Below are 57671 nucleotides of genomic sequence, written 5' to 3'. Positions count from 1 at the left end.
CGCAGCCAGTGGGCGGCAACAGCACTCGCCGACGGCGATGAACTCGAACTCGTTACCGCAGTCCAGGGAGGCTGAACAATGTCCACAACAAGCACTGCCCCCAGCACCGACGCCTTGGTGATCGACGGCGTCGACTTTGGTTCGCGGCTGATCATGGGAACAGGGGGTGCCCCGAGCCTGGACGGTTTGGGCGCTGCGCTCCTGGCCTCGGGTACGGAGCTGACCACCGTGGCCATGCGGCGCTATTCGCCGGCAGAAACCGGGTCTCTCTTCCAGCTCCTGGTGGACCACAACATCCGGGTGTTGCCCAACACGGCCGGCTGTTTCACGGCGAAGGACGCGGTGATGACCGCCGAACTTGCCCGCGAGGCGCTGGAGACCGATTGGGTGAAGCTGGAAGTCATCGCGGACGAGCACACACTCCTGCCCGATGCCGTGGAACTCGTCGATGCCACGGAGCAGCTGGTCAACCGCGGGTTCAAGGTCTTCGCTTACACCAATGATGATCCGGTCCTTGCCCTGCGGCTGGAAAACCTTGGCGCCACCGCGGTGATGCCGCTGGGCTCACCGATCGGGACCGGCCTGGGCATCCTGAACCCGCACAACATTGAGCTGATCGTGTCACGGGCATCGGTGCCCGTGGTGCTCGACGCCGGGATCGGAACCGCTTCCGATGCCGCGCTGGCCATGGAACTGGGTTGCGATGCCGTCCTGCTGGCTACCGCGGTGACGCGTGCACAGAACCCGGTGCAGATGGGGGAGGCCTTCAGGCACGCTGTCATTGCCGGCCGTTTGGCCAGGCAGGCAGGCCGGATTCCCCGGCGCGAACACGCCTTGGCGTCCTCCGCGATGGAGGGACGCGCCGAGTTCCTTTAGGGCGTTAACCAGCGATGGCCATCACCCGCGGGTGATGGCCATCGCTGTAAGTGGCGCTTAGAGCCGGAGGGCCCTGGTGAGAGCCTCGGTATCGTGCTTGGTCCGGGTCCGGCCGAAGTACACCACAACCGCCGCGGCTGCCGCGGTTCCGATGACGATGGGGAGAACCCACGGAATCCAGGTGACCCCCGGTTGGTAACCCAAGCCCGCGCTGATGAAGGCAATCCAGCTCAGCGCCGCAACAGCGGTTGAAACGCCTACCGGAAGGGCGACGCCGTACCTGCCGTGCCGCTTGTCGTTGGCCCAGACAATGAAGCCCGTGGCAATGGCTGCAAGAACAACCACGACGAGTGAAAGCATGAAGACTCCTTAGCGGACGACGGGTGGTGGGGGAATGCTAGAGGGCGCCGAAGCCCACGCGACGGACTTCCTCGGCGCCGATCTCCACATAGCCCAAAACGTTGCCAGGAACGATGACCTGGCGGCCCTTCTCATCCGTGAGGCGCAATTCCGAGCCCTTGGACACGGCCTCCGCCACGATCTTGGCTACGGCGTCTGCATCCAAAGCGGATTCGAGCACAATTTCGCGGCCAACGTTCTGAATGCCGATCTTTACTTCCACAGCAAGGCCTCCAAGCCAATCAAGTTTTGAATCAGTCCTCTATTTGTAGCTTAGGACTCTTTGGGGAATCGACTGATTCCGCGCCAAGCTAAACGATAGATCAGATCGCTGGCCACATCGAGGTCCAGGTTTCCGTCTGTCTCAAGCCAATACCGCGCGCTGACCTGCGCCATTCCGGCCAGGCCGCGGCCAAGGAGCTGCGCTTCCAGGGGCGGCAGCTTGGTGTCCTCGGCGATGACATGGGCCACGGCGTCCGCAAACGTCTTGTTGAACGTTTCCAGCCGGGAACTGACATCGGGGTCGTTGATGAGGTCCGACTCAAACACCAGCCGGTGCGCTTGGTCGTCGTCGGCAATGAACCTGTAGTAGGCCCGCATGACTGCCTTGACGCGCTCTTTGTTGTCCGTTGTGGAGTTCAGGGCGCTCAGCATCAGGTCCGTCAGCGTCGCGAGATGGCTGTCCAGCAGGGCCATATAGAGCTCGCGCTTCGACGGGAAGTGTTGGTACAGGACCGGCTTGCTCACATGTGCGGTCTCTGCGATTTCGTCCATGGCTGCGCCGTGGAACCCGTTGGCAACGAAGACTTCCAACGCTGCGTTGAGCAACTGTGCGCGGCGCTCGTCCCTTGGCAGCCTTGGCGATCGAGGCGAACCGCTCCGTTCCTGCTTCGCGGGTGCTCCATCGTTTGCCCGTGTGCCGTCAGCCACAGTCTGCCGCCTTTCCTTTGCAGTTATGACCACTCTACCGGTGGGTAATATGACCGGGCGGTATCTGCGGGCATACATTGGGGTATGGCCTCAATTGCTGCTGTCCGCACCGCTGCGCCCGCCGTCCTTCCGCCCCTTGTGGAACCGGCCGCTGAACTTACTCCGGCCGAGGTGGAGCGGTACTCCCGGCACCTCATCATTCCGGAAATCGGCGCCGTGGGCCAACGCAGGCTTAAGAATGCCAGAGTCCTCGTCATAGGCGCCGGCGGGCTCGGTTCCCCGGCCCTGCTGTACTTGGCTGCAGCCGGGGTGGGAACTTTGGGCATCGTGGACGACGACACTGTGGACCTCAGCAACCTTCAGCGCCAGGTCATCCACGGGGTGAAGGACGTGGGTACGCCCAAGATCGAGTCCGCACGCGACGCGATCGCCGAGCTCAACCCCTTGGTGAACGTGGTCCTGCACAATCTCCGCCTGGATTCTTCCAACGCCCTGGATTTGTTTGCCGATTATGATCTCATCCTCGACGGTGCTGACAACTTTGCCACGCGGTACCTCGTGAACGACGCCGCGGCCATCCTCGGCAAACCCTACGTGTGGGGATCCATCTTCCGGTTCGACGGGCAAGTCAGCGTTTTCTGGGCCGAACACGGACCCACCTACAGGGACCTCTACCCCGAGGCGCCTCCGGCCGGCTCCGTGCCGTCGTGTGGCGAGGGCGGAGTGTTCGGCATGTTGTGCGCGGCTGTTGGATCGCTCATGGTGACCGAAGCCGTGAAGCTGATCACCGGCGTCGGGCGTTCCTTGCTGGGACGCGTGGCACTCTTTGACGCCTTGGGCGGCAGTTGGCGGGAAATCAAGGTGTCCAAGGATCCGGAAGCCGAACCCATCACCGAATTGACCGACTACGAGGCCTTCTGCGGCGTCACTCCCGTCACGGCCACTGACCAGGACCACACCGTCACGGCCACCGAGCTGGCAGCGATGCTCGCCGAGCGGGCGTCAGGGGAGCGGGACTTCGAACTGGTGGATGTCCGTGAATCAGGCGAGCACAGCATTGTGAGCATTGATGGTTCCGTGCTGATCCCACAAGGCCGGATCCTGGCCGGAGAGGCGTGGTCCCACCTGCCACAGGACAAGGACATTGTGTTCCACTGCAAGGCCGGAACGCGCTCGGCGGCGGTCCTGGAGGCCGCGCAGAAGGCGGGCTATACGCGCGTCAGCCACCTCGACGGCGGTATCCTCGCCTGGGTGCGTGACGTGGAACCCCAAAAGCCCGTTTACTGAGCGTTGCCCGTTCCGGCCGTTATCTGTAAAGCTCAACCATGAGCGAAGAACGGGCAGAGACCCAGCAACACCCTATTGGTTCCGGTTTTGGACACGGTTCCACGGCCCGGGAGGTTATCGACGGGATCGACCTCTCCGGAAAATCGGCGATTGTCACAGGCGGATATTCGGGCCTTGGCCTGGAGACCGTGCGGGCACTGGCCTCCGCAGGCGCGTCCGTGACCGTCCCCGCACGACGCGTGGAACATGCCAAGGAAGTGCTTGCCGCGGCCGGCCTGGGCGACGCCGTCACAGTGGAAGAAATGGACCTGGCTGACCAGGACAGCGTCAAAGCATTCGCCCAGCGGTATTTGGCCGGGCACAGTTCCTTGGACATCCTGATCAACAACGCCGCCATCATGGCCAGCCCGGAACAACGGGTAGGTCCTGGCTGGGAGGCGCAGTTCGCAACCAACCACTTGGGGCACTACACCCTGGTTAATGCTTTGTGGCCGGCCCTTGCCGCCTCGGGGGATGCCCGCGTCATCTCCCTCTCATCCACCGGCCACAAGTTATCGCCGATCAGGTTCGACGACGTCAACTTTGACGGCGGCTACGACAAGTGGCGCGCCTACGGCCAGGCAAAAACGGCAAACGCGCTCTTCGCTGTGGAATTGGACCGCCTGGGCCAGGACTCCGGAGTCCGGGCCTTCGCCGTTCATCCTGGTGGCATCATGACCGAACTTCAACGGCATTTGCCCAAGGATGAGATGGTCGCAGCGGGATGGATGGATGCGGAGGGAAACGTCCGCGAAGGATTCAAGACGCCGGAGCAAGGCGCTGCTACCTCGGTGTGGGCTGCGACTTCCCCTGCCCTGTCAGGTATGGGAGGTGTCTACTGTGAAGACTGCGACGTTGCCAATCCAACGGACAAGGAATCGCTGTTGGCGAGGTACCAGGGGGTGGACGCGCACGCCATCGACAAGGCGGACGCCGCCAGGCTTTGGGAATTGTCAGCGAAGCTGACAGGAGTCAACGCTTTCGCCTAGCAGGCGGTGTCAGGCGCTTTCGGAGCGGAGTTGCCCGTGATCCACAGGGCACTCCGCGGCCGGGGCGGCTGCAGGTTGCTCAACCTGGATGCCGTACAGCGCCTCAAGTGCTGCTACGTACTCCTCCTGCTGGCCGTTGGCGGCCAGTTCACGGGCCCTGACGGTAGGGATGTGGAGGAGCTGCTTGACCATCCGGCGCAGGGCGAATTCGACTTCCTCCGCGGCAGCCGTGCAACCGTGGCGGGCACGGACCTTCTCCATCTCAGCGTCCAACACGTTCATGGTGTGCCGGCGCAGCGCCACAATGGCCGAATCCACGGAGCGTGCCTCGCGCTCGGACTCAAAGGAAGACGCCGCGCCTGTGACGATGGCACTGGCCTGGGACAACGATTCTGCCTGTTCCTGGGGTGCAGCGAGCCGGACGGATTCAAGCGTGAGGAGTTCCACGCCGTCGAGTTCGCCGACTGCCGGATCGAAATCATGGGTCAGGGCGAGGTCGATCGCAATCAAGGGCTTATTGGACTGTGCCCGGACGCGCGCAAGGTCCGCTGCTTCCACGCGGTTGTCCGAACCGCTGCAACCGATCATGACGTCAGCTGCGGCGACAGCAGCGGGGAGCGTTTCGGCGTCGAGCGCTGTACCCCCGCGGGTGGCTACGAAAGCCTCGGCACGGCCGGAGGAAGAATAGACGGAGATTGCGGTGCAGCCGCGTTCGCGCAGGAGTGACATGGTGGCACCCGCATAGGCGCCGGTGCCGAAGACTACGACGTTCTTGGTGGACCAGTCATCGTTCTCGGCGAGGTCGGTGGCGAGGTCCAAAGCAACGGAGACAATCGACAGGCCGCGGGAGCCCAACGCTGTCTGCGCACCGACGTCCTTGGCGGTTTTGGAAGCTGCCTGGAAAAGCCGGACCAAGCCGGAGCTCGCCGTGCCTTCCTGCTGGGCAGTGATCAGGGCGCGGCGGACCTGGCCCGCGATTTCGCGCTCACCCACCACTGCAGAGTCCAGTCCGGCGCTCACGGCGAAGAGGTGCCTGGTGACGTCCGGGCCGGTGTGGGTCGCAAAGGAGCGGGAGACGAGTTGCTCGTTCAGGCCGCTCAATTCACTGATCTGGGAAACCAGGGCAGAGCGGGCCGCTTCGATGTCAGCGCCGTTGCCTGTTTCGCCGTAAATCTCGTAGCGGTTGCAGGTGGCAAGCACCACCGCACCGGAAACCACGGGCGAATCCGTGAGGGCCGCGGAGGCAAGCTCGGAGGAACCGTTGCTCAACTGAGCGACAGTTTCAAGGTCGATGTCGGCGTGTGTAGCCACCAATGAGAAAAGAACCACAGCAACCCCATCATAGCTTTTTCGTAGCCCGGTAGAACAATATGGCGCCGTGGTGATCCACACGCGGACGCGTGATCCCCGCCACAGCTGCTTGTTTTGGGCTAGACGTGACAGCTTGTCGTTATCTTTTGCCCCGGATTTTCGGCACAATCAAAGGCATGACTTCTAGCTCGGCAGCATCCCAGAGTACGGCCTCCAACGCCCCGGCGGGAGCCCTCGGCCCCAACCACCCGCTGAAGGACGGACGTACCTCGGACTCACCGCTGATCACGGCATACCGTGGCGGCAAGCCGTCGCGGCGGCCGGTGTGGTTCATGCGCCAGGCCGGCCGTTCCCTTCCTGAGTACCTCAAGGTCCGCGAAGGCGTTGCCATGCTGGACTCGTGCCTGCGTCCTGAACTCGCCGCCGAGATCACCCTGCAGCCCGTCCGGCGCCACGATGTCGATGCCGCCATCTTCTTCTCGGACATCGTCATTCCCCTGAAGCTGGCGGGCGTTGGCGTGGATATCGTGCCCGGCGTGGGGCCGGTCCTGGACAAGCCCGTCCGCACGGCTGCCGATGTCGCCGCTCTGCCCACCCTGACCTGGGAGGCGCTGGAGCCCATCCGTGAGGCCGTTCGCCTGACAGTGGCTGAGCTTGGAAAGACTCCGTTGATCGGCTTCGCAGGTGCCCCGTTCACGCTGGCCGCCTACATGGTTGAGGGCAAGCCTTCCCGGGACCACCTCGGCCCGCGGACCATGATGCATGCCGACCCTGAGACCTGGAATGCGCTGGCCAACTGGGCCGCCGATACGTCGGGAATGTTCCTCCAGGCGCAGCTGGAAGCCGGAGCCTCGGCCGCGCAGCTCTTTGACTCCTGGGCCGGTTCCCTGGGCCTTGCCGACTACACAAAGTACGTAGCACCGGCCTCCGCCCGCGCACTGGACCATGTCCGGGACCTCGGTGCTCCGTTGATCCACTTCGGCACCGGCACGTCCGAACTCCTGGTTGCCATGCGCGACGTCGGGGTGGACGTGGTGGGCGTGGACTACCGGCTTCCCCTTGATGAAGCGAACCGTCGCCTTGGCGGGGCCGTTCCGTTGCAGGGCAACATCGATCCCGCACTGCTGTCCGCGCCTTGGGACATCCTGGAAGCGCATGTCCGCGAGGTTATCGCAGCCGGCGCCCACGCCCCGGGCCACGTCCTGAACCTCGGCCACGGCGTCCCTCCGGAAACGGATCCGACCGTCCTGACCCGCGTCGTGGAACTCATCCACTCGATTCCGGCAGAGTAGGGCTCATGCGCGGCGGACATCCAAGGCCCACAGCCCGTCCCGCAGGACCACGTGCCGTGGTGGTGGGCGGTGGCATTTCAGGGCTCCTTGCTGCGCGGGAACTTGCCATGGCCGGCATGCCGGTCACGGTCCTCGAGGCCACCGGCGCCTGGGGTGGTTGCGTGGGCAGCCATGTAGTCGCAGGGCTCCAACTGGACAGCGGCGCAGAGTCATATGCCACAAGGTCTTCGGCCGTAGCCGACCTCGCCAGGGAGCTCGGACTCGGCGACAGGATCGTGGCGCCGCACCCCGGTGGTGCCTGGGTGCAGCTGCCGGACGGCCCGCAGGAGTTGCCCAAGACCGGAGTCCTCGGCATTCCAGCCAACCCCTGGGACCCGGAGGTCCGGCGTTCACTGGGCTTCCTCGGTGCCGTGCGCGCCTCCTGGGACCGGTGGTTGCCGGCGTCGGTGGGTACGTCCTCGGACGTGACAAGTGTTGCCTCCCTTGTGCGGACCCGGATGGGCAGGAAAGTCCTGGATCGCCTTGTTTCCCCCGTGGTGGGCGGTGTCCATTCCGCCGACCCCGCCCTCCTGGACGTGGACATGGTTGCGCCCGGGCTCCGGGCTGGAATCCGAACACACGGTTCCTTGTCGGCGGCCGTCGCAGCCCAGCGAAAAGTTGCTGCCGTCCCGGCCGGCGACAATGCGTCAGCCCGGAAAACAGGCTCCGGGCTTGCCAAGGCGGGTTCCGCCGTCGCCGGTTTAGCAGGCGGGATGAACACCCTGGTGACGGCCCTGGTGGCCGACCTCCGCGGGCGGGGCGTGGACCTGCTCGCTGGAACTGCGGCAACGGACGTCGTAAAGACTGCGGCCGGTTGGCGTGTCACCGCCGGCGATTCCACGTACGACGCCGGCCGCCTGGTGGTTGCGCTGGACGGCCCGGCGGCTGTGGGCCTGTTGGAGAAGTCGCTGCCGGCATTGTCTGACCTGCGTCCGGCGCCAGGGCCCTTGGTGAGCCTGGTGACGATGGTGGTTGACGTGCCGGAACTTGATCGCCGACCCCGCGGAACCGGCATCCTCGTGGCGCCCCAGACCCCGGGAATCACGGCGAAGGCGCTGACGCACGCCACGGCTAAATGGGATTGGCTTGCTGGGGAAGCCGGGCCTGGAACCCACGTGCTGCGGCTGTCCTATGGTCGCCGCGAGGATGCGGGTGGATCCCCGGATGTGGTCCTGGATGACGAATCCCTCCTTTCCGCGGCCTTGGCCGATGCCTCGCAGTTGTTGACGGTGCCGGTATCCCGGGCGGATGTCGTGGATTGGGATGTGGTGCGCTGGGCAGGTGCCCTGCCGTTCGCCGCCGTCGGTCATAAACAGCGTGTGGCGCACGTCCGTGAGGTGTGCGCCGCTGCGGAGGGGCTGACGGTTGTCGGAGGGTGGTTGGCAGGCAACGGCTTGGCCGCGGTCGTGTCGGATACCCGGAAGCAACTCAGCGAGGCAATCAGGCGCGGGCCCGCCATTGTGTGATTTGCATCACTTCTACGCCTTGTAGAACTGATCCGTTTCGACTTAGCGCCATGCACGGGGCAAACTTGAACCATGAGCCACACTTCTGCCGAATCTGTCACTAAAACTGCTGGAACCGACGAGCAGTTCTTCACGCTTTGGACCGTCTTCAAGCGCTCGGCCGACGTCTTGCGCAGCGGCGATGCTGCCCAGGAATTCGAAGCCCTGATCGAAACGCTCGCCGAAGGCGGCGTGGTCCTCCGCGGTAGCTATGACGTGTCGGCGATGCGCTCGGACGCCGACATCATGGTGTGGCTCCACGGCGCCAAGCCCGAGGACCTGCAGTCCGCCGTCCGCTCCATCCGCCGCAGCAAACTGTTCGCAGGAACGGAAATTGTCTGGTCCGCCATGGGCGTGCACCGCGAGGCCGAGTTCGCCAAGAGCCACGTGCCTGCCTACGCGCGGGGCGTCGAGCCCAGCACCTGGCTCTGTGTCTACCCGTTCGTCCGCTCCTACGAGTGGTACATCCTGCCGGCCGAAGAGCGCGGCGCCATGCTCCGCGAACACGGATTGCTGGGCCGGGAATTCCCGCAGGTCATCTCCAACACCGTCTCCTCCTTCGCCCTGGGGGACTGGGAGTGGATCCTTGGTCTTGAGGCACCGGAACTGGTGGACCTGGTTGACCTGATGCGCCACCTGCGGGACAGCGAAGCCCGCAACCACGTCCGTGAAGAAATCCCGTTCTACACCGGCCGCCGCATCAGCGCCGCCGAGATTGCTGAGGTCCTGGCATGAGCGAGCTCCCCCTTTCCACCGAACTGAACAGCGTCACCGAGCGCGGCCGCCAGGAACCCAAGAACTACGACGCCGTCCTGCTGGCTTCCTTTGGTGGACCCGAAGGCCAGGAGGACGTCATACCCTTCCTGCGCAACGTCACCCGTGGCCGTGGCATCCCCGACGAGCGGTTGGAAGAGGTGTCGCACCACTACCGCGCATTCGGTGGCATCAGCCCCATCAACCAGCAGAACCGCGAACTGAAGGCAGCGATCGAAGCGGAGCTGGCACAGCGCGGGATCGAGTTGCCCGTCCTTTGGGGCAACCGGAACTGGGACCCGTACATCGCCCCCGTCCTGCAGGACGCTTACGACGCCGGCCACCGCCGGATCCTGATGCTCACCACCAGCATCTACTCCTGTTACTCCAGCTGCCGCCAGTACCGCGAAGACATCGGCGTTGCCCTGACCGAAACCGGCCTGGACGGCAAGCTCGAGGTCGACAAGATCCGCCAGTACTTCGATCACCCCGGGGTAGTCCAGCCCTTCCTTGAAGGGACAGCCGCCGGTCTGGAAGAGATCCGGGGCAAGCTGGCTGCTGCCGGCGAAACCGACCCGGACTCGAAGATCCGTGTCCTGTTCGCCACCCACTCCATTCCCACCCGCGATGCCGAGGCCGCCGGCCGTTCAGACGACGAGCCGCGCGAGTTCGCTGAAGGATCCGCTTACGCAGCCCAGCACCTTGCCAACGCCAAGGCCATCATGGATACCGTGGCACCCGGCGTCGCATGGGATCTGGTGTACCAGTCGCGCTCGGGTGCACCGCACATTCCCTGGCTGGAGCCGGACATCAACGACCACCTCGAGGAAATCGCTCCTGAAGGTGTCAAGGGCGTTGTCATTGTTCCCCTCGGTTTCGTCAGCGATCACATGGAAGTTGCCTGGGACCTCGACACTGAGGCGCTGGAAACGTGCCAGAACCTCAACATTGAGGCCACTCGCGTCCCCACGCCGGGCACTCATGCAGCCTTTGTTTCCGGCCTGGTGGACCTGATCTGCGAACGTACCGTTGATAACAACATCGCCGATCGTCCGCATGTCACCGACCTCGGACCGTGGTATGACGTGTGCCGTCCCAACTGCTGTGAAAACTTCCGCGGTGCCAAGCCTGTCATCGCCGAAGTCGGTACCCGCGTAGGCATCGGCCACGACGCGTACGCCGCGTCGGAGGCTGCCAAGTGACCGTCCGCATCGGCACCAGGGCCAGCAAGCTGGCCCTGACCCAGACGCAGCAGACTGCCGACAAGCTGGCTGCTGTCGGCGGTTTCCCGGTAGACCTCGTGCACATCCGGACCGAGGGCGACGTCAAGACCGGTTCCCTCTCCCAGATGGGCGGCACAGGCGTGTTCGTCGCGGCGCTCCGTGATGCGCTGCTGGCCGACACCTGCGATGTCGCCGTGCATTCCTTGAAGGACCTGCCCACAGGGGCGGCCCTTGGCCTGAGTATCGCTGCGACGCCAAAGCGCGTCGACGTCCGGGATGTCCTCTGCGCGCGCGACGGCATGACGCTCGCGGAACTGCCGGGTGGTGCGAAGGTGGGCACCGGCTCGCCCCGACGTGCAGCCCAGCTTCGGGCCGCGCGGCCGGACATCGAGGTCCTCGATATCCGGGGCAACGTAGACACCCGCCTTGGCAGGGTCCCGGGGCTTCCGGGAAACACCACGTCCGAGGTTGTTCCCGGTAAGACATGCGACCTGGACGCCGTGGTGCTCGCCGCTGCCGGCCTGGAGCGGATGGGCCGGCTGGACACCGTCAGCGAGTTCTTCGAAACCAGCGTCATGTTGCCGGCACCTGGGCAAGGGGCGTTGGCCATCGAATGCCGCACGGAGGATGCTCCCAACCAGGCAGGCACGACGGAGGGCTCCAACGGTGTGTTGGCGCAGGCCCTTGCCGCGCTGGACGACGACGACACCCGCCTTGCGGTGACAGCTGAGCGTGCGGTCCTTGCCAGGCTCGAGGCCGGCTGCGCGGCTCCCGTAGGCGCCTTCGCCTTCCGCAAGGGGAGCATGCTTCACCTGGAAGCTGCCGTTTGCTCGGTGGACGGGACCAAGACCGTGCGCGAGAAAAAGGCCACCGACGGCCTGACTGAGGTGGGAGCCACCCTGCTGGGCATCGAGGTTGCTGAGCTGTTGCTCGCCGCCGGCGCGGCGGAGATTGCGGATCTTGCCGCATCCTAAGCCCTTGGAAGCACAAACCTTGGCCGGCCGGCGTGTCCTGGTTACCAGGACCGCCGACCGCGCCCAGGCTTTGGCTTCACTCCTCACCGGAGCCGGTGCGGAGCCACTGGTGCTTCCATTGATCGACTTCGAACGGGCCCAAGACCAGTCCCCGTTGGATGAGGGCATCGACCGGCTGTCAGCGGGAGGATTCGACTGGCTGGTCGTCAGCAGCATCACCACGGTACGGGTCCTGCTGGAAAAGGCTGCCGAACGCGGTGTCACCCTTGCTCATCTGGTCCCCGCCGGGACCAAGGTGGCCACCGTTGGCGAGTCGACCAGGCGCGCCCTGGAGTCCGTTGGACTTACAGTTGCGCTGGCGCCCGTCGAGGCACAGTCGGCGGATGGCCTTCTTGAGCTCTGGACAGCGGCACCCGGCCAGGTCTTCCTGCCCCAAGCAGATATTGCCGCGCCGGGCCTCCGTGAAGGCCTGGCAGCGAAGGGCGCCGACGTCACTGCCGTGACCGCCTACCACACCGTTGATTTCCCGGGCCGCGCCGGTTTCCGCCTGACGACGCAGCTGCCATCCGCCGTCGTGGTTGAAGACCGGGCACCGCGGATCATGAGTCCTGCGGAAGTGCGGGACGCCCTGGACGCCGGGACCATGGACGCCGTGGTGCTCGCCTCGCCCAGTGGCGCACGGCGCATCGCCAGGGACTTTCCGGGACTGGGCCGCTGCCAGGTCATCGCGATTGGACGTCCGACGGCGGCTGCCGCCTCCCAGCTCGGACTCGCCGTGGCTGCCACGGCCAAAGAACCAACACCGGACGGCATCGTGGCCGCTCTGGTATCTGTTTTCGCCAACGAAGGGAACCCGCAATGAGCTTTCCAAACCATCGTCCCCGCCGCTTGCGCACAACTCCCGCCATGCGCAGGCTGACCGCAGAGAACCGGCTGGCCCCCGCAGACCTGATCCTCCCGGCATTCATCCGGGAGGGCCTCACCGAACCGAGCCCCATCAGCTCCATGCCGGGCGTCGTCCAGCACACCACCGACTCCCTGAAGCGTGCTGCCGCCGAGGCCGTGCAGCTGGGAGTGGGCGGCATCATGCTGTTCGGCGTACCCGCGGTCCGGGACGCGCAGGGCACTGCATCCCTTGACCCTGACGGTGTCCTGAACAAGGCAATCCGCGACGTCAAAGCCGAAGTCGGTGACGACCTGGTGATCATGGGCGACGTGTGTTTGGACGAATTCACAGACCACGGCCACTGCGGTGTACTGGACGCCGAGGGCTACGTGGACAATGACGCCACGTTGGAAATCTACGGCAAGATGGCAGTGGCCCAAGCAGATGCCGGCGCGCACGTCCTGGGCCCTTCGGGAATGATGGACGGCCAGATCGCCGTCATCAGGCAGGCCCTGGAGGAATCCGGCCACAAGAACACCGCGGTCCTGGCGTACGCCGCAAAATATGCTTCCGCTTTCTACGGCCCGTTCCGTGAGGCCGTTGATTCCCAGCTGAAGGGTGACCGCCGGACCTACCAAATGGACGCGGCCAACCGACGCGAAGCCATCCTCGAAGTTGAGTTGGACTTGGAGGAAGGGGCGGACATGGTCATGGTCAAGCCGGCCATGAGCTACCTGGACATCCTCGCCGACGTCGCCGCCATGAGCCCGGTGCCCGTTTCGGCCTACCAAATCTCAGGTGAGTACGCCATGATCGAAGCGGCTGCGGCCAACGGCTGGATCGACCGGCGTGGTGCCATCACCGAGTCCGTGTTGGGGATCAAGCGGGCCGGCGCCGATACCGTACTGACCTACTGGGCCTCCGAACTGGCAGGCTGGCTTAAGGAGTCCTGATGACCTCTGTTTCTTCCGACCCCACAGCTCCGGTAGCTTCTGACGAGATCCTGCTCGGGCTAAACACCTTCGGCGACGCGGGACTCGACGCCGACGGAAATCCCAAGGAGCATGCCCAAGTCCTGCGGGAGCTGTTGGAAGAAGCGAAACTCGCAGACTCCGTCGGCCTCCATGCCTTCGGCGTCGGTGAGCACCATCGTCGGGACTTTGCCGTGTCCGCGCCGGAGGTTTTCCTCGCCGCGGCAGCGGCTGTGACGACCCGGATCCGCCTCGGCTCGGCTGTCACGGTGCTGAGCTCGGACGATCCCATCAGGGTGTTCCAACGCTTCTCCACCGTTGACGCGATATCGAACGGTAGGGCCGAGGTGATGCTCGGACGGGGTTCGTTCGTGGAGTCCTTCCCGCTGTTCGGCCTTGACCTGGCCGATTATGAGGTCCTCTTCGAGGAAAAGCTTGAGCTCTTCGACAAAGTGCGCGCGCAGAAGCCGGTCCATTGGGAAGGCCGTACCCGACCCAACGTCAGCGGGCTCCAGGTCTACCCGAAGCTGCAGCACCATCTGTTGCCCGCCTGGATCGGAGTAGGCGGAACACCTGAGTCTGTACTGCGCTGTGCCGAATACGGATACCCGATCATCTTCGCCATCATCGGCGGAGAACCCCGCCGCTTTGCGCCCTTGGTGAATCTGTACCGCGAGGCCATGGGCAAATACGGCCACCCGATGCGCCAGATAGCGACACACTCACCGGGTTTCATCGCCGATACCGACGAGGCCGCCCGCGAAGAACTCTTCCCGCACTGGCTTGAACAGCGCAACAGGATCGGCGCCGAGCGTGGCTGGGGACCCGGCAACCGGGGCGAATTCGATGCGATGTGCGGTCCCGAAGGCGCACTCTATGTGGGCTCTCCGGAAACCGTGGCGCAGAAGATCGCGCTCCTGAAGCGGAACCTCGGGGTTGACCGCTTCGACCTCAAATACAGCAATGGGACCCTGCCGCACCAATCCATGATGCGCTGCATCGAGCTTTACGGCACACAGGTGGCCCCACGGGTCGCCGAGCTGCTTGCCGCGGCCTCGTAGGCGACGGCCCTGCCGCTGATGAATCACTGAAAGAATAGGAACCATGACTTCAAACACCCCCGTGTCCGACCAGCTCTTCGACCGCGCCCGGTCCCTTATGCCCGGAGGCGTGAACTCCCCGGTCCGCGCCTTCGGATCCGTGGGTGGCAACCCGAAGTTCATGGTTTCGGCCAAGGGTGCCTACCTCACGGATGCAGACGGCAAGGAATACGTTGACCTCGTGTGCTCCTGGGGGCCCGCCTTGCTGGGCCATGCCCACCCGGCCGTCCTTGACGCCGTCCACGCGGCCGTGGACCGTGGCCTTTCCTTCGGTGCTTCCACCCCGGATGAAGCCAACCTGGCCGCCATCGTCAAGGAACGTGTCTCCGCCGTCGAGCGCCTGCGGATGGTGTCCACCGGTACTGAAGCAACCATGACTGCTGTACGCCTGGCCCGCGGCTACACCGGCCGCAACCTGATCATCAAGTTCGCCGGCTGCTACCACGGCCACCTCGATGGACTGCTCGCCGCGGCCGGTTCGGGCGTCGCCACTTTGGCCTTGCCCGGGTCGGCAGGTGTCACCGAAGCCACGGCAGCTGAGACCCTGGTGCTGCCTTACAACGACCTCGCCGCCGTCGAAGCTGCCTTCGCCGCCCACGGCAACAACATCGCTGCCATCATCACTGAAGCTGCGCCGGCCAATATGGGTGTCGTGACCCCGGGAGAGGGCTTCAACGCCGGTCTTTCCCGAATCACCAAGGAATACGGTGCGCTGCTCATCCTCGACGAAGTGCTCACCGGATTCCGCACTGGACATGCCGGCTACTGGGGCCTGACTGGCCGTCAGGAGGGCTGGGCGCCGGACCTTCTCACTTTCGGCAAGGTCATCGGCGGCGGAATGCCGACGGCGGCACTCGGCGGACGCGCCGACGTCATGGACTACCTCGCTCCCGTTGGTCCGGTTTACCAGGCCGGCACCTTGTCCGGCAATCCTGTGGCCATGGCTGCTGGCGTGGCAACGCTGACGAACGCGACGCCTGAGGTCTACGCCCACGTCGATGCCCGTTCGCTGGAGCTGTCTGCGGCCCTGTCGTCCGCCCTGGAAGCGGCCGGCGTAGACCACTCCATCCAGAGGGCAGGCAACCTGTTCTCTGTCGCGTTCGGCACCTCCGCCCACGGCGTGCACAACTACGACGACGCCCAGGGCCAGGAATCTTTCCGCTACGCGCCCTTCTTCCACTCCATGCTGGACTCCGGTGTTTATCTTCCGCCGTCTGTCTTCGAAGCCTGGTTCCTGTCTGCAGCCCACGACGACGCAGCAATGAGCCGGATCTTCGACGCACTCCCGGCAGCTGCGAAAGCTGCGGCCGCCGCCTCAGCCTGACGTGGCCAGCCTGCCCCGGGGAGCTGCACCGCGCAGCTGCCCGGGGCATTGTTGTACCCGCACGGGGTAGGCTCGTAAGTGGAAACCCAACCCCAACGAATCAACGGTTTACCATGCGCAAGACCCAGACAATTGCAACCCTCGGAATGAGCATCGCGGCGGCTGGAGCTCTGCTCGCCATGGCGTCCGGCTGCTCGGCAGGCAACGGAAGTTCCGCCCAGAACCCAACTCAAGGGACGCCGTCGGCCTCCGCTTCCCCGTCATCAGCCGCCCCGGTTCCCAGCACCGCGGCGGCAACGCCCTCCGCACGGCCTTCTGCTCCAGCGGCCCCTGCTCCGGCCCCACAGCCGAGCACCGGCACCCCATCTGCGGCTGAACAGCAGCTCGCCACCCTGGACGTGGAACAACGCGTTGGACAGCTGTTCATGGTCGCTGCCAAGGCTACCGGCGCCGAACCTGCAACCATGGCCGCGCTGAACAAATATCACGTGGGCAACGTCTACTTGAGCGGGCGCAGCAAAGCCGGAACGGCGACCACAGCGTCGGTGGTGTCAGCATTGACCGGCACGGTTTCCGCTGCCACAACCGGTGGGTTGCCGTTGTCGGTCGCCACAGACCAGGAAGGCGGATTCGTACAGGTCCTGTCCGGTCCGGGCTTCTCGCAAATACCCGCAGCGCTGGTACAGGCTGGGGCAGGGCCCACCAAGCTCCGTGCCGACGCGGCCGTCTGGGGCAAGGAGCTACGCAGCGTTGGCGTCAACGTGAACCTTGCCCCAGTCCTGGATACCGTCACGAGTCCCGAATTTGCCCCGTCCAACGCCCCGATAGGCCACTTCCAGCGGGAGTACGGCTTCACACCCCACGATGTCTCGGTGCTGGGCAATGCCTTCGCGGATGGCATGAAGGATGCCGGCGTCGCTCCAGTCGTGAAACACTTCCCGGGCCTGGGCCGAGTGGTTCCCAATACGGACGTCAGCAGCGAGGTCCGGGACACTTCCACCACCAGTAATGATCCCGCCCTGGAACCATTCCAGGCAGCCATTAAAGGTGGCGCCCGGTGGGTCATGGTCTCAAATGCCTATTACGACAAGATCGACCCCGCCAACATTGCACCCTTTTCGCCGACCATCATGGACACCATGCTGCGGAAGGATGCCGGGTTCACGGGAATCGTCCTGTCAGACGACCTCTGCAGCGCGGCTCAATTGGAAGCATGGTCTGATGCCGACAGGGCGCTGAACTTCTTTGCCGCCGGGGGAACCATGCTGGTGTGCGCCGATCCTGCCCGCGTCCCCACCATGCACCAGGCCGTGGTGCAGAAGGCCCAATCCGATCCGGCGTTCCGTGCCAAGGTGGACGCCGCAGTGCTGACCATCCTGCGGGTCAAGGCCGGCCAGTAGCATCTGGTTCCGAACGCGGAAAACCCCGTTTCGCGCAGCCCCGAGGGGGCACGCAAAGCGGGGTTTCCTGTGGCTTGGCTACTAAAGGACGTCCGAAAGGAAGCCCTGGAGACGCTCGGTGCGCGGATCCGTGAACAGCTGTTCCGGCGGGCCCGACTCCACGACCACACCGGCATCCATGAAGGTCACAACGTCGGAAACGTTGCGGGAGAAGCCCATCTCGTGGGTCACCACCACCATGGTCATGCCACCCTTGGCCAGGTCCGTCATGAGGGCCAGGACGCCCTTGACCAGCTCCGGGTCCAACGCAGATGTTGCCTCGTCGAAGAACATCACTTCCGGCTTCATGGCCAGCGCGCGGGCAATAGCCACACGCTGCTGCTGGCCACCTGAGAGGTTGGCCGGCCGGGAGTCCGCTTTGTGCTTCAAACCCACCAGGTCCAGCTGGTTCAGGGCCTCGTCCCGGGCCTGCTCCTTGGACATGCCACGGAGTTTGCGCAGGGCCAGCGAGATGTTCTCTGCCACCGTTTTGTGCGGGAACAGGTTGAACTGCTGGAAGACCATGCCGATCCGGCGGCGCAGCTCATCAGGGTTGTCCTTGAGAACCGAACGCCCGTCAAGCAGGATGTCGCCCTGGTCCGGCTCGATCAGCCGGTTCATGACGCGAAGCAGCGTCGACTTGCCCGAACCCGAAGGACCGATCACCGAGGCGGTGGTGCCCTTCTCAACGTGCAGGTCGATGCCACGCAGGACGTGGTTGCTGCCGAAGGACAAGTGGATGTTCTTGGCCGTCAATGTGCCTGAAACGAATTCACTCATGCTTGGGCTCCTTTTCCAACGACGGCTGCTGCTTCGTCCGGTTCTTTCTTCTCCGGACGGCCGGTCCGCATCCGGGCATCAATCCAGTTCACGAAGTGGGTGAGCGGAATGGTCAGTGCCAGGTAGAAGATGGCGGCAGCTACATAGGGGGACAGGTTGCCTGTGTTGGCCGCCGCGTCCTTGCCGATCTGGAAGATCTCACGCTCAGTTGCCAGGAGGCCCAACATGAAGACCAGCGACGACTCCTTGATCAACGCGATGAACTGGTTGACCAGGGCCGGAAGCACGCGGCGGATACCCTGGGGGACCACTACCAGGCGCATGGAGGAACCGTAGCTGAATCCGAGGGCGCGGGTAGCCTCCAGCTGGCCCTTGTCCACGCTCTGGATGCCGGACCGGAAGATCTCACCGATGTAGGCACCAGACATCAGGGACAGCGCGGCAATGGCCATGGGGTACGGGCTGGTTGAGCCTGTGAGTTCACGAACAATCGGGCCGAACCCGAATCCGATCACCAGGATGGTCAGCACCGGTGGAAGCCCGCGGAGAATGTCCGTGTAGATGCGGGCTATCCACCGTGCCGCTGCGTTCCGGGAAATCCCCATCAGGGCGAGCAGCATCCCGATCGCTGTCCCGATGACGCCGGAGACGACAGCCAGCACGATGGTGTTGGGCAAGCCGACGGCGAACATCTTGGGAAGGACTTCGCCTATCGCCTTCCAGTCAAAGAAGCTTTGGGCCAGTTGGTTGAGGATATCCATGGAACGTCCGGGTTACTTGGCGGGGATCTGGACGGCCTTGCTGCCCGGCTTCCAGCCCTGGGGGGTCTGCTCAGCAGCAGTCGGACGATCCTTGTACCACTCGGCCGTGAGCTTGGTCCACGTGCCATCGGCGATCACAGCGTCCAAGCCGGAGTTCAGGGCATCGATCAGGGGCTTGTTGTCCTTGTTCACTGCGTACGCGGTGAAGTTCTGGGTGTTGACAACCTTTTCGGCGATCTTGGTGTTGTCGCCTTCCTTGACCTGGCCTTCTGCCTGCTGTGACGGGGCCACCCAAGCGTCGATCTGGCCGTTCTTTACGTTGCCGTAGACCGTGTTGTAGTCAGGGAAACGGACAGGCTCGATCTTGAGCGTGTTGGTCATGTAGTCATCCTGGACGGTGCCCTGGACAACGCCGACGCGCAGGCCTTCCTTGATATCGCCGAAGCCGGTGACCTTGGAATCCTTCTTGGTGACGACGGCCATGTAGCCAAAGTCGTAACCGTTGGTGAAACCGACCGTCTTGCGGCGGGCGTCCGTGGTGGAGATCGAGGAGGATCCGACGTCGAACTGCTTGTTGCCCACCTGGGAGAGCAGTGCTGAGAAGTCAGTCGATGCGAATTCGACCTTGAGGCCCAGCTTGTCGCCGATGGCGCGCAGCAGTTCATTGTCGTAGCCGGTGAACTTGCCGGAAGGATCAATGAAGATGTTGGGCGGGGCGTCGGAGAGGGTGCCCACGCGAAGGGTGCCGTCAGTGATGAGGCCGAGCTTGGACTTGTCGATCTTGTCCAAGGGGGTGACGTCAGCGGTGGTGAAGGAGTCCAGGCTCTTCTGGTCGCTGCCGGCGAGGGCGTCGGTGGGGGTGCCGCTCGGGGTGGAGGATCCACCGCCGCATGCTGCCAGGGAAATCACCAGGGCTGCGGCCACAGGGGCGACAGACAGCCACTTAGGGGCTTTGAATTTCATGAAGAAATCACTTTCATCGAGTCACGGAGACGTATCGCGGTGGGCGGGGAAAACGGCAGCGAAACGAAAGTTGGCTGCCCTAGCAGACTTCAACCCGCCAAAACTTAATTATGTCACCAGGGCCCCAGGCGTCAGTGAATCGAATAAGTGGGTGCCTACGCTCGGTTTAGCCGAATATAGTTCCTACCAGGAGTGCGTTGCTCCTTGGACTATTCAACGGTTGGGCGAAGTCGTTGAATCCGCGCACTAATACAGGCCTGATGGGGGTTCCTGAATTCAGGTGTGACTTGCGTCGCAGAACGTAATCCGCAGGGGACAGTTCCGCGTGCGCGGTGCACCGCTAGAAGCCGCCTCTGCTGGCGTCCTCGGGCGGAAGGACGGGCCATTCGCCCTCGATGACGGCCGTCGGCTTGCTGCGGCGGAGATACTGCTGGAAATCAGCCGCCTGCGAGGCCGCCCAGTCCACCTGCAACTGGTGGAGCGTGGATGCCGGCATCTGCAGCTTGGGAAACTTGCCGGCCATGGCGTCCAGCACCCTCAACGTGGCCAGCGCATCCGCAGCCGACGTGTGGGCGTTGTTTAGGTCAACCCCGTATTCCTCGCACAGGGCGGTCAGGGTCCGCTTGCCCTTCCGGTAACGGTCAACCTGCTTGTTCATGATGTAGGGATCCAGTACGGGGAAGCGCGTCAGTTGAGGGACGCCGTAGCGGGCGGATTCCGCCGCGAGGACCGTGAAATCGTAACTGGCGTTGAAAGCGATGACCGGAGTGCCGTCGTCGAAAAGTCCCTGAAGAACTGCGGCTACCTCGCGGGTGACCTCTGCGGCGGGGCGCCCCTCGGCCCGAGCCCTTTCGGTGGTCACGCCGTGGACCTCGCTGGCCTCGGCAGGAATCTCCACACCCGGATCCGCCAGCCATTCATGCTCGGCGATGAGCTCTCCGCGTTCATCCACCACCGTGATGGATGCGGTGACGATCCGCGCTGACCGGGAGTTTTTCCCGGTGGTCTCGAGGTCGAAGGCGGCGCGGGAGAGGGTGTTCCAGGAGCTCATGTCTTCAAGCTACCGGCTGGCTCCGACACTATTTGGGCACGACACTCCTGCCGTTACGCTGAACACATGCGGATGGAGTATGTGACGGCGGTGCTGGCCGTTGTGGACCTCGTTCCGTCCGGCTCGGCAGTGTCCTATGGTGATGTCGCCGAGCTTCTGGGCGCCGGTGGTCCACGGCAGGTCGGCTCCGTCATGAGCCATTACGGCAGTCCCGTGGCGTGGTGGAGGGTGCTGCGGGCCAGTGGCGAGGCGCCTGCCGGGCACGAAGCCGATGCCCTGCGGCACTACCTGGCCGAATCCACCCCTCTTCATGGTGCTTACCAGGCTTTCCTGCTCACGGGTGAGGGCCGGTGGCGCGTGGACTTGGCCGCCGCGCGTTGGGCACCAACGGATGCGGAATTTGATCAACTTGATGTGATCTCGGACCAGTTGGAGCGTCAACTCCATATTTTGTCGGTGCCCGATGATGAAATGACTGTGTGACCGCGACACCCACCAAAACCCGCCAAGCTTCGGCAACGCTCCGCCTGCTGCCGCCGCGCGAGACCCACTACGCGGCACCTGTTCTATCCCCGGACCAGCAGGCCGTGGTTTCGCTTCCACAGGGAAGTGGCCCCGTACTCGTCCCAGGCGGTCCGGGAACGGGCAAGTCCACAGTCCTCATTGAATCGGCTGTCCGCCGGGTCCGCGAGGATGGCCTGGATCCGGGCAGCATCCTCATCCTTGCCCCGGCACGGCACGCGGCCGCTGGCCTGCGGGACACCTTCACGGGTCGATTGGACCGTAGCCTCAGCACGACGCCGGCACGGACGTGGGCTTCGTACGCCTTCGATGTCATCCGGCGCGCCAAAGCAGAAGGCATCCTTCCGCTGGCCCGGCCGCCCAAGCTCCTGTCCGGCCCCGAACAGGACCTCATCATCAAAGAGCTGCTGGAAGGCCATGCGCGTCCCGGTTTCCATCTGCCCTGGCCCGAGGATCTTACGGCTGCGCTGCCCACCCGCGGCTTCCGCCACGAGATCCGGCAGTTGTTCGACCGCATCATCGAATCGGGCCGAACTGCCGAAGACCTGGTTGGCCTGGCCTATGAATGTGGCCGGCCGGACTGGATGGCGGCGGCAGAGCTGTACAGCGAGTACAGGGATGTCCTGGACCTGCGAATGCCCGAGGCCTTCGACCCCGCTGGAATCATCACCACGGCACGGCAGATTTTCCAGGACTCACCGTCGTTCCTGGCCGCCGAAAGGGAGCGGCTCCAGCTCATCCTCGTGGACGACGCCCAGGAATCCAACCCTGCCGTGTTCGAGCTCCTCGCCGATGTGGCGGAGGGCAAGGATGTTGTGGTGACGTATTCCCCGGATACCGTCGTGCAGGGTTTCCGGGGTGCGCGGCCGGACCTCGTAGCTGAGCTGCCATCCCTGCTGGGCGGTGCCAATCAGGACATCGTGGAACTTCCCCTGGGCGTCACCCACCGGCATACGCCGGCGGTAGCCGAAGCCTGGACGCGGGTCGCCGCCCGCATTTCACAGCGGTCCGGCGGTCAGCTCGCACGGCGTATGAAACAACCGGCCAACTCTGTTTCCGGGCAGGATAACGGGGCAGGGGAGGGCCGCGTGGAAGGGCATGTCCTTCCCTCCGCCGTCCACGAAATGCGATACGTAGCCCAACGCATCCTTGAAGCGCAGCTCCGTGAGGGGCGGGAGTTCAGCGATATCGCGGTGATTGTTCGCAACGGCGGGCAGATCTCGCAATTGCAGCGCTACCTGGGCGGCCAGGGGATCCCGGTGCGGGTTCCTGTGGCGGACTCGGCCGTCCGCGACGAAGTGGCAGTCCGTCCTCTCTTGGAGGCCTTCGCGATTGTCCTGGACCCTGCCAAGCTCACCCCCGAGACAGCAGTTTCCCTTCTCACCTCCCGGATCGGCGGCGCCACCGCTATCGAACTGCGCAGACTGCGGCAGTCGCTGCGCCGCGAGGAACTGCTCGGCGGCGGAGGGCGGTCAAGTGACGCTTTGCTCGTCGAGGCGTTGCTTCAGCCAGGGGCCCTGGCTTCACTGGGAATTGAAGGCAGTTCGGCACGTCGGCTGGCACGGATGTTTTCGGCGGGGGCCGCGGCCGCAGAACAGCCTGGCGCGAACGCCGAATCCGTGCTGTGGGCCCTATGGCAGGCCACGGGGTTGTCATCCCGGTGGGCGGAAGCAGCGCTTGAGGGCGGCACCGCCGGGGCGCGCGCTGACCGGGACCTGGATGCCATGATGGCGCTGTTCCACACGGCGGAACGGTTCGTGGACCAGTTGCCGGGCTCCGGTCCCGAACAGTTCCTTGACTATTTAATGAACCAGGAACTTCCCATGGACACCCTCGCGGCCCGTGCACAGCTGGAGGCCTGCGTTGAGATCATGACCCCGGCCAGCGCTGCAGGCAAGGAATGGCCGGTGGTGATCGTTGCAGGCCTTCAGGAAGGTGTATGGCCCAACACCCGTTTGCGTGGTGAACTGCTCGGCAGCACCGTGTACGCCGACGCCGTGGAGCATGGGGTGGACTATGCCCTGGCACGTGGACCCTTGAGCCGGCTCCGCGACATCCGCTACGACGAGCTGAGGAGCTTTTCGACGGCAGTCTCGCGTGCCCGCGAAGTCCTTATTTGCACTGCCGTGTCTTCCGAGGACGAACAGCCCTCGGCGTTCCTGGACTACGTGGCACCGCTGGCCGGCGGCGAATATCGGCGCGAGTACACGCCCGTGGACCGTCCCATGACCCTGCGTGCACTCGTCGCGGAGTTGCGGCAGCATGCACAGGCAGGCGAGTCCGGTCCCGGGGGGCGGGAAACCGCACGGGAGGCTGCACGGGTACTTGCCCGCCTCGCCAGCACGGAACCGTCTGTCGCGGGCGCCCACCCGGACACCTGGTGGGGGCTGGCACCACTGAGCTCTGAAGCTGCCGTGGTGCCGCCCGGGGGCACAGTGTCCGTCTCGCCCTCGAAAGTCGAAGCTGTCCACAAGTCACCCCTGGATTGGTTTGTCCAGGCCGCTGGAGGAGAAGCAGCTACGGATTTCGCGCGAAGCCTCGGAACGCTGGTGCACAGCATCGCCCAGGAGCTGCCCGATGCCTCCGGCTCCGACTACGTCGCAGAGCTGGTCAGGCGCTGGCCCACCCTTGGCATGAAAGACAACTGGGAGGGCAAACTGGACTTCCAGAGGGCCGAACTCATGGTCCGTAAGCTGGCCCAGTATGTGCTCCTCATGCGCAGCGAGGGAAGGAGCCTGCTGGCCGTCGAGCATGATTTTGAAGTCCAGCTTCCCGATGTCCACGTGGATGACCTTGGCGTGGACGAGCCCGGGGCCGGGAACACGCGGCACGCAGTCCTCCGAGGTCAGGTGGACCGTCTGGAGATCGATTCCGGGGGCCGGCTTGTCGTCGTGGACCTCAAGACCGGAAAACGCCAGCCCGGTAAAGCCGAAGTTGCCAGGCACCCCCAGCTCGGTGCTTACCAGGCTGCCGTCCTTCAAGGTGCCTTCCGGGGCGCCGTAACCGGTACGGAAACGCCCGACGCCGGACCGGCGGACGCCGCAGTCCCGGGCGGAGCGGTGCTGGCCCAGCTCGGCACCAAGGCCAAGAGCCCCGTCGTGCAGCAGCAGGAGCCGCTTGACCCTGCCGATAACTGGGCCGAGGGCCTGGTCAATGAGGCGGCTGGGCTCATGGCTGCGGCGACTTTCGAAGCCCGGCACGACCCCAGCAAAAGCGGCCACGGCGGCCATGGGTGCCGTCTCCCCGATATCTGCCCGTTGTGTGCCAGAGGAAAGCAGGTCACCGAATGACAATCGAGCTCCTGGCTGGTTCTGCCGCCAGCAGTCCGGGCGCGGAGGACGTTCCTGAGCCCCGGTTCACACCCTCGCAACTGGCCGGGATTTTGGGTGAAAAGAACCACCCCACGGACGAACAAGCCGCCATCATTGCATCGTCCCTCACTCCACGCCTGGTCATCGCTGGAGCCGGTTCCGGAAAGACTGCCACCATGGCGGACCGCGTTGTGTGGCTCGTGGCCAACGGCTGGGTGCGCCCTGAGGAAGTCCTTGGCGTGACTTTCACCCGGAAGGCCGCAGGGGAGCTGGCCAGCCGCATCCGGAGCAAACTGGCCACGCTGCAGCGCATTGCAACCGAAGACGACGGCAGCCTTGGTTTCCCGGAAGGGTTGATGGGCACAGATGACCTCGAACCCAAGGTCTCCACTTACCACTCCTACGCAAGCGGCATCGTCTCCGACTACGGCCTGAGGTTGGGTATTGAACGCGACGTTGTCCTGTTGGGCGGCGCCCAGTCCTGGCAGCTCGCCAGTGAAGTCGTCGAGGCCTACGACGGCGACTACGAACACTTCACCGCGGCCAAGTCAACCCTGGTCAACGCCGTCATCCAGCTGGCGGGGGAGTGTGCCGAGCACCTTCAGGACCCGGCCGCGGTCCGGGAATGGGTTCTTGAACGTGTCCACACCTTCGAAGAGCTTCCTTACGTAGCCGGTGCAAAGAAGAACCCCACCCAGGCCGCCGGCGAGCTGGCGTCGATGCTCAGGACCCGTGCCAGTGTCGCTGACATGGTGGTCCGATACCAGGAGGCAAAGCGGCAGCGGGGTGTCCTCGATTTCGGCGACCTTGTGGCTCTCGCCGCGAGGATCGCCAGCGACATCCCCCTTGCCGCCACCACCGAACGTGCCCGTTACAAGGTGGTGCTCCTGGACGAATTCCAAGACACCTCGCATGCGCAGCTCGTCCTGTTCTCGCGACTGTTTGGACAGGGCCACGCTGTCACCGCAGTGGGCGACCCGAACCAGTCGATCTATGGTTTCCGCGGTGCTTCGGCAGGACAGCTCTTCCATTTTGTGCAGGAGTTTCCCGTCAGGCATATCGACACGGCTGGCGGGACTGAAACGTACTCCGTGGCTCCCACGTCGTACCTGACTACGGCCTGGCGCAACGGTCGGAACATTTTGGAAGCGGCTAATACCATCGCAGCGCCCTTGAACAAGGCAGCGGTCATGGATGGGCCGGCAGGGGAGAGGGACTCAGCCTCCGGTGTCTCGGTCCCGCCTTTGGTTCCCAGCCCGGCGGCCGTTGACGGGAGCGTGGTGATTGGGCGTTTCAGCACCGATGAGGATGAAGCCGCTGTCATTGCCCGCGATGTCCGGCGCTACCAGCGGACGGTCTTCGAAGAGGAGGGGGACGGTACGCCGGTCAGGCCGACGATGGCGGTGCTGTGCCGGCGACGCGCCCAGATGGAGTGCCTTCGCCGCGAGTTCGAGCTGCAAGGGATCCCGTATGAAATCGTGGGCCTCGGAGGCCTGCTGGACACGCCGGAGATAGTGGATTTGGTCGCCACCCTGCGGGTGCTGGCAGACCCTGGGCGTTCTGATGCCCTGATGAGGTTGCTGGCCGGAGCACGTTGGCGCATTGGTCCGGCGGACTTGATGGCTTTCAGCGATTGGTCGCGTTCGCTGGCCCGTCGCCGGTCTGCCCCGGACTCCCACCCGGATCCCATCGATGCCAATGAGGAGCCGGCAGCGGTGGTGGTTGAGAGCGATATCACCGATGCCGCAAGCCTGGTGGAGGCCCTGGACTTCCTGCCCAAGCCCGGCTGGACTTCGGGGCACGGAAGGAGCTTGAGCGAGGCCGGTTTGGAACGCCTCGCCAGGCTTGCCTCTGAACTTCGCTTCCTTAGGAGCTACATTGGCGACGACCTCACCACGCTCCTGGGCGAAGTGGAACGGGCGATGCTCCTGGACATCGAAGTGGCAGCCAAACCGGGAATCAGCATTCACCAGGCCCGCCGCAACCTGGATGCGTTCCAGGACGCCGCCGCCGGGTTCCTGCAGACGTCGCAGCGCATCGACCTTCTGGCGTTCCTGTCCTGGCTGGAAGCGGCCGCATCAGAAGAGGGCGGTTTGGACGTCGCTCCGGTGGAGACCAACAGGGAAGCCGTGCAGTTGCTGACAGTCCATGCCTCCAAAGGACTGGAATGGGACGTTGTCTTTGTTCCCGGGCTCAATGCCGGTTCGTTCCCCAGCAACCGGGATTCCCGATGGAGCAGCGGAGCTGCTGCATTGCCGTGGCCATTGCGGGGGGACCGCGCAGACCTCCCGCAGTGGGACCTTGACCAGCCGGACCAGAAAGGGTGGCTGGACGCAGAGAAGGATTTCAAGTCCGAGGTCCAGCATCACGGTGAGGCAGAGGAACGCAGGCTGGCGTACGTGGCCTACACCCGGGCCAAATTTGTCTTGTGGGCCTCAAGCGCAGCTTGGAACGGCTCCCGTTCGGGGATGGCCTCCATGTCGGATTTCCTGTCAGAACTGGCCCCGCTCACCGGATTGGAAGGAGTGGACGGGGAAGGCCGGGAACCGGCTATCGCCCGCAGGACGGCACAAGCAGTCATCCATGCGGAATCCGTGGCCGAGGAAGCGTTACCGGAGGAAAGCCCGTTGACCGCAACTTTGGAAGTGGCACAGTTCCCCTACGATCCTCTGGAGGGACCGTCCGATCCCCGGACCGGCGCGCGTCTCAGGCTGGTTCCCGGGCGTCGGGCTGCCATGGACCAAGCAGCGGCGTTGGTTCGCGGCTTTATGGAAGGACACAGCTCCAGCGAGGCCTCCGATGATCTGAGTGGCATGGCCGCACGATGGTCCCAGGAGGCCGAACTCCTGCTGGACCGCCAGCGGATGCGTTCATCAGTCCAGGACGTCCACCTGCCCAGCCACATCTCTGCATCGCTGTTCGTGGACCTCGGATCCGATCCGACAGCTGTCCTGTCCCAACTCCGCAGGCCCGTGCCCCGGGAACCTGGAATCTCAGCCCGCAAGGGTACGGCCTTCCATGCTTGGGTGGAGGAGTACTTCGGCTCAACCGGCATGTTGGACCTTGACGAGGCACCGGGTTCGGACGCCCACATCGACGAGGCCTACGGCCTGGACGAGATGGTGTCGGCGTTCAAACAGTCAGAGTGGGCCCATCGTGCCCCCGCATTCGTGGAAGTTCCGGTGGAAACCCGCATCGGCGACGTCGTGGTCCGTGGTCGCATCGACGCTGTCTTCCGTGACTCTGATGGGCGTTGGCAGCTCATTGACTGGAAGACCGGCCGCCGTCCATCAGGCCAACAGTTGGCGTCGCGCGCAGTTCAGCTCGCCGTGTACCGGCTCGCCTGGGCACGATTGCAGGGAGTTCCCCTGGACGACGTCAGTGCCGCTTTCTACTACGTGGTGGACGACTCCGTGGTGAGGCCACATGATCTGGGCACGGCCGAAGAACTGGAGGAGATTATTGAACGTGCTTTGAAGAACAGTGCCTGAGGCCTAAGAGCGGTCCACCGAATGCAGTGGTGTCACGTTGACCACGTTGATGGCGGCCGTTGAGGTTTCATCGTGGTCGGCCGGGGTGCCTGAGCCGGATTCGTTCCCGTCGTCGGTGCCGCCCGGTTCGCCTTCTTCATTCGAAGACCCCACCTGTGTTGTGCCGGCCGGTTCGGCGGCTGGGGGGATGGCGGCCACCGAAACGGCTGGTCCGACGTCGGGAATCGCTACGACGCTGACAGCCGGCTGCGAGGCGGCCGCGACTGCGAGGTCGTGCGCTGCAGCCTCGTTTTCGGCGGCTTGGGCCGCTTCGTCGCGCCGGGCTTGCTCTTCGATGTCGTTGGCAAGGGTTTGGAGCATGGACTCCGCCTCGGCTGTCATGCTTTGGTGTCCGGCGGCCATGGCCTTCACCAAGTATTGGGCCAGGGCAAACTCGGCCAGCAGGGCAGCACGGCGAAGGAGGTGGTTGTCGGGAGTCTCGCGGCGCGCCTGTGTGTAGTGGCTCAGGACCGCTTGGACGAATGAGGATTCGTTGGAGGCCACCAGCCAGGCAAAATCGTCGGCCGGATCGCCAATGCGAAGGTCCGTCCAGCCTGTCACCGCGGTCACGGCGTCATCCTGGACCATGAGGTTGTCTTCGTGAAGATCGCCGTGCACTACTGAGGTGTTGAACCGCCAGAGGGCAACATCTTCGAGTGCGTGTTCCCAGCGGCGAAGCAGCGTTGCCGGGATCTTGCCGGTGGTGGCGGCCTGGTCGAGTTCGTTGAGCTTGCGCTGCCGGAATTCGTTGGCCGAGTAGCTCGGGAGGTCTGCGTTGGTGACCAGCGTCAGAGGCAGGTCGTGGATGGCTGCCAAGGCGGCACCGACTTCACGGGCCAACGCCGGAGTTCCGGCTGAGATTTCCTCTATGGACAGCATCGCGCCCTGAAGGTGGGCGTAAACGAAGGTGGTGAGCGCCCCCTGGCGTACTGTGCCCGCGATGGTGGGGACATGGAACGGAAGCTCCGCCCGGATAGCGGGCGCGAAAGCGCGGAGCACCATGAACTCCGTCTCCAACCGGGTGCTGGCTTCCGGATGGCGCGGCGAACGGACACGCCAGCGCTTGCCTTCCGCATCGAGCAACATCGCCGAGTCAAAATCGGCGTCGTCGTCGGGGGAATAGGCTGTAGCCGTCGGTGCCAATCCAGGCACTGCCGCGGTTGCTATAGCGGCCAGTTCTAGCGGTGTTCTTCTCACGTGTTCCACGGTAGATTGAGTGCGGCCTCAGGCCATGATGCAGCGCGGCGAGTCTTCAGATCCGCAGTAAAACAAGGAAGAATACGTCGTTCTAACGGCATAGTGTCCTGGTGTCCACAAGGCGGGGCCTCTTCAAATGTTTTTTGTCGGTACGAGTCAGTACGGTAGATACATGAGTTATACGGAGTCCCCGGCACTGGCCAACCACCTGATGGACACAGTCTTGCCGGTGCGCCCGGCGATGGTGGACCGGGGCTCGGCGGCGCGTATGAAGCCTGGCATGGTCGAGGAACTCATCTCCTCCGGTAGTGCCCGGGCCATGGTGATTTCGGAGCGCAAGGCGCTGGTCACCGCGGACGGCCTGTGGTTTGCTGACGCCACGACGCTGTGGAATGCCCTCAAAGACTCCGACGCCGGTGCCGTCACGGCCATCTACCTCGGCACAACCCTCACACCGTCGTCTGTGGCAGAAGGCACTCCCGTTCTGCTGTTCACAGTCAATCAACCGCCAGCGCCCGGCAGCTTGACGGTGCCTTCGGATGTCCAGTGGGCGGGTTTCCGCGAGGTCGCAGCACGGCTGGATGCCGTCGATACCGCCTTGTTCATCGAGGCCAGCGCCATCTCCAACTGGCACGCAAACCACACCCACTGCCCCAAGTGCGGCAATCCCACTGACATCGAAGCCGGCGGGTGGGTCCGGCGGTGCCCGAAGGACAACTCGGAGCACTATCCCCGCACTGATCCCGCCATCATCGTCACTGTCGTAGGACCCGACGGTCGCCTGCTCCTGGGCGGAGGTGGACCTGCGGATGCCAGGAACTACTCCACCCTTGCCGGATTCGTGGAGCCGGGCGAGTCCTTGGAACAGGCCGTTGTGCGTGAGATCGGGGAAGAAGTGGGCGTCCGTGTAACCGCCTGCCAGTACCTCGGATCGCAGTCCTGGCCTTTTCCCGCCTCGCTCATGTTGGGCTTCACGGCAACAACGGACGACGCCGTGGCCCGGCCCGACGGCGTCGAGGTTACCCGCGCACGGTGGTTCAGCCGTGAGGAGCTGCAGGAAGCGGTGCTCAGTGGTGAAATCACCATCTCAACGCGCCTTTCCATCGCACGTTCCCTGATCGAGCACTGGTACGGCGGCGTCATCGAAGACCTCCAGCCGTGACAGCGGAACTTTTCGACGCCAGCACATCGCTTGAGGAACGCATCCTCGGCGGCTTGGATGAAGAGCAGCGCGAAGTAGCCAGTACCTTGACGGGTCCACTCTGTGTCCTTGCCGGGGCGGGCACCGGCAAGACGCGGGCCATCACGCACCGCATAGCCTACGGAGTGCACTCGGGGGTATACAGCCCCCAGCGGCTGTTGGCTGTGACGTTCACTGCCAGGGCCGCCGCGGAAATGCGAAGCCGCCTTCGGGATCTCGGTGTGGCCAACGTCCAGGCTCGCACCTTCCATGCCGCAGCCCTTAGGCAGTTGCAGTTCTTTTGGCCCCAGGCCATCGGTGGTACGTTGCCAAGCCTGTTGGACCACAAAGCCAACATGATCGCCGAGGCTTCCCGCAGGCTCCGCCTCAGCACAGACCGTGCCTCCATCAGGGATCTGGCTGCGGAAATCGAATGGGCCAAAGTGTCCATGTTGACGCCCGCCAATTACCTGGAGAACGCCCAAGGCAGGGGAACCCCGGGGGGCTTCGACCTGACGGCAGTCTCGAGGGTGTTCCAGGCGTACGAGGATATCAAGACGGACCGCAACGTCATTGACTTCGAAGACGTTCTTCTCATTACCGTCGGGATCCTTCAGGAAGACCCGAAGGTGGCCGCCACTGTCCGCGAGCAATACCGCCATTTCGTCGTGGATGAGTACCAGGACGTTTCTCCCCTCCAGCAAAGGCTCCTGGACCTGTGGCTCGGGGGACGGGATGAACTCTGCGTGGTGGGCGACGCCAGCCAGACCATCTACTCCTTCACCGGCGCTTCTCCGAAGCACTTGCTCGGATTCAAGGCGAAGTTCCCGGGCGCTACCGTCGTTAAGCTCGTCCGGGATTACAGGTCCACTCCGCAGGTAGTGAAGTTGGCTAATGAGCTTCTTGGCTCCCGGCGCAGCGGGGGACCCGCGGCTGACGCAGCCTGGGCTCCGCCGCTGCAGCTCATCGCGCAGCGACCCTCAGGACCGGAACCGCGGTTCATGGAGTGTCCGGACGACGAAGCGGAAGCAGCCGTCGTGGCTGGCCGAATCCAGGAATTGCTCAATACCGGGGTCAAGGCCAGTGAAATAGCCATTCTCTTCAGGACCAACGGTCAGTCCGAGGCCTACGAACAAGCCCTGGCCTCAGCCGGCATTGGCTACCAGCTTCGTGGTGGCGAGCGGTTCTTTGCGCGGAAAGAAGTCCGGGATGCGATCCTGCAGTTGCGTGCCGCTACCCGTGCCGTAGCCGAGGGTCCCCAGGAAGCCCTGGGCCAGGTGGTGCGGGATATCGTGGCTTCGCTCGGTTACACGGATGCGCCCCCACACAACGGGGGAGCGCTCCGTGAGCGGTGGGAGTCCTTGGCCGCATTGGTCGCGTTGGCCGACGAACTTGCTGTGAGCCGGGGAGAGTCCTTCACCCTGGCCGAATTTGTCAACGAGCTCCAGGAACGGTCGGTGGCCCAGCATGCCCCCACCGTCCAAGGCGTGACGTTGGCCTCCCTCCACGCGGCCAAGGGCCTTGAATGGGATGCCGTCTTCCTGGTGGGCCTGAGTGAAGGCCTCATGCCTATTTCCTTCGCTGACACCCCGGAGGACGTGGACGAAGAGCGTCGCTTGCTTTACGTGGGCATCACCCGTGCCCGTGAGCACCTCACGATGTCGTGGTCCACGGCGCGTACTCCGGGTGGCCGGGCCAACCGGAAACCCTCGCGCTTCCTGGATGGACTCCGTCCGGATTCTGTGGCTTCGGCCAATGCACGCAGCAAGTCGGGTCCGGCGCGGCGCAAGGCTGCCGCCCCGGCGTCGTGCAGGGTGTGCGGGAGCATGCTGGCCACCGGAGCTGAGCGCAAAATCGGGCGTTGCAGCCAATGTCCTCCCACGTATGAGGAACAGACTTTCGATGCCTTGCGGCAATGGCGCAAGGAAGAGGCACAGTCGGCAGACGTGCCCGCTTACGTCGTTTTCACCGATGCGACGCTGACGGCGATCGCCGAGGCGCGCCCTTCGTCCCTGGAAGAGTTGGCTGGTTTGGCGGGCATTGGCCCGTCCAAACTTGAGCGCTACGGTGAGGCCGTTTTGGCTGTGCTCGCTGAGAGCACTGAGCTCTGATGGCGCGCCCTGCCTCCTCCGCCGGCACCCCTACGGTGACTGAAGATGGTGCGCCGGTGGTCGTGAGGAGATCGGCCCGCAGGCGCAGGACGGTAGCTGCCTTCTGGGAAGACGGCAATGCCGTGGTGGCAATTCCGGCGAGCTTCTCCGCATCCCAGGAACGCGAATGGGTGGGGCGCATGCTGACCAAACTCAAGAAGCAGGGGGAGCGCCAAGCAGGTTCGGGCAGGCGACGTCCCGCGACGGACCAAGCACTGGCCAGTCATGCCGCGCATCTTTCGCGGACCTATCTTGGTGGGCGGGCCGTTCCGACGTCGGTCCGGTGGGTTGGAAACCAGAACTCACGTTGGGGTTCGGCCACACCTGCGGATGGCAGCATCAGGCTTTCAAACAAGCTCCAGCCCATGCCGCAGTGGGTTATCGACTACGTTCTGGTGCACGAGCTCGCCCACCTGCTCGTCGCCGGACACAACGCAGCCTTCTGGCGATTGGTGGACGCTTATCCCGAAACGCAGCGGGCCAAGGCTTTCCTGGAAGGAGTTGCCTTCGCTACGTCCCGGGGGCTGCCGCCCGATACGGACAGCAGCGACGGCGCTGATACGGCAAGCGACGGCTGCTGATTCACCAAGAGCCTTTAATGCAATAGTGGCCGCCCCCGGAGGGGACGGCCACTTGTTGGATACTGCCTACTTGTTCGGTGACTGCGGGTCGGTGTCGCCCGACTCGGGCTCGTCCTCCGTTGTTCCGCTCTGAGAGTCCTGTGCTTCCTGCCCGTCAGTGTCGTATCCGCCGTTGAGCAGCTTCTGCAGGGCGTCGTCCACTTCGCTGTCGCTTGCCTCGGCAAGTCGGCGCCGCTCGGAGAATCCCTTGGGGTCGTCCAGGTCGTCACCAGTCGGCAGCAGGTCGGGGTGGTGCCAGATGGCGTCGCGGCCGGCGATTCCGCGTTCTTCCTTGAGCGTTGCCCAGAGGGTTGCAGCTTCCCGGAGCCGGCGGGGACGCAGTTCCAAGCCAACCAGGGACGAGAAAGCATGCTCCGCTGGGCCGCCCGTTGCCCGGCGGCGACGGACTGTTTCGCGCAGTGCTGTCGCGGATGGCAAAACGTTGGCGGTGGCTTCTGCAGTCAGTTCATCCACCCAGCCTTCGACGAGGGCAAGTGCCGTTTCGAGCTTCTCCAGTGCGGCCGTCTGGACAGGAGTGCGTTCGGGCGTGAAGACTCCCTGGGACAGGGCTTCCTGGATTCCCTCGGGGTTGCTCGGATCCAGGTCGCGGGCCAGGTCTTCAATACGCGACATATCGATGTGGATGCCACGGGCGTACGCCTCAATGGCGCCGAGGAGATGGCCGCGCAGCCACGGAACCTGCACGAACAGGCGTGCGTGTGCTGCTTCGCGGACCGCGAGGAAGAGCCGGACATCGTTCTCCGGGAGGCTGAGGCCTTCACCGAACTTCGTCACGTTGGCCGGCAGCAAAGCCATTTCAAGGTCCGCCAGCGGAACTCCGATGTCGGTGGAGCTGACCACTTCGGCGGAGAGCGCACCGATGGCCTGTCCCAGCTGCATGCCGAAGATCGCCCCGCCCATGTTTTGCAGCATGGAGGAGGCCCCGCCCATCATGGACTTCATTTCCTCGGGCATCTGCTGGGTGAGCGCGTTGGACAGGGCGTTGGCAATGCTGTTCGCTACCGGCTCCGTCAGTCGCTTCCATGTGCCCAGAGTGGCTTCAACCCATTCGGCACGGGACCAGGCACGGCCAATGAGGCCCGTGGCGGAAAGATCTGTGACGGGGTCGAGCCAAAGCTCCGCGAGCCGGAGCGCTTCGTCGATTTCCTTTGCTTGGTGGGCGCTGACCGAGGGGTCACTGCCAGTGGCCGCAACGCGCCGCGCATTCTCGTGGGCAAGCTGCCAGTTGACCGGGCCATCGGAGGATGAGCTCATCATGGCCTGGACCTGCGCGAACATCTGCTGAAGGAGCTGGGGATCGTTGGGCAGCCCCGCTGCCTTGGCCAGCTCGGCGGGATCGATGTTGCCCATGCCCTGCCCGCCCATCAGGTTCTGGAGCATTTCTGCCAGCGGATCCTGGGGATTCTCGTCGTCGTTGGACGGATTGTTGGGGTTGGAAGTCATGGTGCCGCCGATCGTCGAACTGGCTGGTGATCTCTTTCACCGTACCGCGCGGGCCCAACGCTGTCTGCCCGGATGGGGCGCCGTTCGCTGTAGGCAAAGCAGTGCCACAACGGCTGAACGCGTACTGTTGATGTTTGGTATATATGCTGCCGTCGACTCCGGCGGCCGAGCCATGTCACCGGAATGCAATACCGGCATAGAGAGGTCCCAATGCTTACTTCGCCCAGCCCCGAGGGCTCATTGGACCCGCGTCAAGTGCACGACGCCGATCCCTCCTCCGTGCCACCGGCACCTGCTCGGGACAACCGGTTCATGGTCATGGTCATCTCCGGCCTGGTGGCCGTGGGTCTTGGTGTCGGCGCAGCGGCACTGCCCGTTCCGTACGTTATTGAGTCAGCAGGTCCTACCTTCAATACCTTGGGTAAAGACGGCGACAAGCCGGTCATCACCATCTCCGGCCATGAGACCTTCCCCGCCAGTGGCAACCTGGACCTGACCACCGTGGTCATGACGGGAGGACCGAAGAGCCCCGCCACCATCTTCGATGTCTTCCGTGCGTGGGTCGACCCTTCCAAAGCCATCTATCCCGAGGAACTCATCTACCCCAAGGGCACCACCGCGGAGCAGACGGTCCAGCAAGGCGAGATCGCCATGGAGACGTCCCAGGAGAATGCTGTTGCGGCGGCGTTGCGCGAGCTGGATATCCCCTTTGAACAGCGGCTGACGGTGGCCGGCTTGTCTGACCCTTCGCCGTCGGCAGGGAAGATCCAGGAGGGGGACCGTCTGATCTCCATCAACGGCAAGTCCATCACGTCGATGAGCGTGATCCAGGCGGAACTGGCCGCAGCGGCGGGAGCCCCTGCCGCCGTCGTCGTTGACCGGAAAGGCACGCAGGTGTCCGAGACCGTCACGCCGACCAAGAACGATGCCGGACGCTACGTGCTGGGTGTGCTGCTCGCCAGCGATTTCACGTTCCCGTTCGATGTCCGGATTTCCTTGGATAACGTCGGTGGGCCGAGTGCCGGAATGATGTTTGCCTTGGGGATCGTGGATAACCTCACACCCGGCGACCTCACGGGTGGAAAGCATGTCGCAGGCACCGGAACCATCAACGCCGACGGTGCTGTGGGGCCGATTGGCGGCATTGCACAGAAGATGATCGGAGCGCGCAGCCACGGGGCCACTATGTTCCTTGCCCCGGCCGCCAATTGCGCCGATGTCGTCGGCCACGTTCCGGACGGTTTGCAGGTGGTTAAAGTCGACACGCTCGCCGATGCCACCTCCGCAGTGGAGCGGCTTGCGTCGGGACAAGACACGGCGGGCCTTCCCACCTGCACAAACAACTAGACTGACGGTGGAACTTAGCTTTACTGCCACTCGTGGCATATATGACGGCCTCCGCCATATCCCAGCGGCAGAGAATGTCAATCACTCGCACACCGACTGTTCACTGACACCAATGAGGTACAGAGTTTGTCCCGTCCCGCCAGCTCCAACCCGCCCGGAAGATCACCGCTGAGACGAGGTGCCCTGACGCCGACGCTTATTGTCGTGGCAGTGGCCGTCGTCGGGTTCATTTTCTTCGCCAATGTCTGGACTGACGTCCTTTGGTACCAGCAGCTCGGCTTCTTCGAAGTTTATCTGCGCGAAAACCTTGCCCGGATCATTACCTTCCTCATTGGTTTCGCGATGATGTTCGCAGCCGTGTTCTTTGCCATCCGGATTGCGTACAGGTCCAGGCCCGTTTACGCTCCCGATGCCGAGTCCAGGGACAACCTGAACCGCTACCAGGCGCAGCTTGAGCCGGTGCGCCGGGTGGTCATGATTGGCCTGCCTATCCTGTTCGGGCTCTTCGCCGGCAGTGCGGCCGCCAGCCAGTGGCAAAAGGCCCTGTTGTTCTTCAACCAGGAACCGTTCGGCCAGACAGATCCCCTGTTTAACCTCGACATCAGCTTCTACCTGATGACGTTGCCGTTCTTGGGATTTGTCACCGGATTCCTCATCAGCATCGCCGTCGTGGCTGGTATCGCGGGCATCCTGACGCATTACCTTTACGGCAGCATCCGGCTCATGGAGCGCGGTATCTTCACCAGCCGCGCTGCCCAGATCCACATTGCCGTGACAGGTGCGATTTTCCTGGTGCTCCTGGGTATCAACTTCTGGCTGGACAGGTACACCACCGTCCAAAGCAATTCGGGCCGATGGGCCGGTGCCCTTTACACGGACGTCAACGCGGTGGTTCCCACCAAGGCCATCCTTGCCGTTGCCGCTGCACTCGTGGCGATCCTCTTCATTATCGCCGCAATCATCGGACGCTGGCGCCTGCCGGTCATCGGTACGGCGATGCTCGTCATCACAGCGATCCTGGCCGGTGGCGTCTACCCGTGGGTCATCCAGCAGTTCCAGGTCCGGCCTTCGGAAAACACCCTGGAAAAAGACTTCATTGACCGCAATATCAAGATGACCCGTGCGGCGTACGGCCTGGACAAGGTTGATGTGTCGGCTTACAACGCCACCACCAACGCTACGTCCGGTGCGCTGGCCGCCGACGCGCAAACGACTGCAAACATCCGCCTCCTGGATCCGAACCTCATCTCATCGGCGTTTGCGCAGCTGGAACAGTTCCGTCCTTATTACCAGTTCCCGCAGACACTCAACGTCGACCGCTACGTGGTTGACGGCAAGGTGCAGGACACAGTGATCGCGGTTCGAGAGCTGAACCCTGACGGCCTGAGCGCCAACCAGCAGACGTGGGTCAACAGGCACATTGTCTACACGCACGGATATGGCGTCGTTGCTGCGAAGGGCAATAAGTTCACCCCCGACGGCAAACCGGATTTCCTTCAGTCGGGCATCCCTTCCAATGGCGTCCTCGGCAACGACACCTCGTACGAGCCGCGCATCTACTTCGGCGAAAACTCCCCGGAATACTCCATCGTGGGAGCCCCGGACGGTGCCCCGAACCGCGAGCAGGACCGGCCCGTTGGCCGCGAAGGCGGGGGTGAAACGCAGTACACCTTCAATGGCAACGGCGGCCCGAACGTGGGCAACTGGCTCAACCGGATCCTCTACTCCATCAAGTTCCAGTCCTCTGATCTGCTGCTCTCGGATGGTGTCAACGCGGAATCCCAGATTCTCTATGACCGCAACCCCCGTGAACGCGTCGAGAAGCTGGCCCCCTACCTGACCGTGGATGGCAACGCCTACCCGGCGGTCGTTGATGGCAGGGTCAAATGGATCGTTGACGGCTACACCACCAGCCAGTACTTCCCGTACTCCCAACCACAACAGCTGCAGAATGCCACCGCTGATTCCCAGACCAACGCCGGGCGTACCGTCGCGCTGCCAAACAGCTCGGTGAACTACATCCGCAACTCGGTCAAGGCAACCGTGGACGCCTACGACGGCTCCGTGAATCTCTATGCCTGGGATGACAAGGATCCCATCCTGAAGGCATGGCAGAAAGTCTTCCCCACGGTCATCAAGCCCTTCTCGGAAATGTCGGGCGACCTCATGAGCCACGTCCGCTACCCGGAGGACCTTTTCAAGGTCCAGCGTGAGCTGCTTGGCCGGTACCACGTCACGGATCCGGATAGCTTCTACCAGAACAACGATGCCTGGAGCGTCCCGAACGATCCCACCGTTTCGGAAGCCGTCAAGCAGCCACCGTTCTACATGTCGCTGCAGATGCCGGACCAGAACAAACCTGCCTTCCAGCTGACGTCCTCGTTCATTCCGCAAACGGTCAATGGCAGTGCCAGGAACATTCTTTACGGATTCCTGGCGGCCGACTCCGACGCCGGAAACGTCAAGGGCGTGAAGGCGGACAGCTACGGGCAGCTACGGCTCCTGCAACTTCCCACCGACACCCAGGTACCGGGACCGGGCCAGGCGCAGAACAAGTTCAACTCGGACCCCACCGTGTCCCAGGCATTGAACCTCCTGCGCCAGGGTGCCTCGGATGTGCTCAACGGCAACCTGCTGACACTGCCTGTTGGTGGTGGCCTGCTCTACGTTCAGCCGGTCTACCTGAAGTCCACTGGTGAGACGTCCTATCCCACGCTCCAGCGCGTCCTGGTGGCCTTCGGTGACAAGATCGGCTTCGCGCCCACACTGGATGCGGCACTCAACCAGCTGTTTGGCGGAGACTCCGGCGCTTCTGCCGGCGACGTCGCCAACAATGGCCAAACGCCAACCACCCCTCCGGGCACCACGACGCCCCCGGCCGGTCCCAGCGATGCCAAGGCTGACCTGAAGGCGGCCTTGGACGAGGCCAACAAGGCCATCCAGGACGGACAGGCGGCCTTGGCCAAGGGCGACTTCGCCGGATACGGCGCACAGCAAACCAAGCTCTCCGAGGCGCTGAAGAAGGCCGTGGACGCAGAAAACCGTTTGGGTGCCACACCAGCACCAACCACGACGCCGGGAGCTACTCCGAGCGCGACCCCGTCGCCTTCGCCCAGTAGCTAAGAGCGGCACGTTCGGCGAGGGCCGGTGCCAGCCTCCTTCTGGAGGCCGGTACCGGCCCTCGCTCGTGCGGGGGAGATGCACATCACGTAGCCAGGATTTGGTCTGCCGTTCACCGGACGGTAGTGTTGTTCTTGCGACGCGGGGTGGAGCAGTTCGGTAGCTCGCTGGGCTCATAACCCAGAGGTCACAGGTTCAAATCCTGTCCCCGCAACTGGAAAAAGGTCCGGATCAGTCATCACTGATCCGGACCTTTTGTTTTGTCTTGAAAGGCCTGCCTCCAACGCTCACTCACGTCCCGCCCGTTTGGGGGAGACGCTCTCTCTTGTCCCGCCCCTTTGGGTGTGACGCTCTCTCACCTCCCGCCCGCTTGGGTGTGACGCTCTCTCACGTCCTACCCGTTTGGGGGAGGGGTTGAGGTGATCTCCGGCACCTTCTGGCCCGACTGGTCAGAACCGCACCGCGGGTGCGGTAGAGTTGTTCTTGCGACGCGGGGTGGAGCAGTTCGGTAGCTCGCTGGGCTCATAACCCAGAGGTCACAGGTTCAAATCCTGTCCCCGCAACTGGACAAAGATCCGGATCAGTATTACTGATCCGGATCTTTTGCTTTAAGGGCAGGTCGGGCCGCCGATGCTAGCATCGAAGCCGATTGGCTGCGCACGGAATTCCTTGCGTTTGATAGTTGCCATACTTTGCCAGGAACAGAGGAGACGGCCCCATTGGTCAATGAAGACCCCCACCTTGGCCTCGATCGTCGGATCCTTCAACGGGACAGCCCAGTCGCTGTCTACCAGCAGGTGGCCGACGTCCTGACAGAACAGATCAGCCGCTTGGAACCGGGCTCCCGCATACCAACGGAAGAGTCCCTGATGGATGAGTACGGGATCAGCCGTACTACTGTTCGTAAAGCCATTGAGAAGCTCGTGGTCAAGGGTCTCCTGATTCGCAGGCAGGGCAAGGGGACCTTCGTGATGGCCCAGCGGCCGGTCAAGATGCTCAACCGACTGGCGCCGTTCATGGAGACGTTTACTGCGGCGGGGATGAAGACCGTCAAAGGGCTCATCGAATACAAGTGGATGGAAAAGGATCAATCGGTGCCGGCCAAGCTGGTCTCCGAGGACAACCTCGTTCTGGTCATTCGCCGCTCCTATTCAAGCGCGGGCTGGCCTTATGCAATTGCTGAGATTTTCATTCCGTCGCACATTGGACGCCACATCAGCCTTGCCGATGCGGAGCGGAACTCGATTTACCAGGTCATCCAGGACAGGACCCTCAAGCCCCTGCACCGGGCCGAAATTACGGTAACCATGCACGCACCCCCGGAGCACCTCGCTGACGCCCTGAACGTTCGCGAATTCCCCATGGTCCCGCGCTTGGAACGGACCACGCTCGGACCCCACGGCGAGGTTTTGGAATGCACAGTGACGTACTTCCATCCGAAAGGTTTTGAGATCCGGGCCGAAGTGGCAACGGATGCCAGCCCGGGCCAGGACCAGCCGCTGCCTGGTGGATAGTTGCACTGCTGGGGTCAAAAGAGACGACAAAAAGGTGGGTGGGATCCGTGTCCGGTCCCACCCACTCTTATGGTTCAGTTTGTTGCCGGTGTGAAGGTACCGGCGGCCGTCTAGAGCTTGTCGAAGTCGGCTTCGTCAACGGTCGAGCCGCTCGAGGCCGGGGTGCCGGCGCCGATAGCCGGCTTGGCGCCGCCGGACTTGAGTGCCGCGAGCCGGGCCTCGATTTCGGTCTGTTCCCCCAGATCTTCCAACTGGTTGAACTGGGCATCGAGGCTGGAGCTGGCGAGTTCCTGCTGGCCGAGGACCTTTGCCTCTTCGCGGCGGATCTTTTCTTCGAAGCGGCCTACTTCGCTGGTCGGGTCCATGATGTCGATGCTCTTGAGGGCGTCGTGCACCTGGGACTGCGCAGCGGCGGTCTTCGAGCGTGCCACGAGCTCGTTGCGCTTGGCGGTGAGCTGGTTGAGCTTGTTCTTCATCTGGTCAAGCCCGGTTTTGAGCTTGTCCACAACCTCGGTCTGGGACGCGATGCTGGGCTCAGCCGTCCGTGCCTCGGATTCGGCAGTCATCTGCCGCTGGATGGCCACCTTGGCGAGGTTGTCGAACTTCTGGGCATCCGCGGCGTTACCGGAAGCACGGTATTCGTCGGCCTTGCGGGATGCAGCGAGTGCTTTGTTGCCCCAGTCCTGGGCATTCTTGATGTCCTCGTTGTAGTCCGCCTGCAGCATCCGGAGGTTGCCGATGGTCTGCGCCACAGCTGACTCGGCCTCGGCAATGTTGTTCGTGTAGTCGCGGACCATCTGGTCCAGCATTTTCTGCGGGTCCTCTGCCTGGTCGAGCAAGGCGTTGATGTTGGCCTTAGCCAGCTGGGAGATCCGACCGAAAATGGACTGCTTAACCATGGTGTTGCCTTTCGTCCTGCTCAGTGAATGCCCACTGAAATCAGTGATCAGTTGTTGTACCGCTGCTATTCGGGGCATGGACCCCGCTTAGTTTGTAGGTCTAGAAGCTGCCGGAATCGCCGCCACCGAAGTCGCCGCCACCGCCACCGAAGTCGCCACCGCCCGAGTCGCCGCCGAAGAAGCCTCCTCCGCCCCCGCCGTCGTTGTGGCCGCCACCCCAGCCACCTCCGCCGCCGTTGAGGATGGAGTTGATGAGGATTCCGCCGAGGATGGCGCCGCCGAGGCCACCACCGCCGCCTCCGCCGCCGAACATTCCACCACGACCGTAGCCTTGGTCTGCGTAGCCGAACTGGTCAACATCGGACTGTGCGAGCTGAGCTGCCTGCGCGGCGAGGGAGTGTGCCTGCTGGGCGTAGGTCAGAGCCGTTACGGGATCATTGCGGGAGATGGACAAGGCGTAGTCGAGGTTTCGCTGTGCTTCGGCCAGTCGGGTACGGGCTTCTGTGCCCACGCCGCCGCGTCGAGCGGTGATGTAGTCCGAGGTAGCGCTGATTTGGGCCTGTGCCGCCATGATGGTTTGCTGCAGCGAGGCCTGGGCGCGCCGGGCCTGTTCCTGCTGGTCCCGGATACCCGTCAACGACTGGTCCAGGACCTGATGGGCCGACTCAACGCGGCTGAGCGTGGCGATGGGATCGATCTTGCCGCCATGAATCTCTGCTTTGACCTGCGCCAAGGCAGATTCCACGCCAGCCACCGGGCCGGCCAGCTCGGGGTGTGCACCGGACTGGATCATCGCACGTGCCTGGGCAAGGTCCTGGCTGGTCTCTGCCACGGCGCCGTCAAGCGACGCGCGGGCTTCATCCAGGCTTCCCGCAGTCTTGGATATTGCTTCGATCAGGATGTTCGTCTGGTGCAGGCTCTCCTCGGCAGCGCGGACGGCCACTGCCGCCATGCTGTTCTCACCTGCAGCCAGTTTCTCCTGTGCGGTGGAGGCGGCGTTCTGTACAAACGCGAGCCGCTCCTTGGCCTGGAGGATGTTATCCGATACCTGCGTCAGGGCGGACTCGGCGTACTTCGCGCGAAGGCCTTCAAGCGACTGCTCAGCGCTGGCAATCCTGGAATCTGCCTCCTTGGCGCCGGAATTGACGGCTGCCAGAGCCTGCGGCGCGGTCTTTTCCAGCTCGCGCAGGGAGTCGAAATCCGCCTTTTGGTCGCGGAGTGATGCCAAGGCGGCCTCGGACCGGCGAATGATCTCTCCAAGCCAGGTCCGCTGCTGCTCTTCGGTGTCCGGGATATGGTCGTCGAGCTGCTGCTGCAGCTTGAACGACTCGGTCATGTGGTTCTTGGCCTCTTCCAGGGCCTTGGTGAAGTTGCCGATTGCGGAATCGCCATACTGTGCCTGCGCGAAGCCGAGTTCCTGCTCGCTCGACTTGATGGCATCATCGGCTTCAATCAACAGCGAACCGCTCTTCTGCCTCAACTCGGGGATGCTCAGGCCAGCCAACGGGTCAAGCTGTTCGCCCTGCGGACCGTAACTTGCACTGACTGCCTTGGTGCCGGCCTTCTTGCGGCGGTTCCGGAGGTAGAGGTAGGTTCCTGCGCCACCAGCAGCAACGGCGCCGACGCCAACCAGGACGCCGACACCTGCGTTGCCGCTGGGCACAGTTCCGCTGCCGCCGCCGGCTGCATCGCCGATAGCGGCTGCAGTATCAATCGCGGCCTGGGCATAGTCCTTCTTGCCACCTGCCAGGTTGGCCGTCACAGCGTTCTGAGTGATGTTGGCCTGCTTGGAGGCGATCGAACTCGCAGAGTTCACCACGAAGTTGTACTGACCTGCTGCAGAGATGGCCAGAACGGCGTCTGCTTTGCCCATCTTCTTGGCCGTAGCTACGGCCTGTGTCCAGGCTTTGGGATCGGAAGGATTCGTGAACGAGTCCACCGTCACCACGTACAGGTTGTACTTGTGGTCCTTAAGTGTCTTTTGAATTGCGTTCTGGACTTCACCCTTGCGGCTGCCCAGGAGATTCGCATCATCCACGATGTTCTGCCCCGACGGTATCGTCACGGGATCGGCAGCAAAAGCCGCGCCGGCCGGGAAGGCCAACACTCCAGCCACGCCAACGACAGCGAGTACGCGTTTAAATATTGACCGCATGTGCAACCCTTCAGCACGTCTGCGACTGGAACAAGGCGTACCAATCGTCACAGAATGCTCAGCGCCCCCACGCATGGTGTAAAGCCGCAGGTCGCTGTGGCAATTCCTCTTGATTCTATGGTGCACCCCATAGCCCGTCCACAGCGGTGAATATGCCACCAGCGAAATATAGGAGAAAGCGTGGCTGTTGGCACGTTTAGGGCAATCCAAGGAACCCCTGCACCGCTCGCCCTGCCCTTTCAGGAAGCTCCCAGCGAACGTCCGCTTTTGTTCCAGTGAATGGGTACATAGTTGATGAAGACGAGGACGAAAGGAAGACCCATGACGGAGAACCCAGCGCAGGGCACCGCCCCAGAGAACCGTGAGCCGGCAGAGCCACGGGCCACTTCGGGCGAGCACAACGATGCCAACGCTGCCCAGCAGCAGCCTGCCTGGACTTCAGGGCAGGGCGGCCCGGCCCAGGGCGGAGCACAACCAACAACTCCCATTCCGGCATATCAGCCGTCGGCCGGACAGCACCAGCCGACGGCGCCGAACCCCCACTACTACGGCGCCCAACAGGGCCCGGCCCAAGGGGCTCAGCCCGGTGCGCAGCACCAGGACCCAACGCAGCGTCCTGCGTACCCCTCGCAGCAGCCGTTCTACGGCGGGGGACAGGCCAACAACCCGGGCTCGCATTTCAGCAACGCCCAGGGACCCCATCAGGGACCTGGATCGCAGCACACACCTGGACAGTCGACCGCGGTCACTACCAAACGCAAGCCGGCTTTCGGCGTCGGGACCCTGGTCGCGAGCATGCTCGCCGCTGGCTTGATTGGCGGCGGCGTGGTGGCTGGAAGCAACGCGTTGTGGGACAACAACACCTCACCTGCGGCCTCGACGGGCAGCCAGTCCAGCACGGTCATCGTGAACAACAAGGACGACGTCAACGTCATCACCGCAGCAGCCGCCAAGGCCTCGCCCAGCGTGGTGACCATCAAGGCAACCAGTGGCAACGAAGGCGGTACGGGCTCCGGCATCATCCTCGATGACAAGGGCCACATCCTGACCAACACCCACGTGGTCACCTTGGACGGAGCGACGTCCAACGCGGCGATCGAGGTACGGACCAGCGATGGCAAGGTGCTCAAAGCCACGGTCGTAGGCACAGATCCTCTGTCAGATCTGGCCGTCATCAAGGTGGACGACGCCTCGGGCCTGGTTCCGGCGGCGTTGGGTGACTCTTCCAAGATCAACGTGGGGGACACCGCCGTCGCGATCGGTTCGCCGCTGGGCCTGACCGGGACTGTCACGGACGGCATCGTTTCGACCCTGAACCGCACCATCAGCGTGGCTTCGTCGGCCGCGCCGAAGGAGGGCACGGACAATTCCCAAGGCGGCGGACAGGGCTTCCAATTCGCCCCTCCAGGCGGTGGCCAGAGCCAGTCCACGGCGAATGAGGGATCCATCTCCATCAACGTGATCCAGACTGACGCCGCGATCAACCCGGGTAACTCCGGCGGCGCCCTGGTCAACAGCAAGGGTGAAATCATCGGCGTGAACGTCGCGATCGCTTCAGCCGGCAGCGGCACCTCCAGTTCCTCCAGCGGCAACATCGGCGTGGGCTTCAGCATCCCGATCAACCATGCCAAGCGCGTGGCCCAGGAGATTATCGATACCGGCAAGGCCAGCCACGGCCAGTTCGGCGTCTCGGTGCGGGCCAAGTCCTCCACGGGCAGTGACTCGAGCTTCTCGGTCGGTGCCGAGGTTGCTTCGGTGACGTCGGGCTCCGCCGCCGCGAAGGCCGGGCTGAAAGTGGGCGACGTCGTTACCAAGTTCGGGGACTACGCGGTCAGCGACCCCAACCAGCTCACGGCAGCGGTCCGGGAGCAGCCGGCGGGCGCCAAGGTGAAGGTGACCATCCTCCGCGGCGGCCAGTCGCAGGAGGTTGAAGTTACCCTCGACGCGGCTGCCCAGCAGTAAGCGCGCAGCAACAGCAGGAAAAGCCAAGTACGACGGCGGGCCGCACCCTTGGGTGTTGCCCGCTTCGTCGTTGCACCCGGCCGTTTGGCCCGAAACAGGGGTTAACGCTGGGAGTGGAATTCCGTGGGCAATATGCTTAGCTAGGACGAGCCCACGCGCTGGGCAATTCACGGCCACGCTTCTGCGTTTGGCCGTCCACAAGCATGGAAGGCTGCTTCGAAGACAGTGGAAGAGACATTGAAGATTGTCGTTCTGGTCAAGCACGTCCCGGACGCGCAGTTCGACCGGCACATCACCGGCCCAGACAACACAACCGACCGTGACGAGAGCATCCTGTCCGAACTGGATGAGTACGCCCTCGAGGCCGCGCTGCAGCTCGCTGAAGAGCGTGGCGGCCCCAAAGCCGGCAACGAGGTCATTGCCTTGAGCATGGGTCCCTCGGGAGCCGTTAATGCCGTCAAGAAATCCCTCCAGATCGGAGCGTATTCGGGCGTCCACCTGAGTGACGACGCGCTGGCCGGCTCGGATGCGGCGGCTACGTCCCTTGCCCTTGCCGCCGCCATTGAGCACCTTTCGGCTGACGGCCGTCCGGTGGACCTTGTCCTGACGGGCATGGCATCGACCGATGGCGAGACCTCGCTTGTTCCGGCGCAGCTGGCTGAGCGGTTGTCGTACCCACAGGTGACCTTCGCGTCGAGCCTGGAGGTTTCGGGCGGCCAGGTCCGCGCACGCCGTGACGCCGGCCACTTTTCGGAGACTGTCGAAGCGGGCCTTCCGGCCGTCGTTTCGGTCACCGACCAGATCAACGAGCCCCGGTACCCCAACTTCAAGGGAATCCTGGCGGCCAAGAAAAAGAAGATCGCTTCCCTGACGCTGTCCGATATTGGGCTGGATCCCTCCCAGGTCGGCCTGGCCGGCTCCTGGACAGTGGTGGAATCGGCGGATGCGCGTCCACCCCGGACCGCAGGCACCATCATCACAGACGAAGGCGACGCCGGCATCAAGCTGGTCGACTTCCTGGCCGCACAGAAGCTGCTCTAAGGGGATCCCAACCATGGCAAATGCACTTGTTTTCATTGACAACCCGGGAGCGGCTCTCAAGAAGAGCAGCCTGGAGCTCCTGACCATCGCCCGTTCGCTGGGGGAGACCGCCGTCGCAATTACCGGTGAACTGACCGACGACGTCGCGGCCACCTTGGGTGCCTACGGTGCCTCTGCGGTGTACCAGCCGTCGCTGGCGAACCTTGACGAATACCTTGTTGGGCCGAAGGCCGCTTACCTTGCGGCAGCCGTCGACGCTTCGGGAGCCACCGCAGTGCTTCTCGACAACTCGCCAGAGGGCAAGGAAATTGCGGGCCGGCTCGGCATCAAACTCAGCGCAGGTGTTATCACGGATGTCGTGGGCGTCGAAGCTGACGGCACTGCGCACAAGTCTGTGCTGGCCGGTTCCTACACCACCACTGCCAAGGCCACGACGCCGGTCACGGTGTTGTCGGTGAAGGCCAATAACGTTGAGCCGGCTCCGGTTGGTGCTACCGCTGTCCCGACGACCACCACGGTGGATGTACCGGCCGATGCCGCAGCGAACTCTGCCCGCATCGCGGCCCGCACCGAAAAGCCGGTCAGTGGGCGGCCGGACCTCAGCGAAGCCAGGATCGTTGTTGCCGGCGGACGCGGCGTGGACGGGGACTTCGGTCCACTTGAAGAGCTTGCAGATGCTTTGGGTGCCGCGGTGGGTGCATCCCGTGCCGCCACCGACGCCGGCTGGATCGGTCACGATGCCCAGGTCGGCCAGACCGGTGTCACGGTGTCTCCGCAGCTGTACATCTCCGCCGGCATATCCGGGGCCATCCAGCAGAAGGCCGGAATGCAGACCTCCAAGGTCATCGTTGCCATCAACAAGGATGCCGAGTCTCCGGTGTTCGAGATCGCGGATTATGGCATCATCGGTGACCTTTTCAAGGTCCTTCCGCAGGCAACCGCAGAAATCAAGAAGCGGAAAGGCTGATCGCTTTGCCTACTGACGTCCCGTCAGCAAAGAGCCCGTTCGATGCCTCCACGGAGCGTGTCGAGCGGGTGCTTTGTTTTACCGCCCATCCTGACGACATCGATTTTGGCGCTGCGGGCACCATCGCAGCCTGGACGGCAGCCGGTGTCGAGGTCAGCTACTGCATCATGACCGACGGCGATGCCGGCGGATTCGATCCTGTGGACCGGGAACGCATCATCGAGTTGCGGGCCGAGGAGCAGAAGCGGGCCGCTGCTTTGGTTGGTGTCACTGACATCCATTACCTTCACGAGCGCGACGGCTACCTTGAACCGACTCACGGCGTCATCAAGCAGGTGGTGAAGCTGATCCGTGAGATCCGGCCGGACATCGTCTTGACCATGCATCCGGAGCGGAACTGGGACCGCCTCCAGAAGAGCCACCCCGACCACCTTGCGGCAGGGGAAGCGGTGACCCGGGCCGTGTATCCGGCGGTGGAGAATCCCTTCGCTTATCCGGAACTGGCGGAGGCCGGGCTCGAGGCCTACAAGTTGCCGTGGCTCTGGTTTATCTCGAGCCCGGAGGCCCGGGAGAACCACTTCGTGGATGTCTCGGCCCACGTTTCCGCCAAGCTCGACGCCATACGGGTCCACGCGAGCCAGCACCCGGATGTCGAAGCGATGGAGAGGGTGGTCCGCGGCCTCATGGTCGCTAACGGACAGCGTGCCGGACTGCCGGAGGGGACCAGCGCCGAGGGCTTCCATGTGGTGTCTGTCAATGGATCCAGCACCATAGCAGGCTTCTGATATTGCCGTGATGTAACCCGTGTCATATGCTTGACCTCGGTTAAATCATATTTATTCGAGGAAGGCAGACTTTGATGGCGAAGACTGCGCAACAACCCGTACTGGTGATTATGGGAGTCTCCGGTTCCGGCAAATCGACTGTGGCCGGTGTTCTCGCCGGGAAGCTGGGATGGGATCTCGCTGAGGGCGACGACCTTCACCCCGAAGCCAACGTCGCCAAGATGCAGTCGGGGCTCGCCCTCACTGATGAGGACCGTTGGCCTTGGCTGGACATCATTTCGGACTGGATCCGTCAGCGCACGGACGCCGGAATCCCGGCAATCATTACGTGCTCGGCACTGAAAAAGAAGTACCGCGACGTTCTCCGCGGCGAAGGCGTGGTGTTCGTATTCCTGCAGGGAAGCAAGGACAAGATCTCGGACCGACTGGCCTCCAGGCACGGGCATTTCATGCCGCCGTCGCTTCTGGAATCGCAGTTTGACGCCCTGGAGGAACCCACCGACGACGAGAACTACATCTCGCTGTGCGTTTCCGCCTCGCCGGCCGAGGAAGCTGACGAAGTCATCGAGCGGCTTGGTCTTCGCCCCATGGGTGCCAATACCGGAACGAGTGCCTCGTGAAGGCCTTGGAAGCTGCGACGGAAGTGCAGCAATGGACCGCGCACGACACCCAGCTCCTGGTAGTTGCGGCGCTGGGAATCGCCCTGATCGTGGTGCTGATCGCAAAGCTCAAAATGCACCCGTTCCTTTCACTTGTTCTGGGCTCAGCCTTTGTTGGGCTTGCGTCAGGGGTGGAGCTGGGGAAAGTCATCACCAACTTCGAGGACGGCGTGGGCGGTGTCCTGAAGGAAGTCGGCCTGCTGATTGCCCTTGGCGCCATGCTCGGGAAGTTGCTCGCCGATTCCGGCGGGGCCAACCGGGTTGTTGATACGCTGCTGGCCAAGGCCAGCGGTAACAAGCTGGTCTGGATGATCACCCTGGTCGCGGTCATCATCGGCCTGCCGATGTTCTTCGAGATCGGGCTCGTCCTGCTGCTGCCGGTCATCGTGCTGGTCACCCAGCGATCCAAGATGAAGCTGATGCGCATAGCCATCCCGGCACTGGCTGGCCTGTCGGTGCTTCACGGCCTCGTGCCACCGCACCCGGGACCGCTCATTGCCATCAGTGCAGTGAAAGCGGAGCTCGGCACAACGCTGGGCCTGGGCATTTTGGTGGCGATCCCCACCGTAATCATCTGTGGTCCCCTCTTCTCACGCCTTGCAGCCCGTTGGGTCCCCGTGGATGCTCCGGCCGTTGCAGGTGGCATTGACACCCAGCACACGGCGGACTTGAGCGACGTCAAGCGCCAGCCTTCCTTTGGCGTGACTCTGCTGACCATCATCTTCCCGGTTGTCCTGATGCTCCTGAAGGCCTTGGGTGGCATCATTTGGCCGGACGCCGCAACTGCGCCCGGCATCAGGATCTTCTTCGACTTCGTCGGCCAGCCGCTGGTAGCCATGACCCTTGCTGTGCTCCTGGCAATCGTTACCTTCGGCTACGCCGTGGGATTCACCGGAACCAGGATCACGGCCAAACTGGGGGAGAGCCTTGGCCCCATCGCAGCCATCCTCCTCATTGTGGGTGCAGGCGGCGGTTTCAAGCAGACGCTCATTGGTGCCGGAGTGGGAGACGCCGTCAAGAAGTGGGCAGAAGGGGCCAACATGTCGGTCCTGGTCCTGGGCTTCATTGTCGCAGTGGCCCTCCGCCTGGCCACCGGCTCGGCAACAGTTGCTACGGTGACCGCAGCCGGTATCGTCGCACCCCTTGCCAGCAGCCTGAGCCCAACTCATGCAGCTCTGCTTGCGTTGGCGATCGGCGCCGGCTCGCTGTTCCTATCGCATGTCAACGACGCCGGATTCTGGTTGGTCAAGGAACTGTTCGGCCTCACGGTCGGGCAAACGTTCAAGACGTGGTCGGTCATGGAGACCTTGATTTCCGTGGTTGGATTCGGCTTCGTGATGCTGCTGTCGCTGGTGTTATAGGTTCCGGAACGCATTAAGACGCCGACGGCGGCCGTCCCTTGTTGGTGGGGCGGCCGCCGTCGGGCGTTAAATCAGCGCGTCAGCGCTCAAGCAGACAACGCCACTACGAGCACGGGGGCCGTGGTGGGTGCTTTTGACCCGCCTGCCGGTTCCACGGTGATGGCGACCGAGGATGCCGAGGAGAGGCCTTTTACAACTGCCGGCTTTGAGAGCGTTTGGGCGTCCATGGTGCCTTGGGGTACGGGGGCGGATCCGTCCTTTGGCAGCGTCCACAGCTGGTAGACCTTGCCCTCGGGTGCAGGTGCTACGCCATTCATCAGGACCACAAAGGAGTCCTTGGCCGAGGACGCCGAGATGGTGGCTGTGCCGCCGCCGGGAACCGCTGCAGACTGCTTCTGGACATCCTGTGCCTGGAGGACCTGGTTGACGGGATCATTTTGGGCGGAGACATACGACCCCACACCAATCCCACCCAGGGCAAGCGCCGCGGCGGCTGCCGCTCCTACGATCCATCGGCGCGCGCCACCATTGCGGCGTTCTTCGCGCTTTGCCCTGGCTGCCGCGAGATCGTCGACGGCGGGCCCGGCCACCGCAGGCGCTGCGGGCGCGGAAGCCGGCTCCGTTGCAGCGTCCTTGGTGATGCGGTCCATGATGTTTCCGAAAAGCGCGGCAGGCGGCTCTTCCTCGGGCGCAAAGCTGACCGCAAGGGTCTCGCGGGCTTCACGGACCCGCTCCAGGAATTCCGGAGCTTCGGGGGCGTCCTTGACGTACTCATCGATCATGGCCCGTTCATCGTCACTGACGGCGTCCAGGGCATAGATCTCAGCCAATTCGAGGACCCGGCCCTCGGCGAGGTCGGTAGCAATGTCGTTGGCAAACATTCTGCGGATAAAGCCTCCACCAGTGTTCTCACTCAAAGGAACCCACCCCCAGGCAGGTCTTCAGGCGCAGCAGTCCGTCGCGGATGCGGGACTTGATCGTGGGAACGGCGGCGCCAAGGTGCTCGGCCACTTCCCTGTAGGTCAGGCCGCCGTAGTAGGCGAGCCGGACCGACTCGCGCTGGGTGTCAGTCAAGGTGCCAAGGCATCGGCTGACGGCCTCGGCTTCGAGGTTGCTGTCCGCTTCCTCTGCCACCACGTCCCTGTCCGGGTCCAAGCTGGCTGCGCCGTATTTGGCCTCACGGTCCGTTGCGGACTGCACGGAACGCACCCGATCAATGGCGCGACGATGCGCGATGGTCATGAGCCAGGCCAGCGGAGTTCCTGCGGCACGGTCAAACTTTGCTGCGCCTTCCCATACCTGGATGAAGACTTCCTGGGTGGCGTCTTCGCTGAGGTCCGGGTCAATCAGGACCCGCTTGGCCATGCCGAATACCCTCCGCGAAGTGAGACGGTAGAACTCTGCGAAGGCCTGCTGGTCTCCTGCGGCCACAAGGTTGAGCAGGCCGGTGAGCTGCGAGTTCAGGTCTGTCGCAGTATCGGCCGGCTCGACCACCGGAACGGAGGGTTTGTTGGGGATGTCCATCACCGTCCAGCATATGTTGTCCCGTTTGAATCGCGCAGCATGAGCCGCTGGTGTTGTGGGCGCGGCGGGACGGTGCCTTGCTGCCATCACGCTGGTCTGCTGCACGCTCACGTAGGCTCCCTCAATGAATATCCGCGCCAGGGTTGTCCCTGCATAAGGTATTCGGTGCTGTGGGGTCCTTGGATGGGCTAGAGTTTGGCGCCCGCGAATCCGTTTTGCCGCCAGGCCTCGAAGACTGCGATCGAGGCCGCGTTGGCCAGGTTCAGTGAGCGGAGGGAAGGCTTCATGGGCAGGCGTACACGTGCTGTGACGTGGGGATCCTGCTTGAGCCATTCCGGCAAGCCCACGGACTCGGGGCCGAACATCAGGACGTCCCCTTCGCGGTAGCTGATGTCCGTGTAGGACGTTTCGCCGTCGGCGGTGTAGGCGAAGACGCGCTCCGGCTGCAGGGCCGACCACGCGGCGTCGATGTCCTTGTGGACAGTCACGACAGCCAGGTCGTGGTAATCGAGGCCGGCGCGGCGCAGCTTGGCGTCGGAGAAGTCGAAACCCAAGGGCTCCACCAAATGGAGCTCAGCCCCGGTGATGGCCGCCAGGCGGATAGCGTTGCCCGTATTGCCCGGGATTTCTGGAGTGTGGAAAAGGATGCGGAACACTGTCCCATCTTAGTCAGGGGCCCGGAGGAGCTACTGATTGGGCTTAGTGCATCCCGCGGAGGAGGCGTGCCAACACCGGGACTACAACGGTGTTGGGTGCGGGGCCGGAGCTGAGGAACTGCTTCAAGCCCCGAGCCAGACCGGCGCCATTGACCACTTCCACCGGGTTGTGGGTGGACTGGCCCTTGCCGTACTGGTCGATGACCGGTTCGTGGAGGTTTCCGTCCGGGCTGTGCAGGACCACCCAGCCGGTGACGTTCAGTTCAGGAAAGATCTCCTGCATATGGCGGACGATGTGAGCCAGTTGCGGGGGAGCAACGGAACGTCCGCCATGCCGCAGCGATTGTCCGTCCCACGCATAGGCGCCTTTGGGCAGCAGCATGGAGCCCACCAGGGCAAGCCGGTAGCCCGACAGGACAGCGTGATCGATGTGGTTATTGTCCGACGGCGACCGGAGACCGTTGATCAGGCGGGCGGCGGGGATAGCGGTCAGGACTTGCCGGCTGATGAGTTGGACCGTTCTCATTTCGCGCTGGATGCGCGCTTCGGCGCCAAAGATGCCGCGTTTGCGGGGTATGCCGTGGACTTGCCGGGCCGCCTCTGCCGCGGAGATAAGGGGAACCTCGTTGGGGTCCTCAAAGCCGGGGACGTAGACCGGGGGATCGCCGGCTGTGTTTCGTTGGGCTTGGGGTCGTTTGATGTTGGTGGTCGGACCCGGAGCGGACGCGCCCGTGTAATCGCCTGGCCGCGGCTGGCTGACACCCGACGCTCCGCTGGCATAGCGGCGGTCATATTCTGCCCTGCGCTGTGGATCGATCAATGTCTCGTAGGCCAAGGTCACCCGCCGGAACATTTCCGCTTCTCCGCCGTGATCGGGGTGGGCCATACGGGCGGCCTTGCGGTAGGCCACTTTGATCTCCTTGTCCGTCGCGGTGACGGAGACACGGAGAACCTGATAGTGCGAACTGCTGCCCTCGGCCAAGCACGGGCCCTTCTCTTATGACGGTCCGCGCAAGACAGGCGCGGCACTGGCAAGTTTATCCAGCTACGTGGTGAACGAGTGCAGGAGGGTGCGTGGTTCCCGGCTGGCATAATGCAGGCTGTGACGTCACCCGCCCTTCCCGTCCCGTCCTCCGGCGCATCGGGACATATTGTCCTGGCAATAAATCCTGCTGCTTCCTTCGGCCGTACCCGCCATGCCGGGCACCAGGCCGCAGGGTGTTTCCGCGCTGCAGGCTGGGACGTCGTCGTGCTCGAAGCTGAAGATTATGGCGCCCTGGCTGACATGGTGGACCGCGCGCTGGGCGGGACGGGTGTGGCTGCGTTGGTGGTGGTGGGAGGCGATGGCATGGTCCACCTGGGCGTCAATGCCCTTGCTGGCAAGGACATTCCATTGGGTATCGTCCCCAGCGGTACTGGCAATGACGTGGCGCGTTTGCTGAACCTGCCCCTCCATGACACCACCGCTGCGTGCAGGCAGGCGCTGGCCGCGCTGGCGTTCGATGGGCGGAAGATCGACGTCGGACGGGTCACCGTGGAGGGTCGCACCACCTGCTTTGCAGGGGTGCTCTCAGCCGGTTTCGATGCAGCAGTCAATGAACGGGCCAATTCCTGGCGTTGGCCGCGGGGAAAGAACCGATACAACCTGGCGATGCTGCGTGAGCTTGTCTCCTTCGGTCCGATCGAATATCGGGTGACTGCAGACGGCCGGCAGTGGAGGCAGCGGGCGTTGTTGATCTCCGTGGCCAACGGGCAATCGATCGGTGGCGGGATGAGGATCACCCCGCAAGCCGCCCCTGACGATGGATGGTTGGACCTGTTCGTGGTGCGGCCGCTTTCCAGGCTGCGCTTCCTGGCTGTCTTCCCCAAGGTGTTTGCGGGAAACCATACCGACCACCCGGCAGTACAGATCCGCAGGGTGAGGCAGGTGCGGCTGGAGGCTGCTGGTGTCGTTGCTTATGCCGACGGCGAGAGGCTGGGCGAATTGCCTGTCGATGTGGAAGTGGTGCCTGGCGGCTTGCGCGTCCTCGCCTGAGCGGTAGCCGGATAGACTCGATCGCGTCAGGGCCGCGGGCCGGGGCCGGGAAAGCCGGAAGGGGCTTGAGCGACAGTGTCAGGGAATGTTCGACGGCGGTTGGCCGGGTCGGCTGCCATCGCCGCCGTAGTTGTCCTGTTGGCCTCTTGCAGCGTCAACGTCCCGGATCCGGAAGCGCCGAAGCCCTCGCCGTCGGAGTCCACGCTTTCGACCCCCACCATTACGCCCGGGCACGATGCGGAGGCCGTGGCTGCCAAGGACCTTCCCATGACTGCAGGAAGCACCTTGGCTTCGGGGGATCCTGTGACGGTCTCCAGCCGGATGGAGGAGGTGCCCGGGTGGTCACTGGTTCATTCGGGCCTGCAGGGCGAAGTCCGGTACCAAAGGACTGATGGATGCGCGTTGGCAATCCGGGTTAGCGTCAACCAGGGCCCTCTGGTGGTCCCAGGCGACGACAACGCTTCAACCAGGGCCTTGTTCCAATACCTGGATCCCGGGATCGCCGCCGAGACTCTGAAGCCCGCCTCACTTCGATGGGGAGGAGACGCTGACAAACCGCAGCACAGTGTAGAGTTCCTCGCCCTGGACTCGTCATCCTCCGGAGGGACCGCGGCGCTGGTGCTGGCAAGGCTGTTCAGTGCGCCGGCGTCCTCGGTGTACATCTCCCTCGCTTGTCCGAATCCAGGAGCGCTCGCGAGCGCGCGGGCGGAGATGGTTTCCAAGCTGGCAGTGGTTCCCCCGTCCTGAGCGGCTTGCCCGGCTGGGTCCTAGCCTTGCGGTGCTCGGGCTGTGGCGAGGCGGTTCAGCGCCAATGCTCCTATGAGGAGGCCGAAATCCCTCAGCGCAACATCGAAGAACGCGCCAAGGACCAAAAGGTTGACGATGATGCCGAGCAGCCAGGCGGCAACCACCAAAGAGCCTACGCGCGGACGCACAGCGACCAGGAACCCGGCGACTACCTCCACCACGCCCACCCCATACATGAAGACTTGCGCAGGCACCGGTACCACGGCCGTGGCAACGGGAGCGAGGTAGTGGGTCCACTCCGTCAGGAGGTTGGTGAACTTGTCGAGGCCGAAAACCACGGGTGCGACCGTAAAGAGGGTCCGTAGCAGGATGAACGCCTGCCGGTCGGGGTTGCGGCGAAATGTGGCCCGCGGCATTGCTGTTGTTGAGGTTTCCATGACTCATCCTTTCTAAAAATAGATACCTTGATTTTAGAACCGACGGATTCTTAAATCAATGAATCTACTTTTAGAGATAAGCTGTTCCCATGGGCGCAACCGACTTCCCCTGGATCCGAAAAATCGCCGCCGTAGCCTCCTTGGGGGAGGAGAACCGCCGGGCGCTGTACCAGTACGTGCTGGCATCGGGTGAAGCCGTTGGCCGGGACCAGGCTGCCACGGCCCTTGGACTACCGCGAAGCACGGCCTCCTTCCATCTGGACCGGCTGGTGGATGACGGGCTTCTTCGCGCAGAGTTCAAAAGGCCGGGAGGTAAAACCGGTCCCGGGTCCGGGCGGCCCGCCAAGCTCTACAGGCCCACACTCGATGAAGTCGGCGCCTCGGTTCCGCAGCGGAGCTACGACCTTGCCGGCCACCTCATGGCTTCCGCGATTGCCCACTCCGCGGCGGAGGGAGTTCCGGTCTCACATGCCCTTCTCGATGTGGCCGATGCCTCCGGCAGGGAGGCCGGTCGATCGGGTGACTTCATTGGCGCACTCGCCGACTGCGGCTACCAGCCAACGCCCGACGACGCCGGCGGGTACCGGCTGCTCAACTGCCCCTTCCATCGACTCTCCCGGGACCACTCAGAGGTGGTTTGCCCCATGAACGGGGCCTTCCTGCGGGGTGTGGCGGTGACGTCCGGTGCCGACCCGTCAACGGTGGTGGGAGACACAGGGCCCGGACATTGCTGCGCCAGGATCACCCGCCACATTGACGACTCCGGCCACGACGCGGCCCGGTAGAATTGCAAGGTGCCTGTATACCTCGATCACGCTGCCACCACGCCCCTTTCGGCTGAAGCGCTCGCCGTCATGACGCGTGAGCTGGCGCGAACAGGCAATCCGTCCTCGCTTCACGGCGCGGGCCGTCGTGCACGCCGCGCGGTGGAGGATGCCCGCGAGACGTTGGCTGCCGCAGCCGGCGCCCATCCATCGGAAGTGATCTTCACTTCGGGTGGAACTGAAGCGGACAACCTGGCTGTCAAAGGCCTGTTCTGGGCCCGCCGTGACGAAAATCCGCGCCGGACCCGCATCCTCTGCTCCGCCGTCGAACATCACGCCGTCATGGACACCGTTGAGTGGCTCGAGCGCCACGAGGCGGCCGACGTCGTATGGCTTCCCGTGGACAGTGAAGGCGCCGTCCGGTTGGATGTACTCCAGCGCGAGATCGAACGTGACCCTGATTCGATCGCCTTGATTACCGTGATGTGGGCCAACAATGAGGTCGGGACCATCCAGCCGGTAGCCGAGGTGGTGGGGCTGGCAAAGCCCCACGGAATCCCGGTGCATTCGGACGCCGTCCAGGCATTCGGTTCTGTTCCCGTCGACTTCCGGGGATCGGGCCTGTCTGCAATGTCCGTCTCAGGTCACAAGCTCGGCGGACCAGTGGGCGTGGGCGCGTTGTTCCTGGGCAGGGCCGTGACCTTGACTCCGGTTCAGCATGGTGGCGGCCAGGAGCGGGACGTACGTTCGGGAACCCTGGACACGCCGGCCATCGCTGCGTTCGCTGCGGCCGCCGAAGCAGTCACCGCCCATTTGGCCCAAGAGCAGGAGC

General features: G+C 63.7%; 50 protein-coding genes and 2 tRNA genes (2 of these 52 only partly in view). 35 read left to right on the top strand and 17 right to left on the bottom strand.

The genetic code is table 11. The features are described 5' to 3' along the window. Both thiS and NEK97_RS07990 read left to right on the top strand, forming a co-directional pair. Positions 1-75, top strand: partial view of a sulfur carrier protein ThiS gene (thiS, locus tag NEK97_RS07995; RefSeq protein WP_257369263.1) — the 3' end only. 162 nt of this gene lie to the left of the window's left edge; the window shows 75 of its 237 coding nt (coding positions 163-237); its start codon lies off the left edge, out of view; it ends in the stop codon at positions 73-75. A gap of 3 nt (positions 76-78) precedes the next feature. After that, positions 79-876, top strand: a complete 798-nt coding sequence (locus NEK97_RS07990; protein ID WP_257369262.1) for a thiazole synthase — start codon at positions 79-81, stop codon at positions 874-876. 57 nt (positions 877-933) lie between these two features. Here NEK97_RS07990 and NEK97_RS07985 read toward each other — a convergent pair whose 3' ends face one another. From NEK97_RS07985 to NEK97_RS07975, 3 genes are read right to left on the bottom strand one after another with little or no spacing between them, the layout of a single operon-like run. Next, entirely contained in the window at positions 934-1236 is a 303-nt protein-coding gene (locus NEK97_RS07985) for a hypothetical protein (RefSeq protein WP_257369261.1), read from the bottom strand. Positions 1237-1273: 37 nt separating this feature from the next. Beyond that, a complete protein-coding gene (locus NEK97_RS07980) occupies positions 1274-1498 on the bottom strand; it encodes a DUF3107 domain-containing protein (protein WP_018776516.1) in 225 nt (74 codons plus the stop codon). 50 nt (positions 1499-1548) lie between these two features. Further along, complete coding sequence (locus tag NEK97_RS07975) at positions 1549-2283, bottom strand: TetR/AcrR family transcriptional regulator (RefSeq protein WP_257369260.1); 735 nt, start codon at positions 2281-2283, stop codon at positions 1549-1551. 6 nt (positions 2284-2289) lie between these two features. Between NEK97_RS07975 and moeB the strand changes: the two genes are divergently transcribed. Both moeB and NEK97_RS07965 read left to right on the top strand, forming a co-directional pair. Beyond that, positions 2290-3492: a molybdopterin-synthase adenylyltransferase MoeB gene (gene moeB / locus NEK97_RS07970; RefSeq protein ID WP_257369259.1), complete on the top strand. Its 1203-nt coding sequence runs from the start codon at positions 2290-2292 to the stop codon at positions 3490-3492. A 38-nt stretch (positions 3493-3530) separates the two neighbouring features. Further along, positions 3531-4520, top strand: a complete 990-nt coding sequence (locus NEK97_RS07965; RefSeq protein ID WP_257369258.1) for an SDR family NAD(P)-dependent oxidoreductase — start codon at positions 3531-3533, stop codon at positions 4518-4520. Between the two features lie 9 nt (positions 4521-4529). Here the strand turns inward: NEK97_RS07965 and NEK97_RS07960 are convergent, their stop codons facing one another. Further along, positions 4530-5849, bottom strand: a complete 1320-nt coding sequence (locus tag NEK97_RS07960) for a glutamyl-tRNA reductase (RefSeq protein ID WP_257369257.1) — start codon at positions 5847-5849, stop codon at positions 4530-4532. Positions 5850-6007: 158 nt separating this feature from the next. Between NEK97_RS07960 and hemE the strand changes: the two genes are divergently transcribed. From hemE to NEK97_RS07910, 10 genes are all read left to right on the top strand, one after another. Beyond that, positions 6008-7123, top strand: coding sequence for a uroporphyrinogen decarboxylase (hemE, locus tag NEK97_RS07955; protein ID WP_257369256.1), 1116 nt, complete (start codon positions 6008-6010; stop codon positions 7121-7123). A gap of 5 nt (positions 7124-7128) precedes the next feature. Continuing rightward, positions 7129-8628, top strand: a complete 1500-nt coding sequence (gene hemG / locus NEK97_RS07950; RefSeq protein WP_257369255.1) for a protoporphyrinogen oxidase — start codon at positions 7129-7131, stop codon at positions 8626-8628. 72 nt (positions 8629-8700) lie between these two features. After that, on the top strand, positions 8701-9402 hold the full coding sequence (hemQ, locus tag NEK97_RS07945) for a hydrogen peroxide-dependent heme synthase (protein WP_257369254.1): 702 nt from the start codon (positions 8701-8703) through the stop codon (positions 9400-9402). Next, positions 9399-10622 (top strand): ferrochelatase, encoded by a 1224-nt coding sequence (locus NEK97_RS07940; RefSeq protein WP_257369253.1) that lies wholly within the window; start codon positions 9399-9401, stop codon positions 10620-10622. Before hemQ ends, NEK97_RS07940 begins: the two co-directional genes overlap by 4 nt. Further along, on the top strand, positions 10619-11617 hold the full coding sequence (hemC, locus tag NEK97_RS07935; RefSeq protein ID WP_257369252.1) for a hydroxymethylbilane synthase: 999 nt from the start codon (positions 10619-10621) through the stop codon (positions 11615-11617). The genes NEK97_RS07940 and hemC overlap by 4 nt, the downstream gene beginning before the upstream one ends. A gap of 4 nt (positions 11618-11621) precedes the next feature. After that, on the top strand, positions 11622-12479 hold the full coding sequence (locus NEK97_RS07930; protein ID WP_257369251.1) for a uroporphyrinogen-III synthase: 858 nt from the start codon (positions 11622-11624) through the stop codon (positions 12477-12479). After that, complete coding sequence (hemB, locus tag NEK97_RS07925) at positions 12476-13456, top strand: porphobilinogen synthase (protein ID WP_235520661.1); 981 nt, start codon at positions 12476-12478, stop codon at positions 13454-13456. The genes NEK97_RS07930 and hemB overlap by 4 nt, the downstream gene beginning before the upstream one ends. Then, a complete protein-coding gene (locus tag NEK97_RS07920) occupies positions 13456-14535 on the top strand; it encodes an LLM class flavin-dependent oxidoreductase (RefSeq protein ID WP_257369250.1) in 1080 nt (359 codons plus the stop codon). Before hemB ends, NEK97_RS07920 begins: the two co-directional genes overlap by 1 nt. 43 nt (positions 14536-14578) lie before the next feature. Beyond that, positions 14579-15898, top strand: coding sequence for a glutamate-1-semialdehyde 2,1-aminomutase (gene hemL, locus NEK97_RS07915; RefSeq protein WP_257369249.1), 1320 nt, complete (start codon positions 14579-14581; stop codon positions 15896-15898). A 113-nt stretch (positions 15899-16011) separates the two neighbouring features. Further along, a complete protein-coding gene (locus NEK97_RS07910) occupies positions 16012-17298 on the top strand; it encodes a glycoside hydrolase family 3 N-terminal domain-containing protein (RefSeq protein ID WP_257369248.1) in 1287 nt (428 codons plus the stop codon). Positions 17299-17379: 81 nt separating this feature from the next. On the opposite strand, the gene NEK97_RS07905 is transcribed toward NEK97_RS07910, so the two are convergent. The 4 genes from NEK97_RS07905 to NEK97_RS07890 all read right to left on the bottom strand — a co-directional run bounded on the left by NEK97_RS07905 (position 17380) and on the right by NEK97_RS07890 (position 20892). After that, complete coding sequence (locus NEK97_RS07905) at positions 17380-18117, bottom strand: amino acid ABC transporter ATP-binding protein (protein ID WP_211714242.1); 738 nt, start codon at positions 18115-18117, stop codon at positions 17380-17382. Then, on the bottom strand, positions 18114-18878 hold the full coding sequence (locus NEK97_RS07900; RefSeq protein WP_257369247.1) for an amino acid ABC transporter permease: 765 nt from the start codon (positions 18876-18878) through the stop codon (positions 18114-18116). The genes NEK97_RS07905 and NEK97_RS07900 overlap by 4 nt, the downstream gene beginning before the upstream one ends. Positions 18879-18890: 12 nt before the next feature. After that, on the bottom strand, positions 18891-19841 hold the full coding sequence (locus tag NEK97_RS07895) for an ABC transporter substrate-binding protein (protein ID WP_235520656.1): 951 nt from the start codon (positions 19839-19841) through the stop codon (positions 18891-18893). Between the two features lie 340 nt (positions 19842-20181). Beyond that, the gene (locus tag NEK97_RS07890; RefSeq protein ID WP_257369246.1) at positions 20182-20892 is read right to left on the bottom strand and encodes a 3'-5' exonuclease; all 711 of its coding nucleotides are present in this window, start codon (positions 20890-20892) and stop codon (positions 20182-20184) included. Between the two features lie 66 nt (positions 20893-20958). On the opposite strand from NEK97_RS07890, the gene NEK97_RS07885 reads away from it, so the two are divergent. From NEK97_RS07885 to NEK97_RS07875, 3 genes are read left to right on the top strand one after another with little or no spacing between them, the layout of a single operon-like run. Continuing rightward, complete coding sequence (locus tag NEK97_RS07885; RefSeq protein ID WP_257369245.1) at positions 20959-21375, top strand: MGMT family protein; 417 nt, start codon at positions 20959-20961, stop codon at positions 21373-21375. After that, on the top strand, positions 21372-24704 hold the full coding sequence (locus NEK97_RS07880) for an ATP-dependent DNA helicase (protein ID WP_257369244.1): 3333 nt from the start codon (positions 21372-21374) through the stop codon (positions 24702-24704). The genes NEK97_RS07885 and NEK97_RS07880 overlap by 4 nt, the downstream gene beginning before the upstream one ends. Next, on the top strand, positions 24701-28216 hold the full coding sequence (locus NEK97_RS07875) for an ATP-dependent DNA helicase (RefSeq protein ID WP_257369243.1): 3516 nt from the start codon (positions 24701-24703) through the stop codon (positions 28214-28216). Before NEK97_RS07880 ends, NEK97_RS07875 begins: the two co-directional genes overlap by 4 nt. Positions 28217-28219: 3 nt before the next feature. Here the strand turns inward: NEK97_RS07875 and NEK97_RS07870 are convergent, their stop codons facing one another. Next, positions 28220-29452: a macrolide 2'-phosphotransferase gene (locus tag NEK97_RS07870; RefSeq protein ID WP_257369242.1), complete on the bottom strand. Its 1233-nt coding sequence runs from the start codon at positions 29450-29452 to the stop codon at positions 28220-28222. Between the two features lie 172 nt (positions 29453-29624). On the opposite strand from NEK97_RS07870, the gene nudC reads away from it, so the two are divergent. From nudC to NEK97_RS07855, 3 genes are read left to right on the top strand one after another with little or no spacing between them, the layout of a single operon-like run. After that, positions 29625-30614 carry an NAD(+) diphosphatase gene (gene nudC / locus NEK97_RS07865; protein WP_257369241.1) on the top strand — a complete coding sequence of 330 codons (990 nt, stop codon included), beginning with the start codon at positions 29625-29627 and terminating at the stop codon, positions 30612-30614. After that, positions 30611-32743: an ATP-dependent DNA helicase UvrD2 gene (locus tag NEK97_RS07860; protein WP_235520649.1), complete on the top strand. Its 2133-nt coding sequence runs from the start codon at positions 30611-30613 to the stop codon at positions 32741-32743. Before nudC ends, NEK97_RS07860 begins: the two co-directional genes overlap by 4 nt. Further along, a complete protein-coding gene (locus tag NEK97_RS07855; RefSeq protein ID WP_257369240.1) occupies positions 32743-33363 on the top strand; it encodes a M48 family metallopeptidase in 621 nt (206 codons plus the stop codon). Before NEK97_RS07860 ends, NEK97_RS07855 begins: the two co-directional genes overlap by 1 nt. Positions 33364-33429: 66 nt before the next feature. On the opposite strand, the gene NEK97_RS07850 is transcribed toward NEK97_RS07855, so the two are convergent. Continuing rightward, on the bottom strand, positions 33430-34866 hold the full coding sequence (locus tag NEK97_RS07850; RefSeq protein WP_235520647.1) for a zinc-dependent metalloprotease: 1437 nt from the start codon (positions 34864-34866) through the stop codon (positions 33430-33432). 210 nt (positions 34867-35076) lie between these two features. Here NEK97_RS07850 and NEK97_RS07845 point away from each other — a divergent pair, with 210 nt between their 5' ends. From NEK97_RS07845 to NEK97_RS07825, 5 genes are all read left to right on the top strand, one after another. Beyond that, complete coding sequence (locus NEK97_RS07845) at positions 35077-36213, top strand: PDZ domain-containing protein (RefSeq protein WP_257369239.1); 1137 nt, start codon at positions 35077-35079, stop codon at positions 36211-36213. Between the two features lie 126 nt (positions 36214-36339). Then, positions 36340-39336, top strand: coding sequence for a UPF0182 family protein (locus NEK97_RS07840; RefSeq protein ID WP_235520645.1), 2997 nt, complete (start codon positions 36340-36342; stop codon positions 39334-39336). Between the two features lie 137 nt (positions 39337-39473). Then, positions 39474-39547: transfer RNA gene (locus NEK97_RS07835), tRNA-Met, on the top strand. A 275-nt stretch (positions 39548-39822) separates the two neighbouring features. Then, positions 39823-39896: transfer RNA gene (locus tag NEK97_RS07830), tRNA-Met, on the top strand. A gap of 156 nt (positions 39897-40052) precedes the next feature. Further along, positions 40053-40847 carry a GntR family transcriptional regulator gene (locus tag NEK97_RS07825; protein WP_257369238.1) on the top strand — a complete coding sequence of 265 codons (795 nt, stop codon included), beginning with the start codon at positions 40053-40055 and terminating at the stop codon, positions 40845-40847. Between the two features lie 110 nt (positions 40848-40957). On the opposite strand, the gene NEK97_RS07820 is transcribed toward NEK97_RS07825, so the two are convergent. Both NEK97_RS07820 and NEK97_RS07815 read right to left on the bottom strand, forming a co-directional pair. Next, positions 40958-41746, bottom strand: coding sequence for a PspA/IM30 family protein (locus NEK97_RS07820; protein WP_235520643.1), 789 nt, complete (start codon positions 41744-41746; stop codon positions 40958-40960). A 100-nt stretch (positions 41747-41846) separates the two neighbouring features. Then, positions 41847-43901 (bottom strand): TPM domain-containing protein, encoded by a 2055-nt coding sequence (locus tag NEK97_RS07815; RefSeq protein ID WP_257369237.1) that lies wholly within the window; start codon positions 43899-43901, stop codon positions 41847-41849. A gap of 321 nt (positions 43902-44222) precedes the next feature. Here NEK97_RS07815 and NEK97_RS07810 point away from each other — a divergent pair, with 321 nt between their 5' ends. From NEK97_RS07810 to NEK97_RS07785, 6 genes are all read left to right on the top strand, one after another. Beyond that, positions 44223-45863: a S1C family serine protease gene (locus tag NEK97_RS07810; protein WP_257369236.1), complete on the top strand. Its 1641-nt coding sequence runs from the start codon at positions 44223-44225 to the stop codon at positions 45861-45863. A 237-nt stretch (positions 45864-46100) separates the two neighbouring features. Continuing rightward, the gene (locus NEK97_RS07805; RefSeq protein ID WP_257369235.1) at positions 46101-46904 is read left to right on the top strand and encodes an electron transfer flavoprotein subunit beta/FixA family protein; all 804 of its coding nucleotides are present in this window, start codon (positions 46101-46103) and stop codon (positions 46902-46904) included. Positions 46905-46917: 13 nt separating this feature from the next. Beyond that, complete coding sequence (locus NEK97_RS07800) at positions 46918-47871, top strand: electron transfer flavoprotein subunit alpha/FixB family protein (protein WP_235520639.1); 954 nt, start codon at positions 46918-46920, stop codon at positions 47869-47871. Positions 47872-47876: 5 nt separating this feature from the next. After that, positions 47877-48656, top strand: coding sequence for a PIG-L deacetylase family protein (locus NEK97_RS07795; RefSeq protein ID WP_257369234.1), 780 nt, complete (start codon positions 47877-47879; stop codon positions 48654-48656). Between the two features lie 74 nt (positions 48657-48730). Beyond that, positions 48731-49276 (top strand): gluconokinase, encoded by a 546-nt coding sequence (locus tag NEK97_RS07790; RefSeq protein WP_257369233.1) that lies wholly within the window; start codon positions 48731-48733, stop codon positions 49274-49276. Then, positions 49273-50676 carry a GntP family permease gene (locus NEK97_RS07785; protein ID WP_257369232.1) on the top strand — a complete coding sequence of 468 codons (1404 nt, stop codon included), beginning with the start codon at positions 49273-49275 and terminating at the stop codon, positions 50674-50676. Before NEK97_RS07790 ends, NEK97_RS07785 begins: the two co-directional genes overlap by 4 nt. 86 nt (positions 50677-50762) lie before the next feature. On the opposite strand, the gene NEK97_RS07780 is transcribed toward NEK97_RS07785, so the two are convergent. The 4 genes from NEK97_RS07780 to NEK97_RS07765 all read right to left on the bottom strand — a co-directional run bounded on the left by NEK97_RS07780 (position 50763) and on the right by NEK97_RS07765 (position 53838). Then, on the bottom strand, positions 50763-51593 hold the full coding sequence (locus NEK97_RS07780; RefSeq protein ID WP_257369231.1) for an anti-sigma factor: 831 nt from the start codon (positions 51591-51593) through the stop codon (positions 50763-50765). Beyond that, complete coding sequence (gene sigK, locus NEK97_RS07775; RefSeq protein ID WP_374111521.1) at positions 51586-52311, bottom strand: ECF RNA polymerase sigma factor SigK; 726 nt, start codon at positions 52309-52311, stop codon at positions 51586-51588. Before sigK ends, NEK97_RS07780 begins: the two co-directional genes overlap by 8 nt. 77 nt (positions 52312-52388) lie before the next feature. Beyond that, positions 52389-52856, bottom strand: coding sequence for a tRNA (cytidine(34)-2'-O)-methyltransferase (locus NEK97_RS07770; protein ID WP_211714220.1), 468 nt, complete (start codon positions 52854-52856; stop codon positions 52389-52391). 43 nt (positions 52857-52899) lie between these two features. After that, on the bottom strand, positions 52900-53838 hold the full coding sequence (locus NEK97_RS07765) for a J domain-containing protein (protein ID WP_257369230.1): 939 nt from the start codon (positions 53836-53838) through the stop codon (positions 52900-52902). Positions 53839-53949: 111 nt separating this feature from the next. Between NEK97_RS07765 and NEK97_RS07760 the strand changes: the two genes are divergently transcribed. Both NEK97_RS07760 and NEK97_RS07755 read left to right on the top strand, forming a co-directional pair. Continuing rightward, entirely contained in the window at positions 53950-54891 is a 942-nt protein-coding gene (locus NEK97_RS07760; protein WP_374111520.1) for a diacylglycerol kinase family protein, read from the top strand. A gap of 75 nt (positions 54892-54966) precedes the next feature. Then, a complete protein-coding gene (locus NEK97_RS07755; RefSeq protein WP_257369228.1) occupies positions 54967-55638 on the top strand; it encodes a hypothetical protein in 672 nt (223 codons plus the stop codon). 20 nt (positions 55639-55658) lie between these two features. Here the strand turns inward: NEK97_RS07755 and NEK97_RS07750 are convergent, their stop codons facing one another. Continuing rightward, positions 55659-56075 carry a hypothetical protein gene (locus NEK97_RS07750; RefSeq protein ID WP_257369227.1) on the bottom strand — a complete coding sequence of 139 codons (417 nt, stop codon included), beginning with the start codon at positions 56073-56075 and terminating at the stop codon, positions 55659-55661. Between the two features lie 89 nt (positions 56076-56164). Between NEK97_RS07750 and NEK97_RS07745 the strand changes: the two genes are divergently transcribed. Then, positions 56165-56860 carry a metalloregulator ArsR/SmtB family transcription factor gene (locus NEK97_RS07745; protein ID WP_257369226.1) on the top strand — a complete coding sequence of 232 codons (696 nt, stop codon included), beginning with the start codon at positions 56165-56167 and terminating at the stop codon, positions 56858-56860. A gap of 9 nt (positions 56861-56869) precedes the next feature. Then, positions 56870-57671, top strand: partial view of a cysteine desulfurase family protein gene (locus NEK97_RS07740; protein ID WP_235520628.1) — the 5' portion only. The gene runs 422 nt beyond the window's last position; only the first 802 of its 1224 coding nucleotides appear in the window; the start codon lies at positions 56870-56872; its stop codon lies off the right edge, out of view.

It is taken from the genome of Paenarthrobacter sp. UW852, from assembly GCF_024608385.1.
Lineage (GTDB): Bacteria > Actinomycetota > Actinomycetes > Actinomycetales > Micrococcaceae > Arthrobacter.
Note: the sequence above shows the minus strand (reverse complement) of the source record. Positions and strands in the feature narration are given on the sequence as shown.

What these genes read in the sequence shown, in the direction of transcription:
- NEK97_RS07990 (WP_257369262.1), top strand. Translation starts at nt 79, where the DNA reads ATGTCCACAACAAGCACTGCCCCCAGCACCGACGCCTTGGTGATCGAC.
- NEK97_RS07985 (WP_257369261.1), bottom strand. Translation starts at nt 1,236, where the DNA reads ATGCTTTCACTCGTCGTGGTTGTTCTTGCAGCCATTGCCACGGGCTTC.
- NEK97_RS07975 (WP_257369260.1), bottom strand. Translation starts at nt 2,283, where the DNA reads ATGTATGCCCGCAGATACCGCCCGGTCATATTACCCACCGGTAGAGTG.
- moeB (WP_257369259.1), top strand. Translation starts at nt 2,290, where the DNA reads ATGGCCTCAATTGCTGCTGTCCGCACCGCTGCGCCCGCCGTCCTTCCG.
- NEK97_RS07965 (WP_257369258.1), top strand. Translation starts at nt 3,531, where the DNA reads ATGAGCGAAGAACGGGCAGAGACCCAGCAACACCCTATTGGTTCCGGT.
- hemE (WP_257369256.1), top strand. Translation starts at nt 6,008, where the DNA reads ATGACTTCTAGCTCGGCAGCATCCCAGAGTACGGCCTCCAACGCCCCG.
- hemG (WP_257369255.1), top strand. Translation starts at nt 7,129, where the DNA reads ATGCGCGGCGGACATCCAAGGCCCACAGCCCGTCCCGCAGGACCACGT.
- hemQ (WP_257369254.1), top strand. Translation starts at nt 8,701, where the DNA reads ATGAGCCACACTTCTGCCGAATCTGTCACTAAAACTGCTGGAACCGAC.
- NEK97_RS07940 (WP_257369253.1), top strand. Translation starts at nt 9,399, where the DNA reads ATGAGCGAGCTCCCCCTTTCCACCGAACTGAACAGCGTCACCGAGCGC.
- hemB (WP_235520661.1), top strand. Translation starts at nt 12,476, where the DNA reads ATGAGCTTTCCAAACCATCGTCCCCGCCGCTTGCGCACAACTCCCGCC.
- NEK97_RS07920 (WP_257369250.1), top strand. Translation starts at nt 13,456, where the DNA reads ATGACCTCTGTTTCTTCCGACCCCACAGCTCCGGTAGCTTCTGACGAG.
- hemL (WP_257369249.1), top strand. Translation starts at nt 14,579, where the DNA reads ATGACTTCAAACACCCCCGTGTCCGACCAGCTCTTCGACCGCGCCCGG.
- NEK97_RS07910 (WP_257369248.1), top strand. Translation starts at nt 16,012, where the DNA reads ATGCGCAAGACCCAGACAATTGCAACCCTCGGAATGAGCATCGCGGCG.
- NEK97_RS07905 (WP_211714242.1), bottom strand. Translation starts at nt 18,117, where the DNA reads ATGAGTGAATTCGTTTCAGGCACATTGACGGCCAAGAACATCCACTTG.
- NEK97_RS07900 (WP_257369247.1), bottom strand. Translation starts at nt 18,878, where the DNA reads ATGGATATCCTCAACCAACTGGCCCAAAGCTTCTTTGACTGGAAGGCG.
- NEK97_RS07895 (WP_235520656.1), bottom strand. Translation starts at nt 19,841, where the DNA reads ATGAAATTCAAAGCCCCTAAGTGGCTGTCTGTCGCCCCTGTGGCCGCA.
- NEK97_RS07890 (WP_257369246.1), bottom strand. Translation starts at nt 20,892, where the DNA reads ATGAGCTCCTGGAACACCCTCTCCCGCGCCGCCTTCGACCTCGAGACC.
- NEK97_RS07885 (WP_257369245.1), top strand. Translation starts at nt 20,959, where the DNA reads ATGCGGATGGAGTATGTGACGGCGGTGCTGGCCGTTGTGGACCTCGTT.
- NEK97_RS07875 (WP_257369243.1), top strand. Translation starts at nt 24,701, where the DNA reads ATGACAATCGAGCTCCTGGCTGGTTCTGCCGCCAGCAGTCCGGGCGCG.
- nudC (WP_257369241.1), top strand. Translation starts at nt 29,625, where the DNA reads ATGAGTTATACGGAGTCCCCGGCACTGGCCAACCACCTGATGGACACA.
- NEK97_RS07855 (WP_257369240.1), top strand. Translation starts at nt 32,743, where the DNA reads ATGGCGCGCCCTGCCTCCTCCGCCGGCACCCCTACGGTGACTGAAGAT.
- NEK97_RS07850 (WP_235520647.1), bottom strand. Translation starts at nt 34,866, where the DNA reads ATGACTTCCAACCCCAACAATCCGTCCAACGACGACGAGAATCCCCAG.
- NEK97_RS07845 (WP_257369239.1), top strand. Translation starts at nt 35,077, where the DNA reads ATGCTTACTTCGCCCAGCCCCGAGGGCTCATTGGACCCGCGTCAAGTG.
- NEK97_RS07820 (WP_235520643.1), bottom strand. Translation starts at nt 41,746, where the DNA reads ATGGTTAAGCAGTCCATTTTCGGTCGGATCTCCCAGCTGGCTAAGGCC.
- NEK97_RS07815 (WP_257369237.1), bottom strand. Translation starts at nt 43,901, where the DNA reads ATGCGGTCAATATTTAAACGCGTACTCGCTGTCGTTGGCGTGGCTGGA.
- NEK97_RS07810 (WP_257369236.1), top strand. Translation starts at nt 44,223, where the DNA reads ATGACGGAGAACCCAGCGCAGGGCACCGCCCCAGAGAACCGTGAGCCG.
- NEK97_RS07800 (WP_235520639.1), top strand. Translation starts at nt 46,918, where the DNA reads ATGGCAAATGCACTTGTTTTCATTGACAACCCGGGAGCGGCTCTCAAG.
- NEK97_RS07790 (WP_257369233.1), top strand. Translation starts at nt 48,731, where the DNA reads ATGGCGAAGACTGCGCAACAACCCGTACTGGTGATTATGGGAGTCTCC.
- NEK97_RS07760 (WP_374111520.1), top strand. Translation starts at nt 53,950, where the DNA reads ATGCAGGCTGTGACGTCACCCGCCCTTCCCGTCCCGTCCTCCGGCGCA.
- NEK97_RS07750 (WP_257369227.1), bottom strand. Translation starts at nt 56,075, where the DNA reads ATGGAAACCTCAACAACAGCAATGCCGCGGGCCACATTTCGCCGCAAC.
- NEK97_RS07745 (WP_257369226.1), top strand. Translation starts at nt 56,165, where the DNA reads ATGGGCGCAACCGACTTCCCCTGGATCCGAAAAATCGCCGCCGTAGCC.